General features: G+C 62.6%; 50 protein-coding genes (1 of these 50 running past the window's edge). 16 read left to right on the top strand and 34 right to left on the bottom strand.

Annotation, left to right across the window (positions count from 1 at the left end):
- Window positions 1-97: 97 nt before the first annotated feature.
- Complete coding sequence (locus HX821_RS25385) at window positions 98-988, bottom strand: LysR family transcriptional regulator (protein WP_003208253.1); 891 nt, start codon at window positions 986-988, stop codon at window positions 98-100.
- Window positions 989-1,089: 101 nt separating this feature from the next.
- Between HX821_RS25385 and HX821_RS25390 the strand changes: the two genes are divergently transcribed.
- The 3 genes from HX821_RS25390 (at window position 1,090) to HX821_RS25400 (ending at window position 5,152) form a co-directional block, all read left to right on the top strand.
- Window positions 1,090-2,505 carry an aldehyde dehydrogenase family protein gene (locus HX821_RS25390; RefSeq protein ID WP_177036718.1) on the top strand — a complete coding sequence of 472 codons (1,416 nt, stop codon included), beginning with the start codon at window positions 1,090-1,092 and terminating at the stop codon, window positions 2,503-2,505.
- 195 nt (window positions 2,506-2,700) lie between these two features.
- The gene (gene mrdA, locus HX821_RS25395) at window positions 2,701-4,593 is read left to right on the top strand and encodes a penicillin-binding protein 2 (RefSeq protein WP_177036720.1); all 1,893 of its coding nucleotides are present in this window, start codon (window positions 2,701-2,703) and stop codon (window positions 4,591-4,593) included.
- A 91-nt stretch (window positions 4,594-4,684) separates the two neighbouring features.
- Window positions 4,685-5,152, top strand: coding sequence for an SRPBCC family protein (locus HX821_RS25400; RefSeq protein WP_177036722.1), 468 nt, complete (start codon window positions 4,685-4,687; stop codon window positions 5,150-5,152).
- Window positions 5,153-5,173: 21 nt separating this feature from the next.
- On the opposite strand, the gene HX821_RS25405 is transcribed toward HX821_RS25400, so the two are convergent.
- The 7 genes from HX821_RS25405 to HX821_RS25435 form a co-directional block, all read right to left on the bottom strand.
- Entirely contained in the window at window positions 5,174-5,761 is a 588-nt protein-coding gene (locus HX821_RS25405; RefSeq protein WP_177036724.1) for a hypothetical protein, read from the bottom strand.
- A gap of 80 nt (window positions 5,762-5,841) precedes the next feature.
- Entirely contained in the window at window positions 5,842-6,813 is a 972-nt protein-coding gene (locus HX821_RS25410) for a cyclase family protein (protein ID WP_087695324.1), read from the bottom strand.
- A 27-nt stretch (window positions 6,814-6,840) separates the two neighbouring features.
- Window positions 6,841-7,599: an SDR family oxidoreductase gene (locus HX821_RS25415; RefSeq protein ID WP_008434578.1), complete on the bottom strand. Its 759-nt coding sequence runs from the start codon at window positions 7,597-7,599 to the stop codon at window positions 6,841-6,843.
- Between the two features lie 32 nt (window positions 7,600-7,631).
- Complete coding sequence (locus HX821_RS25420; protein ID WP_177036725.1) at window positions 7,632-9,080, bottom strand: aldehyde dehydrogenase family protein; 1,449 nt, start codon at window positions 9,078-9,080, stop codon at window positions 7,632-7,634.
- A gap of 2 nt (window positions 9,081-9,082) precedes the next feature.
- Window positions 9,083-10,189 carry a tartrate dehydrogenase gene (locus HX821_RS25425; RefSeq protein WP_003208239.1) on the bottom strand — a complete coding sequence of 369 codons (1,107 nt, stop codon included), beginning with the start codon at window positions 10,187-10,189 and terminating at the stop codon, window positions 9,083-9,085.
- Window positions 10,190-10,309: 120 nt separating this feature from the next.
- Window positions 10,310-11,191, bottom strand: a complete 882-nt coding sequence (locus tag HX821_RS25430; RefSeq protein ID WP_003208237.1) for a LysR family transcriptional regulator — start codon at window positions 11,189-11,191, stop codon at window positions 10,310-10,312.
- Window positions 11,192-11,385: 194 nt separating this feature from the next.
- Window positions 11,386-13,620, bottom strand: a complete 2,235-nt coding sequence (locus HX821_RS25435) for a TonB-dependent siderophore receptor (RefSeq protein ID WP_177009201.1) — start codon at window positions 13,618-13,620, stop codon at window positions 11,386-11,388.
- A 230-nt stretch (window positions 13,621-13,850) separates the two neighbouring features.
- Between HX821_RS25435 and HX821_RS25440 the strand changes: the two genes are divergently transcribed.
- Both HX821_RS25440 and HX821_RS25445 read left to right on the top strand, forming a co-directional pair.
- The gene (locus HX821_RS25440; protein WP_177036727.1) at window positions 13,851-16,208 is read left to right on the top strand and encodes a DNA polymerase II; all 2,358 of its coding nucleotides are present in this window, start codon (window positions 13,851-13,853) and stop codon (window positions 16,206-16,208) included.
- A 72-nt stretch (window positions 16,209-16,280) separates the two neighbouring features.
- Window positions 16,281-16,859, top strand: coding sequence for a GNAT family N-acetyltransferase (locus HX821_RS25445; RefSeq protein ID WP_008434573.1), 579 nt, complete (start codon window positions 16,281-16,283; stop codon window positions 16,857-16,859).
- On the opposite strand, the gene HX821_RS25450 is transcribed toward HX821_RS25445, so the two are convergent.
- Window positions 16,856-17,071 (bottom strand): AbrB/MazE/SpoVT family DNA-binding domain-containing protein, encoded by a 216-nt coding sequence (locus HX821_RS25450; RefSeq protein WP_003208231.1) that lies wholly within the window; start codon window positions 17,069-17,071, stop codon window positions 16,856-16,858. The genes HX821_RS25445 and HX821_RS25450 overlap by 4 nt on opposite strands.
- Window positions 17,072-17,141: 70 nt before the next feature.
- On the opposite strand from HX821_RS25450, the gene HX821_RS25455 reads away from it, so the two are divergent.
- Complete coding sequence (locus tag HX821_RS25455; RefSeq protein WP_177009200.1) at window positions 17,142-17,762, top strand: glutathione S-transferase; 621 nt, start codon at window positions 17,142-17,144, stop codon at window positions 17,760-17,762.
- 164 nt (window positions 17,763-17,926) lie between these two features.
- Window positions 17,927-18,508: a DUF4174 domain-containing protein gene (locus HX821_RS25460; RefSeq protein ID WP_134327043.1), complete on the top strand. Its 582-nt coding sequence runs from the start codon at window positions 17,927-17,929 to the stop codon at window positions 18,506-18,508.
- A gap of 113 nt (window positions 18,509-18,621) precedes the next feature.
- Here the strand turns inward: HX821_RS25460 and HX821_RS25465 are convergent, their stop codons facing one another.
- From HX821_RS25465 to HX821_RS25545, 17 genes are all read right to left on the bottom strand, one after another.
- A complete protein-coding gene (locus HX821_RS25465; protein WP_023658988.1) occupies window positions 18,622-19,665 on the bottom strand; it encodes an acyltransferase family protein in 1,044 nt (347 codons plus the stop codon).
- A 36-nt stretch (window positions 19,666-19,701) separates the two neighbouring features.
- Window positions 19,702-21,117, bottom strand: coding sequence for a murein biosynthesis integral membrane protein MurJ (gene murJ, locus HX821_RS25470; protein ID WP_003208222.1), 1,416 nt, complete (start codon window positions 21,115-21,117; stop codon window positions 19,702-19,704).
- A gap of 2 nt (window positions 21,118-21,119) precedes the next feature.
- Complete coding sequence (locus HX821_RS25475) at window positions 21,120-22,547, bottom strand: O-antigen ligase (protein ID WP_032899307.1); 1,428 nt, start codon at window positions 22,545-22,547, stop codon at window positions 21,120-21,122.
- Window positions 22,548-22,549: 2 nt separating this feature from the next.
- Window positions 22,550-23,653: a glycosyltransferase family 1 protein gene (locus tag HX821_RS25480; protein ID WP_003208219.1), complete on the bottom strand. Its 1,104-nt coding sequence runs from the start codon at window positions 23,651-23,653 to the stop codon at window positions 22,550-22,552.
- Complete coding sequence (locus HX821_RS25485) at window positions 23,644-24,861, bottom strand: glycosyltransferase family 4 protein (RefSeq protein WP_177029331.1); 1,218 nt, start codon at window positions 24,859-24,861, stop codon at window positions 23,644-23,646. The genes HX821_RS25480 and HX821_RS25485 overlap by 10 nt, the downstream gene beginning before the upstream one ends.
- A gap of 8 nt (window positions 24,862-24,869) precedes the next feature.
- Window positions 24,870-26,198, bottom strand: a complete 1,329-nt coding sequence (locus HX821_RS25490; protein ID WP_003208216.1) for a cellulase family glycosylhydrolase — start codon at window positions 26,196-26,198, stop codon at window positions 24,870-24,872.
- Window positions 26,188-27,378, bottom strand: a complete 1,191-nt coding sequence (locus HX821_RS25495) for a glycosyltransferase (protein WP_003208215.1) — start codon at window positions 27,376-27,378, stop codon at window positions 26,188-26,190. Before HX821_RS25495 ends, HX821_RS25490 begins: the two co-directional genes overlap by 11 nt.
- The gene (locus tag HX821_RS25500) at window positions 27,378-29,369 is read right to left on the bottom strand and encodes an exopolysaccharide transport family protein (RefSeq protein WP_003208213.1); all 1,992 of its coding nucleotides are present in this window, start codon (window positions 29,367-29,369) and stop codon (window positions 27,378-27,380) included. Before HX821_RS25500 ends, HX821_RS25495 begins: the two co-directional genes overlap by 1 nt.
- A gap of 14 nt (window positions 29,370-29,383) precedes the next feature.
- Entirely contained in the window at window positions 29,384-30,148 is a 765-nt protein-coding gene (locus HX821_RS25505) for a polysaccharide biosynthesis/export family protein (protein ID WP_008434559.1), read from the bottom strand.
- 29 nt (window positions 30,149-30,177) lie between these two features.
- Window positions 30,178-31,089, bottom strand: a complete 912-nt coding sequence (locus tag HX821_RS25510; RefSeq protein WP_008434557.1) for a glycosyltransferase family 2 protein — start codon at window positions 31,087-31,089, stop codon at window positions 30,178-30,180.
- The gene (locus HX821_RS25515; protein WP_003208208.1) at window positions 31,089-32,549 is read right to left on the bottom strand and encodes a mannose-1-phosphate guanylyltransferase/mannose-6-phosphate isomerase; all 1,461 of its coding nucleotides are present in this window, start codon (window positions 32,547-32,549) and stop codon (window positions 31,089-31,091) included. The genes HX821_RS25510 and HX821_RS25515 overlap by 1 nt, the downstream gene beginning before the upstream one ends.
- Window positions 32,549-33,988 carry an undecaprenyl-phosphate glucose phosphotransferase gene (locus HX821_RS25520; RefSeq protein ID WP_003208206.1) on the bottom strand — a complete coding sequence of 480 codons (1,440 nt, stop codon included), beginning with the start codon at window positions 33,986-33,988 and terminating at the stop codon, window positions 32,549-32,551. Before HX821_RS25520 ends, HX821_RS25515 begins: the two co-directional genes overlap by 1 nt.
- A 444-nt stretch (window positions 33,989-34,432) precedes the next feature.
- Window positions 34,433-36,919 carry a TonB-dependent receptor gene (locus HX821_RS25525; protein WP_008434551.1) on the bottom strand — a complete coding sequence of 829 codons (2,487 nt, stop codon included), beginning with the start codon at window positions 36,917-36,919 and terminating at the stop codon, window positions 34,433-34,435.
- 105 nt (window positions 36,920-37,024) lie between these two features.
- Window positions 37,025-37,984: a FecR domain-containing protein gene (locus HX821_RS25530; protein ID WP_177036729.1), complete on the bottom strand. Its 960-nt coding sequence runs from the start codon at window positions 37,982-37,984 to the stop codon at window positions 37,025-37,027.
- On the bottom strand, window positions 37,971-38,486 hold the full coding sequence (locus HX821_RS25535) for a sigma-70 family RNA polymerase sigma factor (RefSeq protein ID WP_177036730.1): 516 nt from the start codon (window positions 38,484-38,486) through the stop codon (window positions 37,971-37,973). The genes HX821_RS25530 and HX821_RS25535 overlap by 14 nt, the downstream gene beginning before the upstream one ends.
- 129 nt (window positions 38,487-38,615) lie before the next feature.
- Entirely contained in the window at window positions 38,616-38,918 is a 303-nt protein-coding gene (locus tag HX821_RS25540) for a DUF6124 family protein (RefSeq protein WP_003208197.1), read from the bottom strand.
- A 302-nt stretch (window positions 38,919-39,220) separates the two neighbouring features.
- Window positions 39,221-40,546, bottom strand: coding sequence for a PLP-dependent aminotransferase family protein (locus HX821_RS25545; RefSeq protein ID WP_177036732.1), 1,326 nt, complete (start codon window positions 40,544-40,546; stop codon window positions 39,221-39,223).
- A 94-nt stretch (window positions 40,547-40,640) separates the two neighbouring features.
- Between HX821_RS25545 and HX821_RS25550 the strand changes: the two genes are divergently transcribed.
- Window positions 40,641-41,270, top strand: coding sequence for a LysE family translocator (locus HX821_RS25550; protein ID WP_087695340.1), 630 nt, complete (start codon window positions 40,641-40,643; stop codon window positions 41,268-41,270).
- A 27-nt stretch (window positions 41,271-41,297) separates the two neighbouring features.
- Window positions 41,298-41,639: an antibiotic biosynthesis monooxygenase gene (locus HX821_RS25555; RefSeq protein WP_003208192.1), complete on the top strand. Its 342-nt coding sequence runs from the start codon at window positions 41,298-41,300 to the stop codon at window positions 41,637-41,639.
- Here the strand turns inward: HX821_RS25555 and inhA are convergent.
- Window positions 41,636-42,316: an isonitrile hydratase gene (inhA, locus tag HX821_RS25560; protein WP_102369581.1), complete on the bottom strand. Its 681-nt coding sequence runs from the start codon at window positions 42,314-42,316 to the stop codon at window positions 41,636-41,638. The two genes, HX821_RS25555 and inhA, sit on opposite strands and share 4 nt — an antisense overlap.
- A 90-nt stretch (window positions 42,317-42,406) precedes the next feature.
- On the opposite strand from inhA, the gene HX821_RS25565 reads away from it, so the two are divergent.
- The 3 genes from HX821_RS25565 to HX821_RS25575 all read left to right on the top strand — a co-directional run bounded on the left by HX821_RS25565 (window position 42,407) and on the right by HX821_RS25575 (window position 46,286).
- Complete coding sequence (locus HX821_RS25565; protein WP_177036734.1) at window positions 42,407-43,375, top strand: GlxA family transcriptional regulator; 969 nt, start codon at window positions 42,407-42,409, stop codon at window positions 43,373-43,375.
- A gap of 131 nt (window positions 43,376-43,506) precedes the next feature.
- Complete coding sequence (locus HX821_RS25570) at window positions 43,507-44,094, top strand: biliverdin-producing heme oxygenase (protein WP_087695343.1); 588 nt, start codon at window positions 43,507-43,509, stop codon at window positions 44,092-44,094.
- The gene (locus HX821_RS25575) at window positions 44,091-46,286 is read left to right on the top strand and encodes an ATP-binding protein (RefSeq protein ID WP_177036736.1); all 2,196 of its coding nucleotides are present in this window, start codon (window positions 44,091-44,093) and stop codon (window positions 46,284-46,286) included. The genes HX821_RS25570 and HX821_RS25575 overlap by 4 nt, the downstream gene beginning before the upstream one ends.
- On the opposite strand, the gene HX821_RS25580 is transcribed toward HX821_RS25575, so the two are convergent.
- The 6 genes from HX821_RS25580 to HX821_RS25605 form a co-directional block, all read right to left on the bottom strand.
- Entirely contained in the window at window positions 46,264-47,172 is a 909-nt protein-coding gene (locus tag HX821_RS25580) for an alpha/beta fold hydrolase (protein ID WP_177036738.1), read from the bottom strand. The genes HX821_RS25575 and HX821_RS25580 overlap by 23 nt on opposite strands.
- A gap of 49 nt (window positions 47,173-47,221) precedes the next feature.
- Window positions 47,222-47,614, bottom strand: a complete 393-nt coding sequence (locus HX821_RS25585; protein WP_177036739.1) for a VOC family protein — start codon at window positions 47,612-47,614, stop codon at window positions 47,222-47,224.
- The gene (locus HX821_RS25590; protein ID WP_087695346.1) at window positions 47,614-48,246 is read right to left on the bottom strand and encodes a BRCT domain-containing protein; all 633 of its coding nucleotides are present in this window, start codon (window positions 48,244-48,246) and stop codon (window positions 47,614-47,616) included. Before HX821_RS25590 ends, HX821_RS25585 begins: the two co-directional genes overlap by 1 nt.
- Window positions 48,247-48,512: 266 nt before the next feature.
- Complete coding sequence (locus tag HX821_RS25595; protein WP_177036741.1) at window positions 48,513-48,974, bottom strand: cysteine hydrolase family protein; 462 nt, start codon at window positions 48,972-48,974, stop codon at window positions 48,513-48,515.
- A 136-nt stretch (window positions 48,975-49,110) separates the two neighbouring features.
- Complete coding sequence (locus HX821_RS25600; protein WP_177036743.1) at window positions 49,111-50,937, bottom strand: glycoside hydrolase family 15 protein; 1,827 nt, start codon at window positions 50,935-50,937, stop codon at window positions 49,111-49,113.
- Window positions 50,930-51,730 carry a glucose 1-dehydrogenase gene (locus tag HX821_RS25605; protein ID WP_102369575.1) on the bottom strand — a complete coding sequence of 267 codons (801 nt, stop codon included), beginning with the start codon at window positions 51,728-51,730 and terminating at the stop codon, window positions 50,930-50,932. Before HX821_RS25605 ends, HX821_RS25600 begins: the two co-directional genes overlap by 8 nt.
- Before the next feature lie 161 nt (window positions 51,731-51,891).
- Here HX821_RS25605 and HX821_RS25610 point away from each other — a divergent pair, with 161 nt between their 5' ends.
- From HX821_RS25610 to HX821_RS25625, 4 genes are all read left to right on the top strand, one after another.
- On the top strand, window positions 51,892-52,635 hold the full coding sequence (locus HX821_RS25610) for a helix-turn-helix domain-containing protein (RefSeq protein ID WP_003208174.1): 744 nt from the start codon (window positions 51,892-51,894) through the stop codon (window positions 52,633-52,635).
- Between the two features lie 114 nt (window positions 52,636-52,749).
- Window positions 52,750-54,198 (top strand): efflux transporter outer membrane subunit, encoded by a 1,449-nt coding sequence (locus HX821_RS25615; protein ID WP_177036745.1) that lies wholly within the window; start codon window positions 52,750-52,752, stop codon window positions 54,196-54,198.
- Window positions 54,195-55,325, top strand: a complete 1,131-nt coding sequence (locus tag HX821_RS25620; RefSeq protein ID WP_177036747.1) for an HlyD family secretion protein — start codon at window positions 54,195-54,197, stop codon at window positions 55,323-55,325. Before HX821_RS25615 ends, HX821_RS25620 begins: the two co-directional genes overlap by 4 nt.
- Window positions 55,315-56,826, top strand: coding sequence for an MDR family MFS transporter (locus tag HX821_RS25625; protein WP_177029340.1), 1,512 nt, complete (start codon window positions 55,315-55,317; stop codon window positions 56,824-56,826). The genes HX821_RS25620 and HX821_RS25625 overlap by 11 nt, the downstream gene beginning before the upstream one ends.
- Window positions 56,827-57,122: 296 nt before the next feature.
- Here the strand turns inward: HX821_RS25625 and HX821_RS25630 are convergent, their stop codons facing one another.
- Window positions 57,123-57,362, bottom strand: the 3' end of a protein-coding gene (locus tag HX821_RS25630; RefSeq protein ID WP_177036748.1) for a TetR/AcrR family transcriptional regulator. 345 nt of this gene lie beyond the right edge of the window; the window shows 240 of its 585 coding nt (coding positions 346-585); the start codon falls outside the window, past its right edge; it ends in the stop codon at window positions 57,123-57,125.

Here is a 57,362-nt window from a genome sequence, read left to right on the forward strand (position 1 = left end):
TTCCAGAACCCCTGATTGCTTATGCAGTCAGGGGTTTTGTTTTGCGCGGTCGGAAAACGGGGAGAGAGCTGTTGGCCGTAAAAAAGATCCAGCCTGGTTAAAAGCCTTGCTCCCTGATCAACTCAATCAGTGCCCTTAACCCGGCCGGCACATGGCGCCTACCTGGGTAATAGAGGCGCAAGCAGTCAAAAGACGGCGTCCATTCCTCCAGTACGCGCACTAACGTCCCGTTCGCTAAATCGGCAGCGGCATTCCATTCCGTAAGATAGGTCAAACCTAGTCCCGCCCTGGCAGCCTCAAGCATCAGAGTCGGATTATCCAGGGTCAAAACCCCTTGCACCTCGACAGCAAGCGCTTCGCCATGTCGCTCAAACTCCCAGTGATAGATCGCACCGCTGGGCATCCGGCTGCGAATACACTGATGGGCCCGCAGATCCATGGGACTGACGGGAACTGGGTTGAGAGCAAAATAGTCCGGGCTGCCCAATACCGAAAAACGCTGGGCCGGACTGATATCGACTGCGATCATGTCTTGAGGAACCGTACCCCCGAGCCGAATCCCCGCATCAAACCCCTGCGCGACGATATCCACCAGCCGCCCCTCAGTGACGATATCCAATTTCATCCGTGGATAACGTCGCAGGTACTCCAGCAGCAACGGCATCACCTGCTTTGCCGCCCCCGCCGAGGTATTCAGGCGCAAGGTACCGCTGGGTTCCGCGCTGCGATTTCCTGCCTGTTCCAAGGCCGTGCGAATGCTCAACAGTGCAGGGGTAATGGTTTCGACAAACTCCGCGCCCACTTCAGATAACGACACGCTGCGCGTGGTGCGATTGAACAGCCTCACCCCCATCCGCGCTTCAAGCCCCGCGATAGAGTGGCTCAACGCCGATGTCGACACATTCAACTCGGTCGCCGCTGCACGAAAACTGCGATGCCGAGCCACTGCCAGCACCGCTTCCAACTCATTCAGCCCGGATGTATTCATTGTCCTGAATCGCTCATCAACTCATGCCGATTTGTACGGCTTATCAGCTTAATCATAGTGACTTACCGTAGGACGCACTAGCTCAGCGTCCCGGAGGACCTATGCAATACATCAACCAGATTTACATCAACGGCGCCTTTGTGACGCCCCATGGCGAAGAGCTTTTTGACCTGTTCAACCCTGCAACAGGTCAGCGTATCGGCCAGGTTCGATTGGCAAATGAACAAGACGCCCTGGATGCCATCGCTGCCGCCAAGCGAGCTTTTACCGAGTTCTCCCATAGCTCTAAAGATGTGCGCATCGACTATCTCAAACGCCTTCACGCCGCAGTTGAATCCATTGAGGACGCACTTACCGACGCGATTATCGAGGAGTACGGCGCCCCAATATCCCGTGCGCGGTGGATGGCCAGGCATGCAGCCAGCGTCCTGCAAGATGCCGCTTCAGTACTGGAGAACTACAACTTCTCCCGACGCATTGGCATCGCCGAGGTGGTCATGCAGCCGCTGGGTGTGGCCGGCTTGATCACACCCTGGAACAGCAACGCCGGTTTTATCTGCGGCAAGCTCGCTGCGGCGTTGGCCGCCGGCTGTACCGCCGTGATCAAACCCAGTGAAATGAGCGCAATCCAGACCTCGCTAGTCACCCGCGCCCTGCATGACGCAGGCTTGCCTCCTGGTGTATTCAACATCGTCACTGGCCGTGGCGAAACCGTAGGCGCCGTGTTGAGCGCCCATCCCGACATCGCAAAAGTGTCCTTCACCGGTTCAACCGCTGTCGGCAAAACAATCCTGCGGACCGGCGCCGAGACCCTGAAGCGCGTGACCCTAGAGCTGGGCGGCAAATCACCGGTGCTGATTCTCGATGATGCGGACCTCAAGACGGCCGTGCCCATGGCCCTTCAGGCCGGTTTCATGAACAGCGGCCAGGCCTGCATCGCCGGCACTCGAATCCTGGTACCCGAAAGTCGTTTGGAAGAAATCGAAGCGCTGATGATCGACGAGGTGGGCAACGTGCAAGCCGGCGACCCTCGTGACCCAGCCACTGCGGTCGGCCCCATGGTCAGCCAAAAACAGTGGGAGCGCGTACAGCGCTACATTCAGATCGGGATCGAGGAGGGCGCCCACCTATTGGCAGGAGGTCGCGGTTTGCCTGAGGGCATCAAAGCCGGGTGGTTCGTAAAACCAACCGTATTCAGCCGGGTGACCAACCAAATGGCCATCGCCCGCGAGGAGATTTTCGGCCCGGTGCTCTCGATCATTACCTACGCAACCGAGGAAGAGGCCCTGACCATCGCCAACGACACACCCTACGGCCTCCAGGCATACATCCTGTCTTCAAATCCCGAACGCGCCCGCAGGCTGGCCAGCCGTATAGACGCTGGCCGAGTGCTGATCAATACCCTGGCCCATGAGCCTCTTGCGCCATTTGGTGGCTTCAAGCAATCGGGTATCGGCCGCGAGTACGGCACATTCGGCCTCGAAGCCTTCCTGGAGCCCAAGTCGATCCTGAGCTGATCCTCAGCATAAAAACGCATGAATAAGGTCAACGGCTCAAACCAAAGTGCATGAACAGGCTCCATTAGCACACCGTTCAGGGAAATCGATGCAAAGTGTTTCTGCATTTTTGGTATGGTGCAGCACATTTTCACAAGGACTGATTTTTCCTCCGCAGGAAGCGGCGTCGACCTTATTCAACGAGATGCTGTAGAAATGCCTGAACCAATACCGATCAAGGATCACGAAAAAGAAAACCGCCTGGTCAACAAGCGGCTGCTGGCCTGCGCGCTGCTGGTAATCGGCATTACCTGCGCCCTGGTAGGTCGGATGTACTTCCTGCAGGTGGTGCAGTACGACTACCACTCCACCATTTCCGAAAACAATCGCGTCCACGTCCTGCCGATCACACCGACCCGCGGCCTGATCTATGACCGCAACGGCGTAGTACTTGCCGACAACCGTCCCAGCTACAACCTGACCATCACCCGCGAGCGCACCACCGATCTCAAAGGAGAGCTGGACGCTATCGTCAGCCTCCTGCATTTGCCCGCCGAGGATCGCGGCGTATTTGATAAGGCGCTCAAGCAAGCCCGTCATCCCTTCGTGCCCGTCACCCTGTTCTACGAGCTGACCGAAGAGCAGATCGCCGTTTTGGCCGTCAACGAATTCCGTCTGCCGGGCGTGGATGTCGAGCCGCAATTCGTCCGCCATTATCCGCTGGGTGCGCACTTTGCCCACTCCATTGGCTACGTAGGCCGGATCAACGAAAAAGAATCCAAAGCCCTCGACTCAGTGGAGTACCGGGGCACGCAGTCCATTGGTAAAACCGGGATCGAGCGTTTCTACGAGTCCGAGTTGCATGGCCACGTCGGCTATGAAGAAGTTGAAACCAACGCCCAGGGCCGCGTCCTACGGGTGCTCAAGCACACCGACCCGATCCCCGGCAAAAACATCGTGCTGAGCCTGGACGTCAAACTCCAGGAAGCCGCCGAAGAAGCCCTCGGCGACCGCCGTGGTTCGGTGGTTGCTCTCGACCCGGCAACCGGCGAAGTGCTGGCGATGGTCAGCAAGCCAAGCTTCGACCCGAACCTGTTTGTCACCGGCATCAGCTTCAAGGAATACGCCGCGCTGCACGACTCCCTCGACCGTCCGCTGTTCAACCGCGTGCTGCGCGGGCTCTACGCGCCGGGTTCGACGATCAAGCCGGAAGTCGCCATCGCTGGCCTCGACAGCGGCGTGGTTACCGCCCAGACCCGGGTGTTCGACCCGGGCTATTACCAACTCCCGGATTTCGACCACAAATACCGCAACTGGAACCACAGCGGTGATGGTTGGGTGGACATGGACGCAGCGATCATGCGCTCCAACGACACCTACTTCTACGACCTGGCCCACAAGCTGGGTATCGACCGCCTGCACGACTACCTGGCCGAGTTCGGCCTTGGCCAGAAAGTCTCCCTCGACATGTTCGAAGAGTCAGCCGGCCTGATGCCGTCCCAAGCCTGGAAGCGCGCTACCCGGCGCCAGCCTTGGTTCCCGGGTGAAACCGTGATCCTCGGCATCGGCCAGGGTTACATGCAGGTCACCCCGTTGCAGCTGGCCCAGGCCACTGCGCTGATCGCCAACAAGGGCGTGTGGAACCGACCGCACCTGGCCAAGACCATCAATGGCGTGCCGCCGGTGGATGAAAACCCGATGCCCAACGTGGTGCTCAAAGACCCACGCGACTGGGAGCAGGTCAACCACGGCATGCAATTGGTAATGCACGATCCACGCGGTATCGCCCGGGCGGCTGCAGCCGGTGCGCAGTACCGGATTGCTGGCAAGTCTGGTACTGCGCAGGTAGTGGCGATCAAGCAGGGCGAGCGTTACAACCGTCTCAAGACCCTGGAGCGCAACCGCGACAACGCCTTGTTCGTCGGCTTTGCCCCGGCGGAGCACCCGCGGATCGTGATTTCGGTGATGATCGAAAACGGCGAGGCCGGTGGCCGAGTGGCGGGGCCGGTGGTGCGCCAGATCATGGACGCCTGGCTGCTCGATCAGGAAGGCCACTTGAAGCCGCAATACGCGATCCCCAGCAAGGCACCGGGTGATCCCCACGTTTGACGCCACAAGGGCATGACACCGTCATGCCCTATCCCTTTTCAAAGGTTGCGCATTGGTCGATGTCGCCTACTGTCAATACAGGAGGTGTCTCATGCACGAATCAAATGAAATCAAACGTAAAGTCCTGCTCAACGCTCCACGCCAACGGGTCTGGGAAGCACTGACCGACGCCGAGCAATTCGGCAGCTGGTTTGGCATCGCCCTCAAGGGCAAACAGTTTGCCCAGGGCCGGGCCATTGAAGCCCCGATCACCTATCCCGGTTACGAGCACGTGGTGTGGAAGGCAAGGATCGAGCGGCTTGAACCACAGACGCGGTTCTCTTTCAGCTGGCATCCCTACGCCGTAGACAAGGATGTGGATTACGACGCCGAAACCCCCACGCTGGTGGAGTTCACCCTCGAGGATCACGCCGAAGGCATCTTGTTGCGCGTGGTGGAGTCAGGTTTTGACGGGATCCCGGACGTTCGCCGCCAGATGGCCTACAAGAAGAACTCCCGAGGCTGGGATGATCAGATGAACAACATCGAAGACTATCTGGCGAAATCCCATCAGCCGTGAGCTGATGGGGCGCCGCATTCATCAGCCTTCGTGGGCGGTGCTGATTTCCAGGGTATCGGTGTAGGTCACCAACACGCTTTGGCCGACCTTGAGGTCTTTGAGGCCGGCGCGAATTTCCGGTTTCTCCACGGTCAGCACTTTGCTCTGGCCCGCCGGGTTTTCCAGGGTTACCTGGTTTTTCGTCAGGTCAATGTGGGTGATCTTCAACTGCACCTGTACCTGGCGGAAGGCCGCACCGCCCGGGTTCGGGTTATCCGCGGTGGCGCGCAAGACGCCAGTCTTCTCGGTGGCGTCCGGTGCGCTCTTGTCGATGTCGGTGTCCAGCACGGCGGCGACCGAATGGGTCACCAGCACCTTGACCTGATCACCTGCCTTGAGATTGCCCAGGTCCTTGGCCTGGTCGCTGAGCTGCACATGCACCTTGCGGCCTTCGGCACCTTCGAGCACCACCTGATGGTTGGCGGCATCCACCTCCAGCACCTTGGTGGTCACCTCATCGGCTTCCAGCGACTTGGACAACGGGATATCGGCAGCATGTGCCGTCAGGGCACCAGCAGACAGCAGGGTTGCCAGGGCAATTGCCTGGCGAAGAGGGCGCAATACATTCATTGAGTGGACTTCCATGTGAGAGGAGCCTTGAGTCTAGTGGCGAGTTCGCGATTCGCAAATTCGCCACTGAGACGGAACGGCTACTTGATCACCACCGGATTCACCGGTGCGCCACTGCCTCCGACAATCTTCAGCGGGGCGGCGGTGTAGAGGAATTTCCACTGGCCGTCGTCCGCACAATCGGCGGCCAGTTCCTCCAGCAACACGATTTCGGTGAAGGCGATCCCCAGGTTGCGCATCAGCGCGCAATGCAGCGGAATCTGCACCCCGGACACCGGGTCGGTGATCACTTCGTTGGCGATGGTGTCGGTCACCAGGTTGGGGATTTCCATCTCGTGGAACCACTCCACCAGCTCCCGGCTGTAGGTCAGCCCCGGCTCCATCAGGTCCTTGAAGAACTCGGTCTTGCCCAGCTCATAAAACGCCCCCATGGACCCGGTGCGGATGATCAGGATGTCACGTTTTTCAATGGTCACGCCCTGGGCTTTGGCGGCGTCGAGCAGGTCCAGGTGGTTGAAGGTTTCGCCCCGGCCCAGGCACTTCTTGCCGCGATGGCGCGCCATGTCGATCAGCACCGCACGGCCCACCACGCCGCGTTCGGCAATCGCCAGCACGCTGGCCTTGGCCATGCCGCCAACGGTGGTCTGGGCGTCGTAGCCGTTCCACAGTTGATTGTCGTACCAGGCGTGGCCGAGGGCGTCGTACTGGGTCGAGCCTTGCAGCTGCATGAAGATCACGTCGTCGGAATACGCCGCACCACCGGTCATGTGCGGTTGTTTGCCGAAGTGGTAATGGCTGTGGTCGAGGGTATTGAAGCGCATCGACGGGTTGCGCGCCGGCCACATCGGGTCGCCGTCGGGGTGGCCGATCTGCACTTGCAGGGTAAAGGTCTTGCCCTGGCGCACCGAGGCCACGCCCCGCAGTACTTCGGCTTCAGTCAGGTAATTGAGGGCGCCGACTTCGTCGTCCGGGCCCCATTTACCCCAGTTCTTTGGCAGGCCTTCAAGCAATTCGCGGGTGTTCGGCTCGTTCTTATTATGAAGATCACACATAGCAATTCCGGTCCCTGTGAAAGTGAGTTACACGCAGCGCCCGCCATCGACTTCAAGGCAAGTGCCGGTGATGAACGCCGCTTCGTCCGACGCCAGGTACAGGCAGGCGTTGGCCACATCTTGCGGGGTGGAAAAGCGCCCCAGGGGAATGGTCGCCATGAATTTCTGGCGGTTTTCCGGGGTGTCCGGTACGCCCATGAATTCGCTGAGCAACGCCGTGGCACCCACTACCGGGTTCACGCAGTTGACGCGGATATTGTCCGGCCCCAGCTCCGCCGCCATGGTCTTGCTCATGACCACCACTGCGCCCTTGCTGCCGTTATACCAGACCAGTCCCGGACGCGGGCGGATCGCCGCCGTCGAGGCAATATTGACGAACACGCCGCCGCCCTGGCCGCGAAAATGCGGCACAAAATGCTTGGCGCTCAAGAAGATGCTTTTGACGTTGACCGCAAACACCCGGTCGAATTCGGCTTCGTCGACTTCCAGCATCGGCCGGTTGCGGTGGGTGGTACCGGCGTTGTTGATGACGATATCCAGGCCGCCGAACTGCTCCAAAGTGCCACGCAGCAGGGCGCCCATGCTTTCATCGTTGGCCACGTTGACCTCGATGAAATGCGCATGGCCGCCGCTTTCGGCGATTTCATTGACCACCCGCTGACCGCCCACGGCGTTCATGTCCGCAACGATGACCTTGGCGCCCTGGCGGGCAAATGTCTTGGCGATGCCCTCGCCAAACCCCGAGCCGGCGCCGGTGACGATCGCGACTTTATTGGCTAAACGCATGGTGTGTTCTCCGTTCTTGTTGTTGTGAGGAATCAACCGTGTTTGATCGCAATGGTCTTCAAGGTGGTAAAGCCCAGCAGCGCCTCGAAGCCTTTTTCCCGTCCATACCCGCTGGCCTTCACGCCGCCGAATGGCAATTCAACGCCGCCACCGGCGCCATAGTTATTGATGAACACCTGGCCACAACGCAGGGTGCGCGCCAGGCGCATTTGCCGTGCGCCATCGCGGGTCCACACGCCGGCCACCAGGCCGAACTCGGTGCCGTTGGCCAGGCGAATCGCTTCGGCTTCATCATCGAAGGGCATCACGGCCAGCACCGGGCCGAACACTTCCTGTTGCGCCAGGCGACTGTCAGGCGGCACATCGCGAAACAGCACCGCCTCCTGGAAATACCCGCCGCTGCCGGCCTCGGCAACCACCGTTCCGCGCGCGGCGACGGTGATCCCTTCCTGTTCGGCTTGACGAATAAACTCGCGCACCAGGCGCAGCTGCTTCTGATTGATCAGCGGGCCCATGTCCAGGTCCAGCGCCGAAGGCCCGGCGCGCAGTTCGCTGAAACGTTGGCTGAGGCGTGCGAGCAGGGTTTCGTAAATGCTGCGTTCCACCAGCAAACGGCTGCCGGCGGAGCAGGTTTGCCCGCAGTTCTGAATGATGGAGTTGACCAGCACCGGCAACGCTTCATCCAGGTCGGCATCGTCGAACACCAGTTGCGGCGACTTGCCGCCCAACTCCAGGGTGACCGGGCAGTGGCGTTCGGCAGCGGCTTTCGACACGGCAGTACCGGTGGCGGTGGAGCCGGTGAACGAAATGTGATCGATGCCCGGGTGTGCACACAACGCCGCGCCGGCTTCGTAGCCGTAACCGGTGACTACGTTGATCGCGCCGGCTGGAAAACCAACCTCGGCAGCGATTTCCGCCAGGCGCAGCAACGACAGGCTGGCATCTTCCGCCGGCTTGACCACGCACGCATTGCCCGCCGCCAACGAGGCGCCGACGCTGCGCCCGAAAATCTGCATCGGGTAATTCCACGGGATGATATGCCCGGTCACCCCGTGGGGTTCGCGCACCGTCAACACCGTGTAGCCGGCCTGGTACGGTAGGGTTTCGCCGTGCAGTTTGTCGGCGGCACCCGCGTAGTATTCGAAATAGCGGGCAAGGGCGGTGGCATCGGCGCGGGCGACTTTCAGCGCCTTGCCGGTGTCCCGCGCCTCGATCTGCGCCAGCTCTTCATGATGTTCCAGCACTGCCGCGCCAAGCTTGGCCAGCAAACGGCTGCGCTCCACGGCCGACAACCGGCCCCACGGGCCGTCGAAGGTTTCGCCGAGTGCCAGGCGCGCCGCGCTGATCGCCGCCTCGATATCGGCGGCCGTGCCACGGGCGATGCTCGAATAGGTGTCGCCGGTGCTGGGGTCGATCACCGGAATGTCTTCCAGCGAGGTCGACGCCAGCCATTGGTTGGCGATGTAATGTGCGTTGGTCATGTTCAGCTCCTGTTCCCTGCGACGCATTCGGCGATGGCGCGACCCACTTCGACAGTGCTGGCGCTGCCGCCCATTTCCCGGGTGCGCGGGCCTTCGGCAAGCACCGTTTCGATGGCGGACACGATGGCTGCCGCCGCTTCCTGGTAAAGCGGATCACCGTCGCCCAGGTGCTCGATCATCAGCGCGGCCGACCAGATCTGCCCGATGGGATTGGCGACACCGAGCCCGGCAATATCCGGCGCGGAACCGTGCACCGGCTCGAACAGCGACGGGTAGCGCCGCTCCGGATTGAGGTTGGCCGACGGCGCAATGCCGATGGTGCCGGTGCACGCCGGGCCGAGGTCGGAAAGGATGTCGCCGAACAGGTTGGAGGCCACCACCACATCGAACCAGTCGGGATGCTGCACGAAGTGCGCGCACAGAATGTCGATGTGGAACTTGGCGGTCTTCACGTCCGGGTAGCGCCGGGCAATTTCGTTGACCCGCTCGTCCCAGAACGGCATGGTGATCGAGATACCATTGGATTTGGTCGCCGCCACCAGGTTTTTCCGCGGCCGCTGTTGCGCCAGTTTGAAGGCGTAGTCCACCACGCGGTCCACGCCTTCGCGGGAGAAGATCGACTCCTGCACTGCGATTTCCCGCGCCGTGCCTTCCCACATGCGGCCGCCAACGCTGGAGTATTCGCCCTCGGTATTTTCCCGCACCACGATAAAGTCGATGTCCCCGGGCACGCGGCCGGCCAGCGGGCAGGGCACGCCGGGCATCAGGCGCACCGGGCGAATATTCACGTATTGATCGAACTGGCGGCGGATCTTCAGCAGCGACTCCCACACCGCAGTGTGGTCGGCAATGATGTCGGGCGCACCCACCGCGCCGAAGAAGATCGCGTCATGGCTGCCGATCTGTTCGGCCCAGTCGTCGGGCATCATCGTGCCGTGGGCCAGGTAGTGCTCGCTGCACCAGGCAAAGTGGTCGAAGTGAAAGTGAATACCGAAGCGCCGGCTGACAGCGTCCAGTACCCGCAGGCCTTCGGGCACCACTTCGCGGCCGATGCCGTCGCCGGGAATCACGGCGATGCGGTGGGTGGGGCGGGTGTGGGATTGGGACACGCCGTGTCTCCTGTCTTGTTTTTATAGGAAGGTCTGGCGGGGGCATTCTTGGCACAGCTGTGACAACAGGGGAATTGCTAATTGTGGAATCGGCCTTCGCAAAATTCGAAGGCCAAAGGTTTACGCAGGGTTGGCGCTCAGGTAGTCGAACAGTGCCAGGCTCGTCAGTGACGGCTGTTCCTTGCGCATGCACAGGTACATCTGCCGGTCGGCCCAGCTGTCGTCGATTTCGATAAAGCGCAAGGCCATCTCCTTGCGGAAGATCTGCACCGCGCCCTGTGGCAACACGCCCACACCCTGGCCGGCGGCGATCAAGCGGCACACTGCTTCGAAACTGCGCACCTGCACCCGCAGCCGCAACGGCATGCCGATCGCCGCGGCGGCCTCGGTAATCAACGGGGTGATGGCGGCGTTGTCTTCCAGGCCGACGAAGTCGTAGCCGAGCAAATCCTCGAAGCGCGCATGGCGCATTTTCAGTGGGTGGTCATTGGGCACGAGCAGGCACAGGCGGTCCTGGCAGTAGGGCTCGAACCGCAGCTCTTCGCTGGGGCGGGTGGTGACGATACCGACATCCGCCACGCCCTCGCGCACGGCCTGGAGGATCTCCCGGCTGCGCTCCTCGCGAATATCCAGGCGGATGCCCGGGTGCAAGGTGTTCCACTGGGTCAGTTGGCGCGGCAGTTCCTGGCTCATCGCCGAACTGTTGGCGTACAGGCAAACCCGGCCGGTGGCGCCCTTGGCGTAATCGGCGAGATCGGCGTGCATGCCGTCCACGGCCCGCAGGATCGATTGTGCATGCTGGGCCAATACTTCCCCGGCTGCCGTCGGTGAAACGCCGGTGGAGGTGCGGGTCAGCAGGGCGACCTTGAAGTGCTGCTCCAGCAGCGACAGGCGTCGGCTGGCGGCAGAGAGGGAGAGATGGGATTGCTCGGCCGCCCGGGACAGGTTGCCCAGCTTGACCGCCTTGAGGAACAGCTCGATGGAAGTGAGGTCGGGGGACATGCCGGGGTCCTTGTGCGCAGTGGTTGGGAAACTACGCAGTTGGCGTTCGGCTGTCCAATGTCCGGCAAACAACCCGGGTGAAAGCAGATCTGCTTTCTGTAGGAGCTGGCTTGCCTGCGATAGCATCACCGAGGTGCATCTGACACACCGAGGTGCCCGCATCGCAGGCAAGCCAGCGCCCACATTGACAGGGGTTAGAAGTCGATACTGGCCGACAGCTTGGCCACGCGCGGGTCACCTTGGGTCAGGTAGCCGCCGAGTGCCGATTCCCAGTACTTGGTATTGGCGACGTTCTCCACAGTGGCGCCGAGGGTGACGTCACGCTGTTCCACCTTGAAGGTGTAGCGGGCGCCCACGTCGAAGCGGTTCCAGGCGGGCAGGCTGAGGTTGTTGGCCGCGTCGGCATATTGGCCGCCGGTGCGCAGCATTCGTCCGTTGACTGTCACGCCTTGCAGGCCTGGTACATCCCAGTCCACGCCGGCATTCAGTTGGAAGGTCGGTACGCCGATGGCGCGGTTGCCGTCGTTGGCGCCGTTCTGGGTGCCGTGGACTTCGGTGTGGATGATGGTTGCGCCGCCCAGCAGGCGCAGGCCTGCGATCGGTTCACCGAACACGTTGAGCTCAACGCCTTTGTTGACTTGCTCGCCCTGGCGAACATAGGTGGCGCTCAAGCCGTCGGCGCTGAGTTGTGAGTAACCGTCGGTTGGTTGCTCGATGCGATACACACCCAGGGTTGCGCCATAGGTACCCATGTCGAGCTTGACCCCGGCTTCGGTCTGTTTCGAGCGCGCCGGGGCATAGGCCTGGCCGGCGTTGGTAATGGGTGCGGTGCCGGCGTTCTGAGGTGCGGTCGGGCCCTGGGCCAAGCCTTCGATATGGTTGGCATAGAACGACACGTGGTCCCACGGCTTGAACACCAGGCCGTACACCGGTGTGGTGATCGACTTGTCGTAATCGGCGTTACGTGGGCCCGACCCGTAGGCATACCCTTGGACCACCAGTTCCTGGCGGCGCAACCCGGCGGTCACCAGCAAGCGATCATCCATAAAGCCCAGGGTGTCCGACACCGCTGCACTGCGGGCGAAGGTCTTGGCGGTGATGCCCGGATCGTTCAGGTCGCCGCCGACGAAACTGCCCTTGACCGGTTCGGCAACGTCCACCGGGTTATAGATATTGCTGGCGTGGCCGTTGAGGTCGAAGTCATAGGCGTTGCGCGTCTGGGCCCAGATTCCGGTCAACCCGAAGTTCAGTTTGTGGCTGACAGCGCCGGTCTGGAACTTGCCATTCAAGCCCGCCATCAGGCTGGTGTTGTCTTCCTGGTGGGCGATGCGCGAGCCGCTGACGGTGGCATTGCCCAGGGTGTCATTCAACGTGACCGAGGAGTAACGGCCAATCTCGTTGGTGTGCTTGGCGCCGCCTGCGATGTAGGCGGTCCAGTTGTCATTCAGGTCGTACTCGGCGCGCAACATGCCGAAAGTGTCTTCCAGGCTGCTGGTGCCCCAGCTCGGCGCGTAGTTGGTGTCGGCCGAAGGCGCGTTGGGGATATGGGTCAGGTTCTGGCCGAGCAACACGGTGTTGCGCCCGCCATTGATCTGCTGTTTCGAGTAGACAAAGTCTCCCGACAAACGCAGCGCATCACCGCGATAGTCCAGGCCAACCGCAAACAGCTTCGAACGCTGGCTCTCGTCATCGATCCCGGTGTCGCCTTCGCGCTGGGAAATATTCACCCGTGCGCCAAAACGATTGTCCTCGCCAAAACGTTGCCCGATATCCAGGTGCTCGCCGACCCGGCCATCGCTGCTGATGTCGGTGCTGAAACGCCGCAACGGCACATCATCGGCGCGCTTGGGTTGCAGGTTCACACCGCCGCCAATCCCGGAGCCGCCGGGCGTCACGCCGTTGATAAAGGCGTTGGGGCCCTTGAACACTTCAACCCGCTCCAGGGCGTCGGTGGACATGATCTGGCGCGGCAGGATGCCGTACAGACCGTTGAACGAAATGTCATCGCCGTTCAGCGGCAGGCCACGGATCACAAAGGCCTGGGCCTGGTTCGCGTACCCCGACGCCTGGCGCACGGACGAATCGTTGAGCAGCACATCGCCGACGTTCTCGGCCTGCTGGTCACGGATCAATTTTTCGGTGTAGGAAGACATGCTGAAGGGCACGTCCATGATGTCCTGGTTACCCAGCACCCCCAGCTGCCCGCCGCGGGCGACCTGGCCGCCGGCGTACACCGGGGGCAGGGCGTTGGGCGTGGCCGCGTCGGCGCTGATGGTGGTAGCACCCAGTTCCAGAGCCTTGCCGTCCTGACTGTTGTTCGCATCCTGCGGGGTTTCTGGAGTGGCGGCGTGAGCGGCGAGGCTCAGGGAGCAGCAAAGGGCGAGCAGGGTAGGGCGAAACGGCACAGCCAAACGGGTGGAAGTGGGCATGGTCGATCCTGACGGCGAACCGTCAATGTGAGGAAAAGGGCAACAACGTTGCGCGTCCTCGCTGCGCGGATACGACTCCGGTGCGAATGATAGTAATTGTCATTAATGTTCTGCAACAAGTTTGTGAGATTACTCTCTCCGTATACGTAGGCCATTTCGGTTAAATCGCCGCGCCGTGGCACAGGCCGAGTAGAATCACGCCCTGAAAGTGATTCTTGAGGTGTGGCAAGGTGGATTTACAGCAGGGGTTTGTCCTGACCCGGCATTGGCGCGACACCCCGGCGGGCACGGAGGTCAGCTTTTGGCTGGCTACCGATCAAGGCCCCAGGTTCGTGCGCTTGCCGGTGCAGACCTCCGTGATGTTCATCCCGCAAGCCCATCGCAAGCCGGCCGAGCTGCAGCTCAAGGGCGAGCGCGGTATCGAGTTGCGTGACCTGGCGCTCTGCGACTTCCACCATCGCCCGGTGCTGGGCCTCTACACCCAACAGCATCGCCAATTGATGGACCTGGAAAAGCGCCTGCGTCGAGCCGGCATCGACGTCTACGAAGGCGATGTGCGCCCGCCCGATCGCTACATGATGGAGCGCTTCATCACCGCGCCGGTGTTGTTCGGCGGCAAAGCGGGCGAGGGCGGCATGCTGGTGGAGGCGCAGATGAAACCCGCGCCGGATTACCGCCCGCCCCTCAAGCTGGTGTCGCTGGACATCGAGACCACCGCCCAGGGCGACCTGTATTCCATCGCTCTGGAAGGTTGCGGCGAGCGCCAGGTGTACATGCTCGGCCCGCCCAACAACACCGATGCGGTGGACTTCAAGCTCGACTACTGCGACACCCGCGCCGAACTCCTCGAACGCCTGAATGTGTGGCTCGCCACCCATGACCCCGACGCGATCATCGGCTGGAACCTGGTGCAGTTCGACCTGCGCGTGCTGCACGAACACGCGCAACGCCTGAACGTGCCGCTGCTGCTGGGCCGTGGCGGCGATGCCATGGGCTGGCGCGAGCACGGCAGCCGCAATCACTACTTCGCGGCAGCGGCCGGGCGGTTGATCATCGATGGCATCGAAGCCTTGCGCTCGGCCACCTGGAGTTTCGAATCCTTCAGCCTGGAAAACGTCGCCCAGACCTTGCTCGGTGAAGGTAAATCGATCTCCACGCCGTACCAGCGCATGGACGAAATCAACCGCATGTTCGCCGAGGACAAGCCCGCGCTGGCACGCTACAACCTCAAGGACTGCGAGCTGGTCACGCGGATTTTCGAGAAGACCGAGCTGCTGAAATTCCTCCTCGAACGAGCCAGCGTCACCGGCTTGCCGGCAGACCGCAACGGCGGTTCGGTGGCAGCGTTCACGCACCTGTACATGCCGCTGATGCACCGCCAGGGTTTCGTCGCGCCGAACCTGGGAGACAAACCACCCCAGGCCAGCCCCGGCGGGTTTGTCATGGATTCGCGCCCGGGCCTCTACGAGTCGGTGCTGGTGCTTGACTACAAAAGCCTCTACCCGTCGATCATCCGCAGCTTTCTGATCGACCCGGTGGGCCTGATCGAAGGCCTGCGTCACCCCGAAGACAGCGAGTCGGTGGAAGGCTTTCGCGGTGCGCGGTTTTCCCGCACCCGGCATTGCCTGCCGTCGATTGTCGCGCGGGTTTCCGAGGGCCGCGAAGTGGCCAAGCGCGAATACAACGCGCCGCTGTCCCAAGCGCTGAAGATCATCATGAACGCCTTCTACGGCGTACTCGGCTCCAGTGGTTGCCGCTTCTTCGACACGCGACTCGCATCGTCCATCACCCTGCGCGGCCACCAGATCATGCGCCAGACCCGCGAGCTGGTCGAAGCCCGGGGTTATGAGGTGATCTACGGCGATACCGACTCGACTTTTGTCTGGCTCGGCAGCCCCCATTCCCAGGAAGACGCGACGCGCATCGGCCTGGACCTGGTGCAGCACGTCAACACCTGGTGGCGCGAGCGCCTGCAGAATGAGTTCGGCCTGCAAAGCGCCCTGGAACTGCAATACGAAACCCACTTCAGCCGCTTCCTGATGCCGACCATTCGTGGTGCGGAAGAGGGCAGCAAAAAGCGCTACGCCGGGCTGGTCACCCGTGCCGACGGCAGCGAAGAAATGGTCTACAAGGGCCTGGAAACCGTACGCAGCGACTGGTCGCCCCTGGCCCGGCAATTCCAGCAGGAACTCTACCAGCGCATCTTCCACCGCCAGCCCCACCAGGATTATGTGCGCGACTACGTACGTCGCACCTTGAGCGGCGAGCTCGACGACCTGCTGATCTACCGCAAGCGCCTGCGCCGGCAACTGGGTGACTACGAGCGCAACGTACCGCCCCACGTGCGCGCCGCGCGGCTGGCCGACGAATACAACGACCGCCAGGGTCGCCCGCGCCAGTACCAGAACGGTGGCTGGATCAGCTACGTGATCAGCGTCAATGGCCCCGAACCGCTGGAAGTGCGCCAGGCACCGATCGACTACGACCACTACGTCACCCGGCAACTGCAACCGGTGGCGGACGCGATCCTGCCGTTTGTAAACGATGACTTCGGCACCCTGGTGGGCGGCCAGATGGGCTTGTTCTAAAACGGCTTGCCTTGAGGTGGCGAGAGCCTGCAATCTTGGCCACTGACGACCACCAGACAGCGCAGCTCTCCCATGACTGAAATCACCCTGACCGGCACCACGGTCGAACTCCGGCCCCTGCAACGCGAACACGCCACCGCCCTGGTACAGGCTGCTGCCGACGGGCAATTGTGGAACCTCAAGGTCACCAACGTGCCGGGGCCCGACACCGTCGAAAAGTACGTGGACATTGCCCTGGCCGGGCGTGAGGCAGGCACCGTGATGCCGTTTGTCATCGTGCGCCGCGACACCGGTGAAGTGGTGGGCAGCACCCGGTTCTGGAAGGTCGACCGGGTCAATCGCAAGCTGGAGATCGGCCACACGTTTATCAGCCAGTCGGTGCAGAAATCCGGGGTCAACACCGAGGCCAAGCTGTTGCTGCTGACCCACGCGTTTGAAGTGATGGAGTGCGTGCGGGTGCAGTTCACCACCGATGAACTCAACGAAAAATCCCGGGCCGCGATCCTGCGCCTCGGCGCGGTACAGGAAGGGATCGTGCGCCACGAGCGCATCATGCCCGATGGCCGCAAGCGCAACTCGGTGCGCTTCAGCATCATTGATCCGGAATGGCCACAGGTGAAGGCGGGGTTGCAAGCCAGGCTGGCTCGCTAGGGCTTATGGCTCAGCTCTTCCACCAACTCATCCATCCGGTCGGCAATTTTCGGCGTGGTCGACAGCACAAAGCCTTTTTGCGTGCCCACATAGGTCTCGACGATGTACAGCGTGTCGCCCACATCCAGCCCCAGTTCCTGCAAGGCTTCGTCTGGCAGGCGGATGGCGCCGTCGCCGTCCCAGTCTTCGATCGTGACGCGTTTGCTGTGCATGATGGCTTCCCGTTGAACGAATGAACGGCCTAGCCTAACACCTCAATCCACTGCCAGGAGGCTTGGCACTGTGTACACCCTTTACGGAACCCAAGGCACCGGCTCGTGCATCATCGAAATTGCCCTGCAGCGTTGCGGTGTCGAGTGGTGCCAGGTCGACGCCTGCTCCTGGGAAGACCGCGTGGGCAACGAGGCGTTGGCGCGGATCAACCCGCTCAAGCAAATCCCTACCCTGCAACTGCCCAATGGCAGCGTGTTGACGGAAAGCGCGGCGATCCTGATTCACCTGGGCCTGCAGTTTCCCGCCTCAGGGCTGCTGCCCGAGGAGCCCGCCCAAGTCATTCGCGGCCTGGTGTACATCGCCGCCAACTGTTACTCGGCGATTGGCATCATCGACTATCCGGAACGCTGGACCGACAGCCCCGATGCGCAGCAGCATGAACAGCTGATCAGCGGCACCCGTCGCCGCCTGCATAGGGCCTGGGAGGTGTTTGCCGATCAATTTGCCGAGCAACTGTTCACCCCGGCGCAGGTTCCGAATGCACTGGCGATCATGGCTGCGGCGGTGTCGCGTTGGGCTGGCGGGCGGGACGCGCTGCAACAGTCGCGGCCTGAGTTTGCCCGGGTGCTGGCGCAGGTGGATGCCCACCCAAACGTAGCGCCGGTATTTGCCCGGCATTGGCCGTCGTGAGCATCCGCAATCAAAAGAAACAATGAGGCGTAAGGTGGCTAAACGCCTTGCGTCGCGGGCGTCCTGACCTACGCTTTCTGAAGTTGTTGTAGGAATCATCCTTGAATTTGACTGTCGCAGACATGAAACTCAAGAACCCTGCATGGAATTCAAAGGAGGTGTGCATGCTCATCCGGTCGCTGACCCTGGCTACCCTGATGGCTTTTACGGGGCCGCTGTTGGCCGCGGATGATCTCAATCCGCTCAAGCAGGACCTGGGCAAGTCCCGTCCGTTGGTGGTGGTGGAGCTCGACTCCGGCAACCCGACGTTGGCCACCCTCAAGAAACAGCTGGACGAGCCTGCCAACAAGCAGTCCTTTGAAGAGCGCAACATGGTGCTGTACACCGTGTCCTTTGGCAGCATCGGCGCTGAAGGCGAGAAGTTCGCCAAGGACGCGAAGGACAACAAGAAGCTCGCACCGCCTGAAACCAACGCGCTGATCCGCGCACTCAAGCTGGGTGCCGGCAGTGGCACCAAAGTGATTCTGGTGGGCAAGGACGGCGAGAAAAAACTCGAGAAGACCGTGCCACCCGACACCCTCAGCCTGGCGGATTTCTTCAGCGCGATTGATCAGATGCCCCAGGCTGAAAAGGACCTTGCCGCGCCGGCCGAACCTGAGCCCGCGGCCCCTGCAGCAGGCAAGCCTGGAGCCAAGGCCGGCAAGAACTCCAAGCATCCAGCGCCACAACCGGCACTGGATGATTGAGCGTTTTTCTGTAGGCGCTGGCTTGCCTGCGATAGCATCACCTCGGTAATTCAGGCACACCGCGGTGATGCCATCGCAGCCTCGCTAAAGCTCGACAGCTCCCACATCACGCCTCAAGCTCCAGGCTTTTCACCGGCCACCGCCGGTGCCTTGCGCACCGGGAACGGGAAGTAGAAAAACCGCAGGAAGGCCACCCGCTTGATCACCTCGCCGATCATCAACGGCACCACCACCGCCACCACCAGCCCGATGCTCGCCGACAGCAGCGGATGCAGCCCGAACCGTTCCATCAAGTCCACCGTCTTGTGTTGAATTTCCCCGTGGAAGATCAACAGAATCAACGTTGACTGCCCGATGTACGTCATCGCCCGCGTCAGCAGCCCCGAGACCATCATCACCCCGGCCAGCGCCCAGCATACATACACGCCGATCACCGCCAGCAAACTGGTCCACAGCCAGTGGTCGTAACGCCGCTGTGCCAGGTCCATGGTGTCCCAGCTGTAGATGAACACCACCGCAAACAACGCCATGGCGCCCAGTAGCGTCAGCAACGAACTCTGGTGGCGACGCAGCACGTCCCGCAGCAGGTAACCAAAGATGAAATAGGTACTGCTGATCAACGTCACATCAATGCTGAACGGCAGCCCCGGCATCGTCCAGGTCTGCCCGCCGACGGTCACCGGCACCTGCCAGAACCACGGCAGGGTCCAGATCCCGAGCATCAATTGCAGGGTGATCACCACGCAGCTCATGGCCAGCGACAAGCCCAGGCGCTGCATCAGCCGCAACATCACCCAGCCGAACAGAATCGCCACCCAGAAGTGCGGCAGGAACCACAGCGCCTGCCATGGAATGGTGTCCACCGAGGCATACAGCACGCCGCCGATGTCCGGCAGCAGTGCCTGGCCGCGCAGCAGGTCGCGGATCAGGATGTACACCAGCATGGTGAAGAAGAACGGCTTGAGCAGTGCATCGGCCTTGCGCACCGCCATCTCGACAAAGGGTTGTTCAGGCTTGAAGAACACCCCGGAGAGAAAGAAGAACAACGGCAGGATAAATACCGCCAGCAGCGGGTACAGCAAGTCCAGGGAACTGGCGACAAACCAGCTGTGCCCGAACACGATGATCAGGATGCCAATGCCTTTGGCAATATCCATTTGAATCCAGCGTTTTTTCACCTGACTGCTCCCACTCTATAAATCTGCCTTGCGCCACGGCTTGAGCCACAGGCCCATGCCCAGCAACACCACGGCCCCCGCCAGGGTGCTCAACCCCAGCTGAAGCCAAATACCTTGAACCCGAAACAACACCAACGCCGCCAAGCCCATCACCAGCCCACTCAGCAACCAGTGCCCCTTCCAGGGCAGGGCGCCGAGCAAGGCCTGGCGTTGCATCAGCAGCAACGCCGTGCACAGCACGCCGGCGAGGGCGGCCAGCGGGATACCCGCCAGGCCAAACACAAACGGCAGCACACCCAGCAGCAACACGTTCACCAGGCTGCCCAGCAACTCGCAACGCAGCGGCTGGCGGGTGTCGCCGGCGGCATAGGCATAACGCGCCAGCAGGGCGTTCCAGGCGCCGAACACCAGCGGCACGGCAAACCAGGCCAGCAACAGCGGCAACGGCGAATCCACCGACTGCTTGGGCAGCAGCAACGCCACCAGGCTCGGCGCCGCCGCCACCAGGCCGACGCCTGCGGGCAAGGTCAGCAGGCTGGCGGTTTCCAGGCCACGCTTGAGCAGGGCCAGGCGCTCGTCGCCCTGGCGCCGGCTCATCATGCCCAGCAGCACCTGGTTGAGGCTCATCAGGGCAATCAACGGCAAGTTCATCAGCTTGCGGGCCAGGTTGACCCAGGTCACCGCACCTTCACCCAGCAAGGACGCCACCAGCCGTTCAATCAGCGCCAAACCCTGGCTGGCACCGTTGCTTAAAAGCAGCGGGCCTATGCGAGCGCCCAGCTCGCGCAATTCCAATGTCGAAGCCCGCAGCCGCCACGGCCGCCAGCCCAGGCGCAGCATCGACGGCAACAGCGCCAGGGGCATCAGCAGGCTGCCGGTGAGGCAGGCCAACGCCAGCGAGTGCGGTTGCGTGGCGGTACCGGCGAGGGCGAGGTAGGTCACCGGCGGCAGGTTGAACAGCAACGAACCGAGCCCCGCGACCACAAAGCGCTCGCTGGCCTGCAGCGGAATACTGAACAGCGCATGCAGCATCAGCCCCGGCACACTCCAGGCGAGAATCTGCAAGTTGCTGCTGGCGAGGCTGGTGGCCGTCGCCGCCAGCCCCGGGCCGAGCAGCTGCACCAGCCATGGCGCCAGCAACGTCAGCAGCAGGCTGGTCACCAGGGCGATCAGCAACAGCGCCGGGAACAACACCGCCAGCCAGTCCAGGCGCTCGCCGTCCTTGCGTTGCAGGTACAGCGGCAGGGCGGCGGCACTCAGCACACCGCCGGCCAGGGACATGCGTAACGCTTCGGGCAAGAACAGCGCGATCAGGAACGCATCGCTGCGCTCGCCCGCACCCCACGCCGCCACCAGCAACCACTCACGGGCAAACCCGAGGCACAACCCCAGCAAGGTTGCCAGGGTCAACCAGAACGCCGATCCGAGCATGCCTAGGGCCCGACGCTATTGAACACAGGCTTGCGATGCGCCACGGTCTTGACCTTTGGCAGACGCGCCGGAAACAGCCGCCGCGCCTCCAGCACGTTGATCCCCACCATCAGCCAGAACAGCGCAATCATCACCAGGGCGAAGCTGAAGTAGTGGTCGAAAAAGCCGCTGACCAGCGCCGACAGAATCCCCGCCGTGCTGCCCAGCCAGATCGCATTGTCCTTGGTCAGGCGGATCGGGCCGATTTCCGGACGGGACTCGCGCCACCAGCGCCAGGTCACCGCGATAAACAGCAGCATGCTGATCACCCCGGTCTTGTAGACGAAATTCAGCCACAGGTTGGAAATCCCCAGCAGGTGCGTACCCGGCACCGGAGGGTCAACCTTGAAGCCAATGCCCAGCGGGTAACTGGCCACGGCCTGGGGGAACATGCGGTATTCGTCAAAGCGCACTTCCGTACTCGCGTTCTGCGCCGAAAAGATCGTCGCCAGGCGTTCCTGCAGCGGTGGATACGACACTACCAGCGCCGCCGCCAACGCCACGCCGATCATCAGCAAACGCCCGGTGTACGGCACCCGCCGCGACGCCATCCAGATCAGCACCAGCGCCAGGCTGACCATCGCCCCCCGGCTGCTGGCCAACAGCAGGGCCGCCGCACCCAGGCAGGCAACGCCCAGGCCGAGACCGCGTTTCCAGCCGGTGTTGGTGATGCCGTAGCAGAACGCCAATGGCAGCAGCAGCGCCATGATCCCGCCGGTGGCATTCGGGTGCATCCATGGCGAACCCATCCGCGAGGCCATGGCACCCAGGCCCAGGGACAGGGTGTCGAGGCTGCCGTAGTTCATCAGGGTCAGGATCGGCAACATGCCCGAGGCCGAGCGCGAGCGGATAAATACACCGATGGACATCACCAGCATCGCCAGTGTGCCCAGCAACAAGGCGATCACCAGGGCTTCGCGGTTCTTCTGTTCAACCAGCAGCTTGGCGGCGAGGAACAGCACCGACAGGTTCAGCAGCCAACGCAACCAGTTCGCCACGCCGCTGGCCTCGGCGGTGATGCTGACCTGGCCGACGATAAACGGCACCACTGTGAAGATCATCAGCCACATCAACATGCGGTCGGTAGGGCGCCGCGACAGCGGTGGGGCGGCCGGCAGGCGCGAGAGGAAACCGTGCCAGATCACCGCCGCCCAGGTCAGGGCGATCAGCGCCTCACTGACCGTACTGCGAATCCCCAGGTTGAGGGTGGAGTAGGGCATGAACGTCGCCACCAGGGCGAACAGCAGCAGTCCCCAGAACGGGAACCGCAGAATCGTCACGGCAGCGGCCAGGCCGATCACTGCCAGCACGGCCTTGACCGGGGAAAGAAACAGGATCAACCCACCAAACAGCAGGCCGAAGACGATGGCGACGAGGCTACCCAGTGAGATTCTCAATTCAATTCCTCGATCAGTTCGGCCAGGCGCCGACGGTAGGCCTGGTGGTTGAAGCGTTCGGCCCAGCTGCGTAACTGTTCAGGTGGTTGTTCGACGGGTTGGTCGGCCAGGTGCAGCATCAATTGCACCAGCGCCGCGCCGTCCGTGGGTGAAAACCGCGGTGCCAGCGGCGGGGTGATTTCGTCCAGCGAGGTACCGCTGGCCACCGCCACCGGAGTGCCGACGCTCAGGGCTTCGATCACCGGCAAGCCAAAGCCTTCCGCGTAGGAAGGCTGCCACAGGCGCAAGGCCTTGCGGTAGAGCCCGTGCAATTCAGCGTCGGATACGCCGCTCAAGGCGCGTATCCCCGGGTAGTTGCGTTGTGCTTCGGGCAAATGCTCCAGGCTGCCCACCAGCACCAGTTCCGGCACGCTCGGCGACTGGCTGCGCGCTCGCTGCCAGGCGTCCACCAGGAACGGCACGTTCTTGCGCAATTCCCGGGTACCCACCAGCAGCCAGTAGCGCTCGGGCAGTTGCCGCGCCGAGAGGTCCGCCGGCAGTCCGACAAAACCGACCACCTGGTTGGGCAATACGCGAATCTTGCCTGCCGCCTTGGGAAACAGCCGCGCGGTTTCGTCGGCACTGTACTGCGAAGGCGTCCACACCCGGTCTGCCGTGTGCACCGCATAGGTGATCGACAGCCGATCACTGGCCTTGTAGATCAGCGCCTTCAGGCGGTTGGCGTGATAGTTGTCCAGGGTGATCTGAAACAGGTCATGCAGCAGCACCACGGTGCGCAGGCCCTGGGGTTTGGGCGGCAGCGGCAGGCCCATATTGAAGGTGCTGATGTACACATCGATATGCTCATTGCGCAGCGCCTTGGGCAGGTAGCCCGCCTCGAAACGCAGGCGCTGGTGCGGCTGGTGCATGGCGGTCTTGGCGCAGCCCCAGTCCGGGCAATGCACGTTCAGGCGCAGCTCATCCCCCAGCGGCGCGACGCTGAAGCGTTCGAGCTCGATGCCGGGCAGGGTGCGCAGGGCATCTTCCAGGGCGTACACCTGGCGACTGATGCCTGATTGCGGCGAGGTGCCGACGGTGCGGTAATCGAGGCCTATGCGCATGCCGGCTCCTTTTGGCTCTGGGGCGACAGTTGCGCGTACACCTGCTCCAGCTGGCTGGCGGCGACGCTCCAGTCATGGGCACGGCGCACATAAGCGCGACCGGCTTCGCCCATGGGAGCAGCGACTTCAGGCTGTTGCAACAGGCGCACCACGGCGTCGGCCAGGCTTTCAGCGGTCTGGCCGCCGAGGTAATCCAGGCCTTCCACCAGGTCCAGGCCGGACACGCCCTGGTCGGTACTCGCCAGCGGCAGGCCGGCGGCCAGGGCTTCAAGCACCTTGAGCTTGGAGCCGCCGCCATGGCGCAACGGTGCCAGAAACACCGAGCAACTCGATTGCAGGGCCAGCAGGTTGGGGACAAAGCCCTGCCATTCGATGCGTCCGTCCTGCCAGCGTTCGCGCCAGCTTTCCGGCATGCCGAAACCGCAGACGCTCATGCGTGCGTCGGGGCAGCGGGCCCACACTTTCGGCAGGATCTCATCCAGTGCCCACTCGATGGCATCGACGTTGGGCGCGTATTCGTAGTTGCCCAGAAACAGCACGCGGCGGGTCGTCGGGTCGGGTCGGGCAGCAGCGAAGTGCGCGCAATCCACCCCGTTGACCACCACCGGTACCGGCTTGCCGGCAATCTGCGCCAGGGTCTGGGCGTCGGCGTCGGTCACGGCGACCACTTGCGCGGCCTGGCGCATAACCCGGTGTTCCCAGCGGCCGTAGCGCCATTGATCGTAGCGTATGAACGGCAACGCCCAGCCGGGCAGGCGGTCGTAAGTCGCGGCGCCGAGGGACGATTCGACATTGTGCTCGGTCAGCACAAACGGCTGGGAGCGACGGGCCAATGCAGCTTCGTAAGGCTGGAAGGTGTAGGTATGTTCGATCTGCACCACGTCCCAATGCTCGGTCAGCAAGCGCTCGAAGGTGTCCTGCAGTTCACCCGACAGGCCATTCACACTGGCCAGCAACGGGTACGGCGCAAACAGCCCGGCCAGCAGGGTCTTCAGGCTGCGCAGCGGGCGTCGGGGGAGGATGATCACCTGTTCCAGAAAGGCTTCCAGCACGTGGCGATCCGTCAGCGATACCGCATGTTTGTCATGCAGCAGCAAGGTGATCCGATGCCCGCGCGCAGCCAGGCTGCGCAGCAAATGAAACTGGCGCGTCTTGCCGCCGCTGGTAGCGGGCCAAGGCGAGTAGGGCAGGATCCAGAGGATGCGCATGGGTGGCTTCAATCCCATAACAGAATTTGCAGGTTCGGCTTGACCGGTACGTCCAGTCCATTGGTGCCACTCAAGGGTGTTTCGGTGCCGCGCAACGGGTCATACAAGGTGGCGGTGGTCATGCCCGGCAAGTGCGCGCTGCCGCCACGGGCCGACCAGAAAAACCACACCTTGCGCCCGTCGGCACGGGACCAGCCGATGCTGAACAGGCCATCGGGCAACTGATCGGCGGTGGGTGGGTCGCCGGGGGTCAATTTCGGCCCGCTCACCTGCAGGAAATTCTGCAGCGCGGTGTACGACGGCTTGGGGTTGGCGTCGATGTCGAGCAAGCCATAACTCTGGTCGCGCACGCTGGCGCGCTGGTCCAGGTCGCTCAGGGTGAACAGGAAGATCTTGTCGAAATCCAGCGCGCTCATCAGCGCGACGCGGCGCACGATGTAGTCGGCCTGGCCCTGGGTGGTGATGAAGTCCTGCACCTCTTTCGGGCCTTTGTAGGTCGACCAGCCCCACTCGGTGCTCCACAGGGTATTCACCCCGGCCGCCCGCAGTTTCTGGTTGAGGGCGCTGGTTTTTTCGACAAAGTCGAGGTTCGACGGCGTGTTGCCTTCGGGCAATTGGGTGTAGGGGTGATAGGACATGACGGTATTCAGGCTCGGCACGCCCAGTTGCAGCAGCCCGTCGAGCATGTTCTGGCCGTTGGGCATTTCGCTGAAGAATGCCATGCCGGCGGCCACCACCGGTTTGTTCGGGTTCACCACCCGCAACGCGGCGGCGGTGACTTGCAACAGGTTCGCATAGCCGGCCGGGTCGGCGGCGGGGCGCCAGAACCCCAGCAGGTTCGGTTCGTTCCACACCTGCCACGCATCTACGCTGGGGTAACGCTGTTCCAGCAATGCCATGCGGTTGGCGAAGATATTCGGGTCCTTGGGCGGGAACTGGTCCTGGTACGGCGAGGAGGCGGGCGCGGTGGTGGCGAACTTCGCCGAGCCCACCAGGTAGAACACCGACTTGATCTGGTTCTGCTGCAGCTTGTTCACCAGTTCGTCGAGGGTCGCGACGTTGTACTGGTTCTCGGCGGTTTCCAGCTGGTCCCAGTGCAGGTCCAGGCGCACCCACTCCAGGCCCAGGGCCTTGAGGCGGTCGATCTGCTTCTGATAACGCTCGGGGCTGAACCACAGGAACTGCGCGTTCACCCCCAGGAAGTCCTTCCACACGACCTCTTTGCTGCCCTTGAGCACATGGCTCTCGGCATCGGCCGGGCGGCCCCAGAGAAAGGCGGTCAAACCCAGCGCAGCGACGACTGCGAGGGTAGCGAGGTAAGTCCGTTTACGCGCCATGGTTGCCTCCTGCAACGGTTTGCTCAAACAGGCTCGCGAACTTCTGCGCGGTCACTGGCCACAACCGTTCACGGCCTATGGCGGCGGCGCGTGCGGCCCAGTCCGTGGCCATGTGCGGGTTGCGTGCGAGCCGCAGCAGTTGTTCGCTCAAGGCGGCTACATCGCCTTGTGGATAGATGGCGCCATTGCCGCTGGCGACTTCCTCGGCAAACGCCCTGGCATCGGAGGTGATCGCGCCGCGCCCGCAGGCGGCAGCCCAGGACAATGCGCCGCTGGTGCCGCGCTGGCGGCCCAGCAGGCCGAGCTTTTTCGATTCGCGATACGGCAGCACCATCACATGGTGCGCCTGGATCGTCTGCGGGATCTCGCTGGCCGGCAAATTCAGCCGCCAGTCGATGGAGCCTGCCAGGCCGAGTTCGGCAATCTGGCTGTTCAACTGCTCCAGGTAATTGCCGCCTGTGCCAAACGCCATTTCGGCGGCAGTGCCACCGGCCAGGGTCAGGCGCACACGGTCACGCAATTCGGGGGCTTTTTCGAAGGCGGCGGCCAGGGCCTGCAACAGGTCTTCGATGCCTTTGCCACGGTAGATAAAACCGAAATACAACAGGTGCAGCGTGTCCAGCGGCGGCAAGGCCACCGGCGGGATATCCAGGTTGGCGTGGTTGATCACCGCCACCTTGCCGGCGGGCAATTGCATGCGCGCCGTCAGGCAGTCGGCGCCCAGGCGGGTGAGGGTCACCAGCCGGGTCAGGCCCTGGGCGACGTGACGTTCTTCGCGCAGGGTCAAGGGATCGGCCAGCACCACTGCCGCCTGGGGCAATGGGCTGGGCAAGGATTCCAGCAGGTTCAGCGGAAAGGGCAATTGCTCGCGCCGCCAGACCATGCGTTCCGGGTCATGCACCGTGGCGGTCAACGGCAGGGCGGGGTAGGCCTTGCGCAATTCGCGCAGGGCCAGGAACTCCCCCAGCCGCCCACCGCCCAGCTCGGCGTGGACCAGGTCAACACCCTGCCAGTCGAAACCGGCAATGGCTTGTTTGATCGCCGCCGTGCTGCCGACCACGCCCGTCAAGGGCGTAGCCACCTCGACGCCCAGTTGCTCCAGTGCCGTCTTGAAGTGGTTCGCGTAGTCGGCGATCCCGTTCTTTTCCGGCGGCAGGGGAGCGAGCAGGGCGATGCGCATCAGAACGAACCCCGGTATTTGGCGATGGTTTTCAGCACCTTGACCGGTACCTCGAACTTGCGGCGGTTGATGATAATGCCATCGACCTTGCCGAACGCCGTGGTGAGGATCGACAGTGCGTGTTCCACCACCGGTACCGTGCTTTTTTGCGCTTCCACTACCAGCGCAATCAGGTCGGCACGGCGCAGGTTGATGAACGCATCACGATTGTCCAGCAGCGCCGAAGCATCCAGCAGTACCACCTGGCCCGGAATCGCCGGCTCAACCCCGCCGATCCGCACCCGCACGCCGTTCTCTTCCAGCAACTGGCGCAACTGCTCGACGATAAAGCTCACGCCTTCACCGTGCCGTGCCGAGGTCAGCCCCAGGGTCAGGCCCTGTTCGGCAATACGCTCCAGCGGCAGCAACCCATACAGGCGATAGATGCTCGCGTTGAAGGCGTTGGTGCTTTGCGCGGTGCTGGTGTCCAGCTCCGGCAGCGTGGTCCACAGTGGCAGGCCGAATTTGCCTTCCACCAGGCCGCCGTCGTGGATCCGTTGATCCAGCAGGTAGCACAGGTAGATCACCAGCAGGCCGACCACGATGGAGAACGGGATCGCCAGCAGCAGCATCAGCAGGGTTTTCGGGAAGACGCGCCCAGGGTTCAGGGTAGCTTCTTCGATCACCGCGATGTTACTGATCTGGCTCTTGTCCAGTTCACGGTCGATCCGCGATTTTTCCAGGCTGTCGACATACAGCGCGTAGTTTTTCTCGGTGCCGTTCAACTCACGGGCCAGGCGCGCCAGTTCCGGCTCGATGGCCAGGGCGTCCTTGCGCTGGGCTTCCAGTTCAGTCAGTTGCTTCTGCTGTTGCACCAACTGTGTACGCAGCGACTGGTTGCGGCTGGTCTCATCCAGCAGTACCCGTTGCAGGTGGATTTCCAGGGTGTTCGGCGCGCGGTTCTCGGAGCTTTGCACCGTGTCGCTTTCACCGGCGACCTGGGCCTGCATGGCACGGATCGAAGCGTCCAGGGCTTTGACCGGCGGCGCGTTATCCGTATAGGTACGCATCATGTCGGCTTTTTCCAGGAGCTTCTGGTTCAGCAGGCGACGCAAGTCTTGTTGCTGCGGGTTCAACGCGATCTGGCGAACCGTGGTCACCTCTTTGGGCTGGCCCTTGAGTTGGTCACGGGTGCTCTGCAACGCCACGTCGGAGGAAGCGATCAGCCGAGTGGAGTTGAACACCTCGCCACGCAGCACGTTGATCCGCTCGGACAAGTCTTCCAGGCGATCGGTGATGCTCGAGGCGCCGATGTCGTTCAAGTGCGCGAGGATCTGCTCCTTGTAGCTCTTGATCTGCGCAGCGCTGGAAGACACCTGGCCTTCATAGAACGCATACAGGCTCTTGCGGCCCAACGCCTGGGTGCGCTCGTCGATGTAAGTCTCGACCCAATCCTTGACCACCGCCTGGGCGATTTGCGGGTCATCCCAGCGGAAGCTGATGTCCATCACCGTAGAGCCGATGGCGTGGGTCACTTCGAAGTTTTTCTCCAGGCTTTTCGCCAGGCGTTCCACCGGGGTGGTTTCTTCGACGATGCCAACGGTTTCCAGCACCACTCGCACACCGTCAAATACGGCACTGATGCCTTTCTTGACGTACCACTTGGTGCGCTTCCACACGCCTTCCGGCGGCTGCATCTTGTCCATCACGTCGAGGTAATGCTCGGCCACTGCACGCACGATAGGGCGGCCGGTCAGCAGGCGCTCTTCGTCGACAATCGGGTCGCGCTGGGTGCTCGGCATGACGATTGGCTGACGGTTGTCGACCTCGATCGGCATCGTCGAGTCACGCCCTGGTTTTACCAGCAATCGCGCGGTGGATTCATACTTGGCCGGCAGCAGGAACGCCCCCAGCAAAATGATCACCAGCGCGGCAATCGCCGCCAGTTTGAACTCGTGCTTGAAGATGAAGAACAGACGCAGAAGATCACGAAAAGAACGGATCTCGATCATGGGATGTCGCTCCTTTAGTGGTTCGTGGTGTAGCTGTAGCCCACACCAATGGATTTGGTGAAGGGAATCAGCTGGTTCAGGTAAGTGTCCACGCCCTGGATCCGTTCGCCGACGTTGGACTTGGGTACAAACACCACGTCACCGCGTTGCAGCGCCACGGGCTTGCGGCCCAGTGCGCCGTTCTTCAGGTACTGGCTGAAATCGAGGAAGTAGGCGTGGTAGACGCCTTGGCCATCTTCACGCAGCAGGGCGACCATGCTCGCGTTGCCCACCGAGCTCACGCCGCCGGCACCGAGAATCGCCTGCTCCATGGTCGGGGCCGTGGCGATGGAGACAGCCGACGGGTTTAATACCGCGCCGCCGACGATCACCGTGTTGCCCGGCGCCTGGTTGATGTTCACCGTCACCCGAGGCTCGCGATACACCGGTGCGAGTTTCTGGCTCAGCTCGGCGGCGACTTCCGCCGGCGTGCGCCGCGCCACCTGGATCGGCCCCAGGAAGGGATAGTTGATCTTGCCGTCGTTCTGCACGGTGTACAGCGTCAGCTCGTAAATCGTGCTGACGTTGAACGCCGACAGGGTTGGCATTTCCCCGGCATCGCGGACAATCCGCAACTGGTCGCCGATGCGGATCCGCTCCACCGCCGGTGGCAGTTGGGCCATGCGATCGAGGGCCTGCTTGCCCTCGTCCACCGTCTTGCCATCGGGCGCGACGATCCGCGCGGGCGTATTGCAGGCGGCCAATGCCATCATGGCCAGGACGAGCAAGGTTCGTTTCATCAAAGGGGTCTTCCTGTAGGTCATGATGCTCACCTCCAATAACCGGGGAACATGCTGATGCGCCGCTTGAGGGCGAGGGGGAGCTGGCGCTCCAGATGGCCCAGCCGGTAGCCGAGCAATTTGAACGCGCTGCGCACCAGTACTTCGGGTACGCGGTGCAATGCACCGGCTTCGCGTAACGCTCGAAGCTCGGCCAGTACATAGCGTTTACCTTCACCGCCGGCATCGCCAAAAGCCTGGCGTATCCACGGCTCGCGGCCGTAGAAAACGCCAATGTCGAAGTAGCGGTGAAACTCATCCATGAGACGGTAATCGTGGGAGTGATAGACCAGGGCGGTGGCGGCGTAGCGCACCTTGTAGCCTTCCAGCAGCATGCGGGCGGCGACGTAGGCGTCCTCGCTGCCGATCACATCCGCGGGGAAGCCACCGACGGCTTGCAGGGCGCTGCGCCGGTACACCGAAAACGAATCCGAGCTGAAGCAGGTCTTGATCCCCAGCTCCGGCGCATCCGCCAGGCTTTTGCTGCGGCTTTGCGGCGGGTAATTGAAGTGGCGTGACTGGGCGCCCAGCACGCCGGCATCCGGGTGCGGCAACTGGCGGCCGTAAGCGACGCCGTTGAGCGGGTCCAGTTCCAGTTCGCCCACCAGGTTGGCGAACGTCTCGGGTTCGGCGGGGATCGCGTCCTGGGTCATGACGATCAGCGCGTCGCCGTCGACTTGCTCGCTGGCCCAGCGGCGGGTGCCGCCATGGTTGAAGTCCTTGGCATCGATCACTTCGACCCGTGCGCCGAACTCGCGAAAACGCGCCACGGTGTCATCGCTGGAAGCGCTGTCGACCACCAGGGTTTCGTCCGGTTGCAGGGTTTGCATGCGCAGCGCCGGCAGCAGCCGGTCGAGGTGGCTGGAAGCGTTGCGGGTCGGGATGATCAGGGCGGTACGCATCACTTCTTCACTTCGGCCGGAGCCCGGCCGTAGATGTCGTCAAAACGCACAATGTCGTCTTCGCCCAGGTACTCGCCGCTCTGCACCTCGATCATCACCAGGTCGATGATGCCGGGGTTGGTCAGGCGGTGCTTGTGCCCGGCCGGAATGTAGGTGGACTCGTTGGCGTTGATCAGGAATTCACGGTCGCCGTTGGTAATCATCGCCGCGCCGCTGACTACTACCCAGTGCTCGCTGCGGTGATGGTGCATTTGCAGGGACAAGGAGGCCTGGGGCTTGACCACGATGCGCTTGATCTTGAAGCGGCTGCTTTCTTCCAGCACGGTGTAGGTGCCCCACGGCCGGGTGACAGTGCGGTGCAGGCTGAATGCCGGATGGTCCTGGCGCTTGAGCTCGGCGACGATGTAGCGCACGTCCTGGCTGCGCTTGGCGTCGGCAATCAGGATCGCATCCGGGGTGTCGACGACGATCAGGTCGCGCACGCCCACTGCGCCCAGCACGCGCTTGGGCGAGTCGATGTAGCAGTTGTGCACGTCATGCAGGATCGCCTGGCCATTGACCTGGTTGCCGTTGGCGTCGCTGGGGGTGAGTTGGCGCACCGCGTCCCAGGAACCGATATCACTCCAGCCGATGTCGCAGGGCACCACCGCCACTTGCGCGGATTTTTCCATCAGCGCCACGTCGATCGAGATGTCGGGCGCCGCGCCGAAACCTTCAGCGTTCAGCTCGCGCTGACGGCAACTGTTGTTGTTCAGGCTGTGGCCGTGCTCGAGGGCGGCCTTGGCGGCGTCCAGCACGGCGGGGGCGTGCAGCGCCAGTTCCTCCAGCAATGTACCGGCCTTGAAGCAGAACATCCCGGCATTCCACAGGTGCTTGCCGCCGTCCAGATAGCCCTGGGCGGTGGCCAGGTCGGGCTTCTCGACGAAGCGCTTGACCCGGAACCCCTGGCCCAGCGCCTCGCCTTGTTCGATATAGCCGAAGCCGGTTTCCGGGTGGTCGGGCTGGATGCCGAACGTCACCAGGTAGCCGGCCTCCGCCAGTTCGCGGGCCTGGGTGACGGCATCGGCGAAGGCGCTTTCATCAAGAATCAGATGGTCGGCAGGCAGGATCAGTAACTGCGCCTCGCTGCCGAAGTTTTCCTGTACATGCAGGGCGGCCACGGCGATGGCGGCGGCGGTGTTGCGCCCGAACGGCTCCAGCAACAGGTCAAGGGCCAGATGGGCCTTGTTGACCACGCGGTAGTCATCGAGGGTGCGAAACAGCAGGTCGCGGTTGGTCACCGTCAGCACGCTTTCCACACCCGGCAGGTGACTGGCCCGCAGGAACGTCTTCTGCAGCAGGCTCTGGTCATCACGCATGCGCATGAAAGGCTTGGGCATGTTCTGCCGCGACACCGGCCACAGCCGGGTGCCCGAACCACCGGAAATGATGCAGGGAATCAAGCCGTTGAGGGTGTTCATCAATAGACTTCCTTGGTCGAAAGGACGGCCGGGACCGTCATGAAAACGATGTACAAGTCGAACCACACCGACCACTTCGAGATGTACTCCAGGTCGTACTCAACGCGTTTCTGGATTTTGAACAGGGTGTCGGTTTCACCACGATAGCCGTTGATTTGCGCCCAGCCAGTGATGCCCGGTTTTACCCGGTGGCGCGAGCTGTACTCGCTCACGGCAACTTCGTAGGGCACGCCGGCGGCCTTGGTCGCGGTGGCATGCGGGCGCGGGCCGACCATCGACATGTTGCCCAGCAGCACGTTGAACAGCTGCGGCAGCTCATCGATGCTGGTCTTGCGAATGATCCGGCCCACGCGGGTGATGCGCGGGTCGCCGCGGGTGGTCTGGCGGTCGGCGTTGAAGTCGCTCATCTCGGCGTACATCGAGCGGAACTTGAACACCCGGATCACGTTGTCGTTGTAGCCAAACCGGTTCTGGCGAAACAGCACCGGGCCCTTGGAGTCGAGCTTGATGGCAATCGCCGTGATCAGCATGATCGGCGACAGTGCCACCAGGCCCAGGGTTGCCAGGATCAGGTCTTCACAGCGCTTGATAAACGGCGACCAGCCCCGCAGCGGCACGTGGGAGGTGTTGAACATCAGGATGCCGCCCACATCGGTGATGCGGCTGTGGCCATAGCGCAGGGCCGCCATGTCGGGCACCAGCATGACGTTGACCGACATCTGCCGCAGGCGCTTCACCAGCCCGTTGATCCGCTGTTCGGCGGCCCAGGGCAGGGTGATCATCACCTGGTTGACCTGCTCGGAGCGGATCAGTTTTTCCAGGTCGCGCGTGTTGCCCAGCAGCGGCAGGTTGCTCAGTTCCTTGGGGATGCGCTCGGTGCGGTCATCGATAAAACCGATCAGTCCGGAACGGATATCGCCGTTGCGCTGTAAGTGGTCGGCCACGTGCACGGCGGTGTCGGTGAAGCCGAGGATCACCGTGCGTTGCAGGTATTTGCCGCTGGCCATCAGGTTGCGGAACAGTCGCAGCATCACGATCCGCTCCAGCCCGAACAACGCAAGGCTGGTGATAAACCAGAACGCCAGGTTGCGCGGGCTCAACTGCGGGAACATCAGCAGAATCTGGTACATGAACAGCAGGATGCAAAAGGCCGCGGACCAGGCCACCAGCATGGTGCGAAACCGCAGGCGGTTGCTGAACAGCTCCTCGGAGTAAACCCCCATGGCCTGGAACAGAATGATCGTCAGGATCGCGAAAAACAGCAGCAAGCCGAGAAAGTGCGCGCGCAGTTCGGGGGCCATCGGGTCTGGATAAAACAGCAGGATCAGTGCTGGAAAAACGGCGGTGAGGCCGTGCATCAATTTTACGAAAACAACAAAGAACTCAATGAAACCGGCCCGGGTCAAAAACAGGCTGTCGACTGACGACTTCTCGCGCATAAAAACATCCCTCATTGCACACCAGGGCTTCCTTGTTCGGCTGCTCATCCATAAAGGCAGGGCTTGCTTTATAAGTGGCGCCAGACGAACGGTTACTTCGCTGGGTAATACGCAATTACCTATCTATCTGCAGGGAATTTGCGGGGTAATGGCTAAATGATGGTTCCCTTTTCGTCGCTCGTCAAGGTTTTGACTTTTTTATAAGACCTTCAGTCTAGACACGTCAGGTGCTCTTCCGCGTGACAGTTTGTTGACTGTCTTGGTCGGATTTCCGGGTTTTCCCGGAACAAAATGCTGGCGTTTTGGAGTGTAGGAACAAATTTGGGAAATTTCCTGCGGCTGAGGAAAACCTTTTTTTGACGGAGGTCGGATGCGGGGTTTTTCGGGGACAAGCGATGAGTGGTGAGGACGTGAGTCCGTCACCACATTGAGGCGGTACTAACCTTAAAAATTGCCTTTCAAACTGACGGTAAAGTTTCGCGGTTCGCCGTAGAAATTACCCCAGTCGGCCGTTCCCACCGTCTGATAGTAATTTTTGTCGAAGAGATTGTTACCGTTCAGCGCCACCGTCCATGTGTCATCAACCCGGTACGCCAACCGCGCATTCCATACCGCATAACCGGCTTGTTCCAGTTTGATGCCTTGAATTCGGTAGTTGCTGCTCTGGGCGTTGACGCCGGTGCCGACGCTCCATTTCGACAGTGTGCCGTCCAACTGATAATCGCCCCACAAGCGCAGCATGTGTCGCGGCACGTAGCTGTTTGCGACCGCGCCAATGGCGGCGCTGTTGATGTTGTTGAGGTTCTTGGTCTGGGTGTAGGTGTAGCCGCCCGCCACTTGCAAGCGTTCCAGCAACTCGCCACTCAACTCGGCTTCGACACCTTGTGCGCGAACCTTGCCAGTGTCGGTGTAGCAATAGCCGTCTGCCGAGGTACCGCATTGGGTGGTGTAGTCGGTTTCGGCGGCGTTTTTCTCGATAGCGCGGAACAATGCCAGCGAGCTGTTGAGGCGCCCCTCAAACCATTCGCCCTTGATGCCCAGCTCGTAGTTTTCGCCGATTTTGGGCTTGAGGGCGGCGCCGGTCACCGTGGCGTTGGAGCTTTGTGGCTGGAAGATATCGGCGTAGCTGGCGTACACCGAAAGGTTGTCGTCGAGGTCATAGATCACCGCGGCGAACGGCGTGACTTCACCGGTTTCCTTGGTGCGTGCATCCTGCAGGGCCCATTCGCCCCAGGCGAGGTTATTCGACTGGCGGCGGTTTTCGAACCAGCTGACGCGACTGCCGAGCACCACCATCAATGGCTCGGCCAGCCTCAGGCGCAAAGTGGCGTAGGTACCGTACTGGGTGGCGGTTTCCTTGACGGTTCCGCCCCGGTACATGTTGGGCCAGAAGGTATCGTTGGCGGGCTGCGGGAAGTGGTGGTTGGGCAGGAAGATACTTTGCCGGTCGGGCAGGCTGCGGATCGCGTAGACGTCGTCCTGGGTGCCACGGCTGCCATTGGCGCCGATGATGAGTTCATGCTGCAAACCGAATGCTTCGAACTTACCGTCCAGGTAGGCATCCAGTCCGAAATCCCGGTGGTCGTAGTCAAACAGCGCAGCGTACATCTCAGCGGTTGGCGCCGGGTCACCGTACTTCACGGTGCCTTGGCTGGCGGCGTATTTGATGTCTTGCAGGTTGCGGCTGTTCACCGCCGTGACCTTGAGTTGCCAGTCGTCGTTGAAGTGGTGGGTGAGGTCGGCAAACAGCGTAGTGCGTTGGCTCTGCCAGTCGTTCCAGGCCTGGCCCAGGCAGGTGGAACGGCTCAGGCCGATGCTCTTGCCGTCGCTGTAGCGCGGCACACCGCCCCAGCAGGGCGTTGCATCGACATCTTCGTAGCTGGCACCGATGCCCAGGGTGGTGTCGGGCGAGAGGTCAACATCCAGTGCGAGGTAAACAGCTTGGTCCTGGCGCTTGGAGACGTCCATGTACGAGCCACGGTTCTGTTGGCTGACCACGGCGCGGCCGCGTACGGTGCCGCTGTCATTGAGCGGGCCGCCGGTATCGACGTCGGCGCGGTAGTTGTCCCAGGTGCCGGCAGACAGCGACAGGCTGGTAGTGGGTTTGTCTTGTGGCCGCTTGCGCACGAAGTTCACCGCACCACTGGCGGTGCCGGCGCCCTTGAGCATGCCGGCCGCGCCCTTGAGCACTTCCACCCGGTCATAGATCGCCATGTTGGCGGTGAAGCTGTCGGCCTGTACGTAGTCTTTGCCGATGTCCAACGGCACACCGTCGAACTGGTATTGGCCGAGCATCTTGAAACCACGGGAATAGAAATACTTGCCACCCATAGGTGAGTCGTAGGTGGTGATGCCCGGGGTGTGTTCCAGTAATTGATCGATGGTGGTGATGTTCTGGTCGTCGATCAGCTTGCGGGTCATGACGCTGACCGATTGCGGTGTTTCCCGCAGGCTGTGGGCGCCCTTGCCGATGGTCACGGCGCCAGTGGTGTAGGAACCGCTGCCGTCAGTGGTGACGCCGAGGTGTTCGCCGGTCACGGTGGTGGCACCCAGGTTCAGCGCGCCGGTGTCCGCGACTTGCGGCAACAGCAGCCAGGTGTTGTTGCTCTGGCGTTGGGCTTGCAAGCCCTGGCCCTGGATCAATTGGCTCAAGGCCTGTTGGCTGTCCAGCGCGCCGTTGAGGCCGGGGCTGGTCTTGCCGGCGACGCTGGTGGCGTCATAGGACAGGCTGATACTCGCCTGGCGCGCAAACTGGTCGAGCACGGTGGCCAATGGGCCGGGTGCAATGTTCCAGTCACGGGCCTGGGTGTCGCTGACAGGCGTTTGCGCCATGACCGCCAGGGGCAGGGCGCTGCCGTTCAGGCAGGCACCGAGCAGGGCGGCGTGCACCGCATGCTTGAGGGGAGAACGCTTGGAGGGGAACGCTTGCATGACCGCGGAATGCTCCTGAAGGAAGTGGACAGAATCGGCCTGTTGATCGGCCTTTCCTTACAGGTCGAGCGAAGATGAGAATTCACCTCATTTATTTTCGGAAGGTCATGCACGAGCGGCGACGGTCACCCAATAACGGCTGCGATAGGTGATGTTCACCGACAGTGCCTGTGCCACCAGGGTCAGGACCTGATCGGTATCGTCCAACTGGTAAGTCCCGGACACACGCAGGCCGGCGACCGCTTCGCTGCAGCGCACCAGCCCAGTGCGGTAACGGCTCAGCTCTGCGAGGAAATCGTCCAGACGCATGTTGTGAGCGCTGATCACACCGTCGCTCCAGGCCCAGGGATCCAGGCCCGTGGTGGCGGGTGGACGCAAGCCGTTTCGATCAAACAGCATCTGCTCGCCGGGCTGTATCACCCCACGTGCGCTGGCCTGATGGCTGTCGGCGAATACCGCGACGCTGCCTTTTTGCACGGCGAGCAAGGTGCCGTGGGGCTCCTCGCGCACCATGAACCGGGTGCCCAAGGCGCGCAGATAACCGTCGCGGGTTTGCACCCAGAAGGGCCGTGGCGCTCTACCGTCGGCGCCCATGTCGATCAGGATTTCACCCTGGCGCAACTGCACCAGACGCCTTTCGGTGTTGAAGACTGTATCGATGGCGCTGGCACTGTTGAGCTGGATACGGCTGCCATCGTCGAGGGCGACCCAACGCCGCTCTCCGGTGTCGGTGCGGTAATCGGCCAGCAGGCCGGGCAATGGCGTGTAGTCCCGGCCGAACCAAGTCAGCCCTGCGGCACCGGCGAACAGCCCGAGCAACTTCAACCCTTCACGGCGGCTGATGCGTTGGCGGGCACCTTGCAAGGCATGGCGGCCGACCTGTGCCGGCAACTGCGCAAACTCGTCACTCATCGACGAGACCCGTTGCCAGGCCTGCTGGTGATCGCCACTGGTTTCAAGCCAGCGTTCGAAGGCAGCGGTGGTGGCGTCATCGGCAATATTGAACCGCAGCTTGATCATCCACTGGATCGCCTGGTCCACCAATGGCGGATTAGCCTTCGGCATAACGCAACCGATAACAGGCATGCAGTGCCTTGGCCAGGTCGCGCTCCACGGTGGCCTTGGACACCCCCAGGCGCAAGGCGATCTGTTGGCAGGTCAGGCCGTCCAGTTGCGCCAGCAAAAACGCTTCGCGCACCCGTGGCTTGAGTTGGTCCAGCAGGCGGTCGATGCGCTCCAGGCTGTCGAGGATCAGCAGGCGGGTTTCTTCCGACGGCACCTCGACTTGCGGGAAATGCGCGAGACTCTCCAGATAGGCACGCTCCAGTTCGCGGCGGCGATACTGGTCGATCATCAGGCTGCGGGCGATGCTGCTCAGGTAGGCCCGGGGTTGCAGCAAGGCTTGCTGCTTGCGCGCATTGAGCAGGCGCACGAAGGTTTCCTGCGCCAGGTCGGCGGCGTGCTCACGGCAGCCCGTACGCCGGCTCAACCAGCCGCGCAGCCAGGAATGATGGGCATGGTAGAGCTGGCCGATGGCGGCATGATCCAGTGGGTGGTTGCTCGACATGGGCATCCTGGCGCGGGCGTCTTAATTGATAACGGTTCGCATTCTATGCGTTGGCCAGAGGATTGGGCAATCGTTGCCGTGTGGATTTGGCCGGATGCACAAACCCACACAGGCTTGACGGGGTTGCGGCTAAGCCTTGCGCAGGTGCAAACACTCAATCGAGCGGTCGACGGTGGTCTTGGCAATTTCCAGCAAATGCCACACCGCCAGCAACTTTGCCCGCTCGGGGCTTTGCAGCAGTTCGCCGCAGTCGAGGGCGGTGGCCGAGGCGCTGCTGAGCAGGCTGGCGGTGTAGAGCAGGGAGTCTTCGAAGCTCAGGTCTTCGTTGACGGTATGGAAACCCTGGGAAGGCAGGTAGTGTTCGAGGGCGCGATTGAAGGCAGCGCGGTTTTTGAGCAGGTCGATGGGTGGGTCGGGGACGGGTTTATTCATGGTGTAACTCCTTTTCGGTTAAGGAGCCGACCCCTTCGCGACTAAACGTAGGGTGGCGGCTGTACGCAGGTTAGTCGACCGGCCGAAAAGGAAAAACCGGCGCACCCGAAGGTGCCCTGCGCACAGCCACCATAAAACCTCATGATGGGACATGCGCCTTTTCGGATCCGGGCGACTAAACCCGATCACTGATGAGCAGTGACGGGGCGAAGACTAGCCACCGGTTCCGGCAGGCACAAGGCCGAAAGATTGTCTCGGAAATGTCCCGCAAATCAAAGGGATTTACCCTGCTGGCCCTTTATTCATATCCGAATTGCCTCGCGAATTTTCCCCAAGGCTATTCTCAACGTCGCCAAGTCAATCGACCCCAGCGCCACCCGCAACGCATGCGGCACATGGGCCGTACAGGCAAACGGCTCGGCACTGGTGACCCGCACACCCTGGCCCTCAAGCGCAGCCACCACTGCATCCGCCCGCAGACCTTCCGGCAACACCAGCCACAGGTAATACGACGCCGGATGCGCAATCACCTCACACCCTCGCAAGACCTCCCGGGCCAGCGCCTGGCGTTGGCGCGCATCCTGGCGCTTGTGCTCTTCCAGTGCATCCACTGCACCGGATTCTATCCAGCGGCACGCCAGGTTTACCGTGAGCGTCGGCGTGCTCCAGGTCGAGACACGGATCGCTTGCTCCAGCGCCGGCACCCACGCCTTGGGCGCGACGATAAACCCCACCCGCAACCCCGACGCCACACTCTTCGAAAGGCCAGACACATACACCGTGCGCAGCGGCGCATAAGTAAACAACGGCTTCGGTGCGGGCTCGGCGAGAAAGGCGTAGGCGCCGTCTTCGATCAGTAGAAAATCGTAGCGTTCAGCCAACGCTGCAAGGCGCTCGCGGCCGGCTTCACCCATCACCGTGCCTAGCGGATTGTGCAATGTGGGCATGCAATAAAAGCCCCGCACCGGGCGCCGTTTGCACAATGCCTCCAGCGCATCCAGATCCGTATGCCCAGCCGGTTGCGGCAGCGGCTCCAGGTCGATGCGCTGGGACTGGGCCAGGGTTTTCAACCCGGGATACGTCAGCGCATCCACCGCCAATACATCCCCCGGTTGCAGCAGCGCCATCAGGCTGACGGCGAGGCCTTGTTGCGCACCGTTGACGATCAGCACTTGCTCGCCACTCACGCGAATCTGCCGATTGCGCAGGTGCCGCGCGGCGGTCTGTCGTTCATGGGCGCGGCCACCTTGCGGCGCGGAATGCAGCAGCGCATCGAGGTCGCCCGAGGCGGCAATGGCACGCAAACCGTCGCGCAGCATCTCGGCCTGGCCCGGCAACGAGGGGTAGTTGAGGCTCAGGTCCACGGTGCCCGGTTGGAGCGGTTGTTGCACCAGGCCCATGCCCCGCAGCAACGTGGTGTCGCGCACAAACGTCCCGCGTCCCGGTTCACCCACCACCAGGCCGCTGGCCTCCAGTTCGCTGTACACCCGCAAGGCAGTGGCGAGGGCGATGCGATGGCTGTTCATCAGGCTACGCAGGGTCGGCAACTGGGTGCCCGGCGGCAACTGTCCGGCGCGAATCCGCGTGGCCAGTTCATCGACGATCAGTTTGTAGCGGACCTGAGCCATGGTGCGTTCCTGTGCAAAGTGTATCTAGATCAATTTTTTGTTTGTATCAGGTTGGCTGATTAATCTACAGGCTTTCCCGGCGGATGGCTTGAGCATGATCGACCTCGCAACCCTGGCTGTGTTCTCTGGCGCAGTCCTGCTGCTGTTGTTATCCCCGGGTCCGAACATGGCCTTCGTCATCAGCCACGGTGTGACCTATGGCTGGCGTGGCGGGGTGGCATCCGGGTTGGGCATCAGCGTGGCGGACCTGCTGCTCACGGCACTGACCGCGACCGGCGTGACCGCTCTGGTCGCCAGCTGGCCGCCGGCCTTCGACCTGATTCGCTACGCCGGGGTGTTGTACCTGCTGTGGCTGGTGTTCAAGACCCTGCAGAAAACGCCCGCCCTGGACACGGCCCACGTCAGCCGCGTGCCGCTGGGCCGGGTGTTTGTGCGGGCAATGCTCAACAGTTTGCTCAACCCCAAGGCGCTGCTGTTTTTCATGGTGTTCCTGCCGCAATTCGTCAGCCCCGAGGCGGGCCCCATCGCGCTGCAACTGGTGCAACTGGGGATCATCCTGACGCTGATCAGCGGTGTGTTTCATGCCGTGCTGGGGATTTTTGGCGGGGCGGTGAGCCGGTTTTTTGCCGGCAAACCGGGGAGCGCAGGCTTACAGAAATGGGGCCTGGCAACCGTGCTGATGGTGCTGGCCGTGCGCTTGGCATTGATGTCTCGCCCGACGTGAAACATCACTCATAAAAGGACGTTACCCATGTACATCGCAGCCTTTATCTACAAGCCCGGCGAACGGGATGACGAGTTCCAGCGCCTCACGAATCTGATCGACGCACTGGCAGCAAGGCTGCCGGGATACGTGGGGGCCGAGTCGTGGCGTTCGGCGGATGGCGGGTTGATCAACGCCAGTTATTACTGGCGTGACGAGGCCTCCATTCGCGCCTTTGCCAGTCACCCGACCCACCTGGAAGCCAAGCGCCTATACCGCCGCTGGTACGGCGGTTATCACGTGGTGATTTCCAAAGTGGAACGGGCGTATGGGGACGGCACGATCGGGCATCTGGTGCCCGCCGACCGCCACGGGCGGGCGAACGCTTAACCCAACCTGGCCGCCGCCCGTGCCACGATTTCACCCCGGGTCTTGCGCGACTCGGCGGTGCGCTTGCGGGCTTCTTCCAGTACATGCGGCGGTGCGGTTTCCGGCCGGCCAGCATTGAACGGCGGCGCCGGGGCGTACTCAATCTGCAACTGCACCAGTTGCGCTGCCGCCTCGCTGTACAGCTCGGCGGCCAGGGTCAGGGCAAAGTCGATCCCGGCGGTAATCCCGCCACCGGTCAACAGGTTGCCGTCACGCACCACGCGCTCCTGCACCGGGATCGCGCCGAGCGGTGCGAGCAGGTCGTGGTAGGCCCAGTGAGTGGTCGCGCGACGCCCGCGCAGCAAGCCCGCGGCACCCAGCACCAGGGAGCCGGTGCACACCGATGTCACATAGCGCGCGGTCTGGGCCTGTGTCTTGAGAAACGCCAGGGTCTGCTCATCCTCCATCAATGCCCCGACGCCAGAACCGCCGGGCACGCAAATCACATCCAGCGTCGGGCACTCGTCATAAGTGGTGCTGGGGGTAAACACCAAGCCGGTGCTGGAGGTGACCGGCGCGAGGTCCTTCCACACCAGATGCAGCTTCACATCCGGCAGCGATCCCAACACGTCGTAGGGCCCGGTGAGGTCCAGTTGCTGGATGCCGGGGAACAACAAAAAGCCGATCTGCAAGGTCATGGGGACTGCTCCTGATAAAGGGATGGACGGCTTCACTCTAGTCACCTAGGCTTTGGCGCATACGCCATTGAGCCCACGAATTACGCCAACATGCCCAGAATCATCAACGTGCTCGCCTTTCCCAATGTGCAGGTGCTTGACGTCACCGGGCCCTTGCAAGTATTTGCCTCGGCCAATGACCTGGCGCGCCAGCAGGGCTTGCCGTTGCCCTATGCGGTCAGTGTGATCGCCGCGCAGGCCGAGCCGGTGATGACCTCGGCGGGCCTGGCCCTGGTGGCCGAGCCACTGCCGCCTGCCGATGCTCCGTGCGACACACTGGTGATTGCCGGCGGCTGGGGGGTGTACGGCGCTGCCGAAGACCCGGCGCTGGTGGACTGGGTTCGGCAAAAAGCCACCCAGGCCCGACGCATGACTTCAGTGTGCACCGGCGCCTTTCTGCTGGCCGCCAGCGGTTTGCTCGACGGCCGCCGCGTGGTGACCCACTGGACGCGCTGCGAAGAACTCGCGCGCAAGTACCCACAGCTGACGGTGGAGGCCAATCCGATTTTCATCCAGCAGGGCAACCTGTGGACCTCCGCCGGCGTGACCGCCGGTATCGACTTGTGCCTGGCGCTGGTGGAGGAGGACCTGGGTCGCGCCGTGGCCCTGGAAGTGGCGCGGCACCTGGTGGTGTTTCTCAAGCGCCCCGGTGGGCAATCGCAGTTCAGCGTGACGTTGTCCCTGCAGAAAGGCGGTAGCCGTTTTGCGGAGCTGCACGCCTGGATCGCCGAACACCTGACCCTCGATTTGAACGTTGCCACACTGGCCGCCCAGGCAGGCATGAGCGAGCGCAGTTTCGTGCGCCACTACCGCAGCGAGACCGGCCAGACCCCCGCGCGGGCGGTCGAGTTGATTCGCGTGGAGACCGCCCGCCGGCAATTGGCGGACAGCAGCGCGTCGATCAAGCGCATCGCCGTGCACTGCGGCTTTGGCTGCGAAGAAACCATGCGCCGCAGCTTCCTGCGAGCGGTATCGATCACACCCCAGGCCTACCGTGAACGGTTTTCCTCACCCGGTTGAAGCGAAGCCGGTTTGAACGAATAGGTACGTTTTTGTATCAAGGTGCTATGTTACTCACAGTCCATTGCGCAGTGTCTTGATCCCAGGCCTCTACGTCGCGGTTTTGAACCTTCCCGGCGTGCGCACAGCTCATGAATTCACTACCTCCTGTCCTTGTCGAACTACGCGCGGCGACCGCTGCGCTGCATCGACGCCTCGACACTCGGCTGCCTTTTTCCCGCATGGACCTGGCGTTGTACCGCGAGTTGATGAGCGCCTACTACGGCTTCTATCAGCCGCTGGAGCGCGCCCTGGCGCCGTGGGGCGAGATCATCCCGGACCTGGAGTGGGGGCGGCGCAGCAAAACTCCGTACTTGCAGGCGGATTTGCGGGCGCTGGGCCTGGAAAACCTGCAGATCGATGCCTTGCCGATATGCCCCGAACTGCCCGCCATCACCAACGTGGCCCAGGCCTTGGGCGCCCTCTATGTGCTGGAAGGCGCCACCCTCGGCGGCCAGGTGTTGCGCGACCTGATCGAGATCAAGATTGGCGTGGGCTCCACCAATGGCGGCGCGTTCATGAATGTGTACGGGGCCGAGACCAGCGCCCTGTGGCAGCGTTTTCTGGCGTGCCTTTACCCGCTGCGAACCGCGTACGAGCGCGTGGAGGCGGTGAAGGTCGCCGAGTCGACCTTCCTGTGTTTCGAGCAGTGGCTGGACCGCTGCGGGGTGCTGCGATGACCACGGTCGATACGCTGATCGACGATTGCGCCAGCGAGCCCATCCATATCCCCGGCTCGATCCAGCCTCACGGGTTGTTGTTGACGCTGAGCGAACCGGCGCTTGAGGTGCTGCAAGCCAGCAGCAACCTGAGCGTCGCGCTGGGCCTGGACGCGCAACGCCTGTCGGGCCAGGCGCTGGCCAGTGTGCTGGGCAGCGAAGCGGCAGTACAGGTGAGTCGTGCCCTGGCAGATCTGGACGCCTTTGAGGAGGACGTGCATCAACTGACGCTGGATGGCTACGCCTACGACATCCTGCTGCATCGTCATCAAGGCCTGCTGTTTCTCGAACTGGAGCGGAGCCTCACGCTTGAGCACAGCGCTGTGAAGCAGCTGTCCCGAACGCTGCGCCGCTTGCAGTCGGCCAAGACGCTCGACAGCTTGTACCAGATCAGCGTGACCGAGATTCGTAGCCTCACCGGTTATGACCGGGTCACCTTGTACCGCTTCGAGCAGGAAGGCCACGGCAAAGTGATTGGCGAGGCCCTCAGCGACGGCATGCAGCCGTACCTGGGATTATGTTTTCCCGCGTCGGACATCCCGCCCCAGGCCCGCGAGCTGTACCGGCTGAACTGGATCCGCGCGATTCCCGACGCCGAGTACCAGCCGGTGCCGATCCTGCCGGCCCTGCGCCCCGACAACGGCCAGCCCCTGGACCTCAGCTTCGCCGTGTTGCGCAGCGTGTCCCCGGTGCACTGCCATTATTTGAAGAACATGGGCGTGCGTTCCTCCATGAGCATTTCGCTGCTCAAGGACGACCAGCTCTGGGGCCTGATCACCTGTGGCCACCGTGAGCCGTTGCGCGTGCCCCATGAACTGCGCACGGCGTGCACCAGCATCGGCCAGTTGTTGTCGATGCAGATCACGTTGCTCCAGGAGCAGCAGGAGCGCCGCCAACAACGCGACAAGGCTGCCATGGTCGAGGAGTTGGTCGCCGCCATGACCGCGGACCAGTGCGATGTGATGGAAAGCCTGTTGCCCTATGCGCAAACGCTGCTGAACCTGACCGCCGCCGGTGGCCTGGCGATACGGGTGGAAGAGCGCCTGCATGTGTTCGGCGTTTGCCCTGCACGTGCTGAAGTCCACGCCTTGTACCAGTGGGTGCGCGGACAGGGCAAAGGCGTGGTGCACAGCCATCAATTGTCGGTGGACTTTCCCCCGGCGGCAGCCTACCAGGCCCATGCCAGCGGCCTGTTGGCGTTCTGCCTGCCCAAGCCGGTGGACAACGCGGTGATGTGGTTTCGCCCGGAGGTGCAGTCCTCGGTGGAGTGGAGCGGCCAGCCGGTCAAACATCAGGAACCGGGCAGCACGACCTTGAGCCCGCGCCTGTCGTTTGAGTTGTGGAAGCAGCAGGTCGATGGCAAGGCGCTGTATTGGTCGCTGTCGGAGCTACAGGCGGCGGAGAGCCTGCGGCGCAATGCCCTGGAGCATGACCTGGCGCGCCAGGTGCAACGCGAACATGCTGCGGTGCGGGCGCGTGACGAGCTGGTGGCGGTGGTCTCCCATGACCTGCGCAGCCCGCTGACCATCCTGCTGATGCAATGCGGCATGATGCGCAGCATGGTGCCCGCCGAGGACAACAAGGCGAACCGGCGCCTCTCCACCGCGATTGAAACCATGCAAAACGCCACCGCCCGCATGAACACGCTGCTGGAAGACCTGATCGATATTTCGCGCATCGAGGCCGGGCGCTACAGCGTTTCGCTGCAACGGCTCGATGTGGCGGCAACCCTGGACCAGATCTGTTCGATGTGGCAACCGCTGGCGGCTGCCAAGGGTGTGGACCTGACTTGGCGCTCAGTGGACGGGCTGAGTGCCCAGGCCGACCCGGAGCGCTTGTTCCAGGTGTTTTCCAACCTGCTGGGCAACGCCCTGAAATTCACCCCGGTGGGCGGAGTGATCGAGGTGATTGCCGAGGCGGCGGGGGACGAAGTGCTGTTTCGGGTATGCGACAACGGCATCGGCATCGACCCGGCGCAACTGCCGTATATTTTCGACCGCTACTGGACCTCACGCGAGGGCAACCCCACCGGCAGCGGGCTGGGGTTGTACATCTCCCACGGCATCGTCGAAGCCCACGGCGGCACCCTGTGGGCTGAAAGCGTGGTGGGGCAGGGCAGCGTGTTCAGCTTCAGGATTTCGGCTGGGGGCTGAGGCTCAGCAGCTCGAAGATCGCCTCAAGGGTTGCCTGGGGCGCCTCCTGGGGAATGTTGTGGCCCACGCCGGCCAACACCTCGCGCCGATAAAACCCGCTGAAATTTTCCAGGTCGTCATCTTCGACCGGAGCCGGACCTACGCCGTCATCGGCGCCGCACAACGAGATGCTCGGTACTGAAATCGGCGGTGGCTGCACCAGGGCCTGCTCGATGCTTTCCAGCGCCGGGTCACCCGGTGCGTACATGAAGCGGTGCCGGTAGGAATGGACCACCACCTCGACAAAATCCGGGTTATCAAACGAAGGCGCTGTCTTGCCATACAGGCTCGGCCCTTCGGCCCAGGACGGCGACCAGAGCGCCCACAGCAACTGGCAGAACTCACGCCGGTTGGCGGTCAGTCCGTCGACACCCCGTTGGGTATGAAGGTAAAACTGATACCACAGCCGATGCTCTGTTTCCGGCGCCCGAGGCTTGGTCGACGCAGCGATATCCTGAATGTTGTAGCCATCGCCCGTCACCAGGCCGCGCACCCGTTCAGGCCAAAGCGTCGCAACGATACACGCCGCGCGTCCGCCCCAGTCATAGCCCACCAGCGTGGCTTTTTCGATGGACAGGGCATCCATGAAATCCAGCAAATCCTTGGCCAGCGCTGCTTGTTGGCCGGAGCGCATCACCTGATCGTTGATAAAGCGCGTCGGGCCATAGCCGCGCAGGTATGGCACCAATACCCGGTAGCCACGTGCGGCGACCACCGGGGCGATCTCGTCATAGCCACGAGGGTCGTAGGGGAAGCCATGCAGCAGAATCACCACCTCACCGCCTTCCGGGCCATGGGTTTCGTAAGCGATATCGAGCATGGGCGTGCGGATTTGGAGGGTGGGCATGGAGGCTCCGAGGGTGGAGGGAAAGTGTTGGAACTGTAGACCAAGCGGGTTACCGAGTGTGGTTCGAAAGGCTGCAATTGCTTGACTTGTCTAGACCGGCCTGGCGCAAGCCGATGCAATTACCCCAAGGGTCGCGCACCTGGCACATCCACTCGCCGCCCTCGACTTCCATTGGCCCGCGATACAACGTGGCGCCTAACGTGACCAGTCGCTGTACCTCGTGAAGCAGGTCCGTCATCCGCCAATACACCACCGACCCGGCCGCGCCGCTGGCGACCTTGTTGTCTGCATTCACGATTTCGAGGGCAACGCCGTCCACGTCCAAGTGACCGAAATCGTCGGGCTCATGGTAGATGCGCGTGGCGGTAGGGAAGGCCGCGGCGTACCACTCCGTGGCGGCACGCCAGTCGGGGACGTGAATCAGGATGGAGATAATGGGCATCAACCGAACAACACCTGCTGCCAATGGGTTTCACTGATGATAGCGATCGGAATACCGCTATTTCTTAACTCGACGGCTTTTTTGATCTTCGTTCCATATGAGCTATGGAGCCATTGTTCATTACCAACGCTCCCGACCACGAGAAAATGAACCTTCTTGCTCACCGAGTTACCGATAAGGCCGCCGCGTTCTACGACAAGTAACTCACATTCTTTGCGAGGCCCGTACGCCATGACACCGGTAAACAAAAAAGTCCGGTCCTGCCACTCCAGTGTCGGAGCCGGATTGTTCAGCGGCAGGCTGCTGACAGCAGAGGGGCGTTGAGGTGACCCCACCGAGATACCGGAAAACTGATGCAGCATTTCCAACAGTTCTGCGGACTCTTCCGCGTCGAGAACACCGTCACTCAACATGCTGGCAAGGCGCTGATAAAGAATGTTTACCACCGGGTCTTCCAACTGGAGCAGATGGGTTTCTATCCAGGTCTTTAGAAACGCTGCTTCCATCTGATTGATGTTTCCGTCGGCGACCAGGCCGGCAGTGACGCCGAGTAATGCGTCGGCAGAGCGCCGATCAATACGCGCCTTGTGGAAGAGGTGACTGCGTTCGAATTCCTGATGAAGATCGGTCATGCGTCCATGCTCCTTAAGTCAGTGCTTTGCCAGGTCTCGGTCCAGCTCAGCATGGGCCGAAGGTTTCGCGTTGATGGTGAAACCGATATACACACATGTTGTGATGTTTGCCAAATAACCTGTGGCGAGGGAGCTTGCTCCCGTTGGGCTGCGCAGCAGCCCCAGGTTTTGTTGAATGTGTTCTTTGAGTTAGATGGCGTTGAGCTTCTTGGGGCCGCTTCGCGACCCAGCGGGAGCAAGCTCCCTCGCCACAGTGAGGGGGTGACTTAAATCTCTGCGTGGCTGATGACATGTTTGAAGTGGTGTCTCCACAAAGCCGCGCCCAGTTTCCCCGAGCGATCCAGCGATGAACCCACAGTCAAATCGCTGATCAGCGTGGGCTGTAATCCGGCATCAAACAACGCAAACCCGGCCGCCAGCACACAGGTATCAGTCTGGATGCCACACACCAGCACTCGGTCCGGCGCGAGGCTTTTCAGGTGGCTGATGGTCTCGGGCGTGGGCGCATAGCCGTGTTTGATGAAGATATGGTCAGCGGCGATCAGGCTGTCGTCGTCGGGCGCCGGTTGCCAGCCGAGTTGGCGAGCGAAGGGGGTTATGTTTTCGTCGTGGCGCTCTACGGTGGCCACTGACGGCATGCGACCCAGCAAGGCGTTGATGCCGATTACCAGCCAGTCGGGCGGGGCGAAGGAGGGTTGTACATCGATGATCAGTAGGACTTGGCGCATTGGCATCCTGGTATAGATCGAAGGACCACGCATTGTGCACCGGGTACACCTCGTCTCCAAGTCTGGCGCGGTCATGTGGGAGCAGGCAAGCCAGCTCCCACAAGGTTACTCAATTGCCTTCAGATTGTGCTCGGGCTCAAGGCTGCCAAACCGTCTTCACCCCGCTCAACTTCCGGTCCAGAAACGTCGCTGCGCTGATCAGCGCCAAATGGCTCAACGCCTGCGGTGTATTGCCCAAATGCCGTGCCTGGTTATCAAACTCTTCGGCATACAAACCCAGCGGGTTGGCATAGCGCAGCAACTGTTCAAACTCCAGATGCGCCTTCTCCACTTGCCCGGCCCGGGCCAGGCATTCCACGTACCAGAACGAGCACGCTGCAAACGCGCCCTCGGTGCCTTGTAGCCCATCAATCTGGCTGTCGTCGTTGCGATAGCGATAAACCATCCCATCGCGCACCAGGCTTTTCTGGATCGCCTCCAGTGTCGACAACCAGCGCGGGTCTGTCGCCGCAACGAAGCGCACCAGTGGCATCAACAGCATCGAGCCATCCAGCGCGGTGCTGCCGATATGCTGCACGAAGTGGCCGCGTTCTTCGTTCCAGAAGTTGCTCCAGATATCGGCGTAAATCGCCTGGCGGGTCTGGTCCCAACGGGCAAACGGCGCCGGTAGCGAGCGCTTGGACGCCAGGCGGATCGCCCGGTCCAGGGCCACCCAGCACATCAGCCTTGAGTGCAGGAAGTGATGCTGCTCACCGCGCATTTCCCAGATGCCGACGTCTTTGTGGTTCCAGGTTTCGCAGACCTGGTCGGCCACCTCCACCGTGTGTTTCCAGCCCTCGTGGGAGATGGCCTCACCGTATTTGTTGACCAGGTATACCGCGTCCATCAACTCGCCGTAGATATCCAGTTGCACCTGGTCGTACGCCTCGTTGCCGATGCGCACCGGTTGCGCGCCGCCGTGGCCGCTGAGGTGGCTCAGCTCGGTTTCCGGCAGTTCCTGGCGGCCGTCGATGCCGTACAGGATGTTGATTTTCATCGGCTGATCGCAGCAGTCACCCACCCGGCCTTTCAACCAGCGCATGTAGCCGTTGGCTTCCTCGATAAACCCCAGGCGCATGAACGCGTAGACGGTGAACGAGGCGTCGCGGATCCAGGTGTAGCGGTAGTCCCAGTTGCGCTCGCCGCCGGGTGTTTCCGGCAGGCCGAAGGTGGCGGCGGCGAGGATTGCACCGTGTTTGCGCGAGGTCAAAAGCTTCAAGGCCAGGGCCGAACGATTGACCATCTCGCGCCAGCGCCCACGGTAGTTGGATTGGGAAATCCAGCCGCGCCAGAACTTCAGGGTGCGCTCCAGGCACAGGTCGGTGCAGTCGTTTTTGACTCGGGCATCGTCCAGCCCGCCGAGGACAAACTCGGCGCCTTCTTCCTGGTCGAGTTCAAAGGATGCTACGGCAGCGTCGCCATCCAGCTGCAGGGGGTGGCTGCTGGTCAGACGCAGGCCGGGTTGGTCTGCGGCCTCAAACAACACGTCGCCATCATCTTGAGTGGCCCGGGTCTGGGCGCGGGCGTAGTCATGACGCACCGCGCAGCGCATATGGATGCTCGCCTTGCCGCTGACCACCCGCACCCGGCGAATCAGGATCGGCAGGTCGTCGACTTCTTCGCTGACGGTCAAGAAATCGGTAATTTCCACCACCGCATCATTACTCAACCAGCGGGTTTGCAGCACGTTGGTGTCCGGCAGGTAAATCTGCTCGCGGCGGGCGTCGGGCAGGTCCGGCGTGAGCTGGAAGATCCCGGCGGCGGGGGAGTCCAGCAATGAGCAAAAGATGGACGGGCTGTCGAACTCCGGCCAGCAGAAAAAATCGATGCTGCCCTTATCGTTCACCAGCGCCGCGCTGCGCATGTCGCCGATGATGCCGTGGGCATCAATGGCACTTTGTGGTTCGTTTTTCAGATCAACCATTGCCACGAAACTCCGGATAAAGGCTCATGCCGCCGTCAATAAACAAGGTGCTGCCCACCACGTAGTCGGAGGCATCACTGGCCAGCCACACCACCGCGTTGGCGACATCTTCGACGTCACCCACGCGGCCATAAGGAATCAACTTGAGCAGTTCCACTTCGGCCGCGCCTTCGGTGGCGGCGCGGTTGATGGCCGTGCGGATCGCCCCCGGCGCAACGCCGTTGATGCGGATGCGCTGCTGGCTGACTTCCTGAGCCAGGGTGCGCATCAGCATTTCCACACCGCCCTTGGACGCGGCGTAATTCACGTGGCCGGCCCAGGGAATCACCTGATGCACCGAACTCATGTGGATAATCTTCCCGGCGGCCCGGGAAACGCCTTCGCGGATGCCCTGGCGATTGAAGATGCGCAAGGCGGCGCGGGCGCAGAGGAACTGGCCGGTGAGGTTGACGCCGATCACGGTGTTCCAGTCGTCGAGGGTCATGTCCACGGCAGCGGCGTCTTTCTGCATGCCCGAGTTGGCCACCAGGATGTCCAGGTGCCCGAAGGCATCAAGGGTCTGGGCAAACAGGCGCTCCACATCGGCCTCTTGCGACACATCGGCGCCAATCGCAATGGCCCGGCCGCCGTTGGCGTTGATCTGCGCCGCCAGTGCTTCAGCCGGCGCCGCCTGGGCGTTGTAGTTCAGTACCACGGCGGCTCCGGCCTCGGCCAGGGCCTTGGCGGCCCCCGCGCCGATTCCGGAACTGGCGCCAGTCACCAGCGCCACTTGTTGCTCCAACGAAATGCGCATTGCCCACCCAACCTTTTTCAGAGTGCCCAACTAGCTGACTGGCGGGGCGGCCCACAAGTTCACCGGCTGTCTGGAATGCGACGATGGCTGTCTATATCTATCGTTTTTGCCACAGGACTTTTCGCTAGAATCGACGCTTGATTGATGCGAGACCTCAGCCGATGAACAGCCCACCCCGCCCGTGGCTTGAAGCCTACGCCGACAACTACCGCAACGATGACGTGGTGCATCCCCATTGCCACGCCCAGGCGCAATTGATCCACGGCGTGTCCGGGGTGATGGTGGTCAGCACCGCCCAGGGCAGTTGGCTGGTGCCGTCCGGGCATGCGTTGTGGGTGCCGGCCGGCACCCCGCATGAGATCCGCATGGCCGGCGAGGTGCATATGCGCACGCTGTTCCTCATGCCCGAGGCCGAGCCGGGGCTGGGGCGCACCTGCCAGGTGATTGAAGTGTCGGCATTGCTGCGGGAGCTGATCGTCGCCGCCACGCAGATTGCCGGGCACCATAGCCCGCGTCTGCAGGCCATGATCGAGTTGATCCGCATGGAACTGCTCGCCGCGCCGGTGGTGGCGATGCACGTGCCGGTGCCCGGCGAAGCACGGCTGGCCAGGCTGTGCACGCATTTCATCCGCAACCCTTCTGACGACAGCAGTCTGGAATCCTGGGCCGACAGCCTGAACATGAGCGCCCGCACCCTGAGCCGGGTGTTCCAGCGGGAGTTGGGCATGAGTTTCGGTGAATGGCGCAAGCGTGCGCGGTTGGCCCTGAGCTTGAAGTTGCTGGCCCAGGGCGTGTCGATCCTGGAGGTGGCGCTGGAGCATGGTTACCAGAGCCCGAGTGCGTTCAGTGCGATGTTTCGCAAGTCGCTGGGTTATCCGCCAAGTCATTTTCGGCCCGGAGTTTAGTGTTGCGTCAGGTAACGCTATTGTCTGTTTAGCGACGATACATGGCCCTGACGCGGGCGAATCGGACAGGCCATCTGCCTAATCTGCAAGGCTCCTTCTTGAGCGAGCCTTGTGATGCACAGCCCTTCTTTTCACCCATGGATGCCCATCGCCCTGTTGAGTGTGCTGGCCGGGTGCACTGGTGTGCCCGGTCAACCGTCGACCGTCACGGCGCAGCCTGCACCGCGGCTCTCCGCCGAGTCGGCCGAGGCGTTGCCCGCCCGTTGGTGGCAGCTGTACCGCGACCCGCAACTGGACGCCCTGGTGGCGCGGGCCCTGCACCAGAACAAAGACCTCGAAGCCGCCGCCGCCCATGTCGATGCGTTGCTGGCGCAGCTGGAACAGGCAGACGGCGAGCGCCTGCCGTCGACTTCCCTGGACTATGGCCTGGCCTACGGTCGCAGCCGCGATGACCAGACGCTGGCCCAGGCGACTAACCGTCATGCCGGTGCCGAATGGAGCCACACGCCTGAGTTTTCCCTGAGCTACACCCTCGATTTGTGGGGCGAGGTGCGTTATCGCATCGCTGCGGCACGGGCGGATGCCCAGGTGGCGCGGGCGCTGGAGGATGAGCTGCGGGTGACGGTGGCCGCGCAGACGGCCCGCGCCTATGCCCAGGCCTGCGTCTATGGTGTGCGCGAACAGGTGCAGGCGCACTCGGTGCAGCTGCTGGAGCAGAGCGTCGCGGTCACGCAGAAGCTGCAAAAGGCCGGCGCGGCCACGCAACTCGACCTGGCGCGCCTGCAAGGGTTGCTGGAAGAAACCCGGGCACCGTTGCCGATGTTCACGGCCCGGCGCAGCAGCGCGCTGTATGAGTTGGCCGTGCTCAGCGGGTTGCCGCCGGAGCAGGTCACGCCACGCAGCTGTACCCAGGCCCCGCAGTTGCAGGCGCCTTTGCCGGTGGGCGAGGGTTGGGCACTGGTGCAACGGCGGCCGGACATCCGCCGCGCCGAAGGGCAATTGCGCGCAGCCACCTTGACGGTGGGCCTGTCCCGCGCCGAGCTTTACCCGCGGATCACCTTCGGCGCGATGCTCGGTTCGTCCGCCAGCAGCCTGGGCAAACTCGGGGACCGCTACGCCACGGTGTATTCCGTCGGGCCGCTGGTGTCCTGGCGCTTTCCCAACCGGCAGGTCGCCCAGGCGCGGGTCAGGCAGAGCCAGGCCGAAGCGCGCCAGGCCCTGGCACGGTTTGACGGTACGGTGCTCAACGCACTGAAGCAGGTGGAGCAGGCCATGGCCCTGTACCAGGGCGAACAGCAGCGTGGGCAGGCCCTGGCCGCCGCCCTGGACAACAACCGCCGCGCCTTCGACCTGGCCTCCCGCGGCTACCATTCCGGCGCGCTGGATGCCCTGCAACTGCTGGACAGCGAACGCAGCCTGGTGGGCCTTGAAGCCCGCGTGGCCGAGTCCGACCTGCGCTTGATCAACCGCCAGATCGACCTGTTCCAGGCCCTCGGTGGCGGCTGGCAGCGTGACGATCCAACCGCCCCCTTATCTGTCGCTGTCAATGGAGCCAAACCATGAACCAGGCTGTTGAACCCATTCGCCTGACCGTTATGCAACGTCATCGTCGCGCCCTGGTGACCACGGCTTCCCTCGCGACGCTGGTGGGGCTGGCAACCTTTGCCGGGTACTGGTGGCAATGGGGGCGTTTTCTTGAAGAAACCGACGATGCCTATGTGCGCGCTGATTGGGTCGCTATCAGCCCGCGCATTGCCGGGTATGTAGCCCAGGTGCTGGTGGAAGACAACCAGCCGGTCAAGGCCGGCGATGTACTGGTGCGTATCGACGACCGGGATTTCACCGAGCGCCTGAACAGCGCCCAGGCGCAACTGCAACAGGCGCAGGCAGCAGCGAGCGCACAGCAGGCATCGGTGCAAACCCTCGACGCGCAAATGGGCGAGCAACAGCAACGCATCGCCCAGGCCCGGGCGGAACTGAGCAGTGGCGAGGCCGAAGCCCGGCGCGCGCGGCTCGATTACCAGCGTTATCGTGAACTGGTCGCGCAACAGGTGGCCAGCGCCCAGCACCTGGAAACCGTCAGCGCCAGCCAGGCCAAGGCCCAGGCGGCCCTGGCCCAGGCCAGCGCCCAGGTCGCGCGGCAGCAGGCGCAGTTGCAGGTCTTGCAGGCACGCCGGCAACAGGTGCAGGCGCAAATCGTCGAGCATCAGGCACGCATCGGCGAGGCCCAGGCCAACCTCGCGCTGGCCCGCAATGCGTTGAAGGACACCGAGATCCGCGCGCCTTTTGACGGCATGGTGGGCCAGCGCAAGGTCCGGCGCCAGCAATACGTGATGCCCGGCCTGCCGCTGTTGGCTGTGGTGCCGGTGGAGCAGGCCTATGTGATTGCCAACTACAAGGAAACCCAGTTGCAGCACATGGCGCCGGGGCAGTCGGTGGAAATCGCGGTGGACAGTTTTGCCGGCGCACATTGGCACGGCAAAGTGGAAAGCATCGCCCCTGGCTCCGGTGCCGTTTTCGCGCTGTTGCCGCCGGACAACGCCACTGGCAACTTCACCAAGATCGTCCAGCGGTTTCCGGTGAAGATCCGTCTGGAGCCCGGCGAATCGCGGGTTCTGCCGGGGATGTCGGTCATCGCCACGGTCAACACCCGTCCTGCCGTGAGCCAGGAGCACGTTCATGGAGGCTGAAGGGCGTGTGCCGTTTCGCGCCTGGGTCGCGGTGATCGGCGGGCTGTTCGGCTGCTTCATGGCCGGGATGAACGTGCACGTCACCAGCGCCGCACTGCCGGAAATCGAAGGTGCACTGGGCGCGACGTTTGAGGAGGGTTCGTGGATTTCCACCGCTTACCTGGTGGCGGAGATCATCATGATTCCCCTCACCGCGTGGCTGGTGCAGGTGTTTTCCCTGCGCCGGGTGATGCTGTGGGGCTCGGGGATATTCCTGGTGGCCTCGGTGGCGTGTTCGCTGTCGCCCAACCTGCAAGTGATGATCCTGATCCGGGTGGTGCAGGGCGCGGCCGGGGCGGTGCTGATTCCCTTGTCATTCCAACTGATCATCACCGAGCTGCCGCCCAGCAAGATCCCGCTGGGCATGGCCTTGTTCAGCCTGGCCAACAGTGTGGCCCAGGCCGCCGGGCCGTCGATTGGCGGCTGGCTGACCGATGCGTATTCCTGGCGCTGGATCTTCTACCTGCAACTGTTCCCGGGGATCGCGTTGCTGGCGGCGGTGGCCTGGTCCATTGACCGCCAGCCGATGCAGCTGGGCCTGCTGCGCCAGGGCGACTGGCTGGGTATCGGCTGCATGGTGCTGGGCCTGGGTGCGTTGCAGATCGTGCTGGAGGAGGGCGGGCGCAAGGACTGGTTCGGCTCGCCCTTTATCGTGTGGATGACACTGCTGGCGGTGGTGGGCCTGATCGGCTTCGTTGCCCGGCAATTATGGGGCGCGCACGCCTTTATCAACCTGCGACTGTTGGGCCACTACAACTTTGGGGTGGCCAGCGTGGCGATGTTTATCTTCGGCGCCAGTACCTACGGCCTGGTGTTCCTGGTGCCCAACTACCTGTCGCAATTGCAGCACTACAACGCCAGCGAAATTGGCGTGAGCCTGATCGCGTATGGTCTGGTGCAACTGATCATGGCGCCGTTTTTGCCGCGCCTGATGAAGTGGGTCAGCGCCAAAATGCTGGTGGCTTCGGGGTTCGCGATCATGGCTTTGGGCTGCTGGATGGGTGCGCACTTGTCGGCGGACAGCGCCAGCAATGTGATCGTGCCCTCGATCGTGGTACGCGGCATGGGCCAGCCGCTGATCATGGTGGCGTTGTCGGTGCTTGCGGTGCATGGGCTGGCCAAGGCGCAGGCGGGGTCGGCGTCGGCGGTGTTCTCGATGCTGCGCAACCTGGGGGGCGCGGTTGGCACGGCGCTACTGGCGCAATTGGTGGTGGTGCGCGAGCGGGTGCATTCGGCGCGTATTGGCGAGTCGGTGACGCTGTTTGACCCGACCTTGCAACAGCAGCTTCCCGGTGGCGGGGTGCTGCAGGATCAATTGCCGGAACATCAGGTGGTGCTGAACCTGCTGGACCAGAGTGTTCGTCATCAGGCGTTTTTGATGGCTTACAGTGATGCGTTCTTTCTGGCGTGCGTGGCGTTGGCGGCGTGTGGGGTGGCGGCGTTGATGTTGCGGCGTATCTAGGGGCAGTGCTGTGGGTGACTTTCCGGCGTTCGGCCAGCGTGGTTTAACGGGACGCTCAAGGTCAAGAACACAGCGGCCTCCCGGCCGGCTTGAGTGGGGCACGGTCAAAAATGTGGGAGCGGGCTTGCTCGCGAAGGACGTTAACGATGACGTTGGCGTCCTGAATGAACGCGGCGGCCTCCCGTTTTTCGCCGGCAAGCCGGCTCCTACAGAAAAGCAGCGCTGCTTTTGATCTTGATCTGACTGTCTCATTCAGCCCGGCGCGGGTGAGCAACCGTGTCGAATCGCAAGCCATTTCAGCGAACGACATTGGGCTTCAACCCGCGCAACAACAACTCCAGCCCCTGCAAGGCTTCTTCCAGCCGCGCCCCCGGGTGTTCATCCTGGGCGATCCACAGCGATGCGCTCACCAGGCTGCCATTGATCAGCCTCGCCAGCGCCTGGCTGCACGCCTGCTCGACTAGGTCCGCCTGCATCAAGTCATCGAGCAAACGGCGCAGCGAGTCCACGCATTGCTGCTGGTCAGTTGCGCCCAG

Origin of the sequence: Pseudomonas sp. B6001, from assembly GCF_013386015.1 — a bacterium.
Lineage (GTDB): Bacteria > Pseudomonadota > Gammaproteobacteria > Pseudomonadales > Pseudomonadaceae > Aquipseudomonas.

Excerpts from the sequence above, each read along its gene's own strand:
- HX821_RS25385 (WP_003208253.1), bottom strand. The coding sequence starts at position 988 with ATGAATACATCCGGGCTGAATGAGTTGGAAGCGGTGCTGGCAGTGGCT.
- HX821_RS25390 (WP_177036718.1), top strand. The coding sequence starts at position 1,090 with ATGCAATACATCAACCAGATTTACATCAACGGCGCCTTTGTGACGCCC.
- mrdA (WP_177036720.1), top strand. The coding sequence starts at position 2,701 with ATGCCTGAACCAATACCGATCAAGGATCACGAAAAAGAAAACCGCCTG.
- HX821_RS25400 (WP_177036722.1), top strand. The coding sequence starts at position 4,685 with ATGCACGAATCAAATGAAATCAAACGTAAAGTCCTGCTCAACGCTCCA.
- HX821_RS25405 (WP_177036724.1), bottom strand. The coding sequence starts at position 5,761 with ATGAATGTATTGCGCCCTCTTCGCCAGGCAATTGCCCTGGCAACCCTG.
- HX821_RS25410 (WP_087695324.1), bottom strand. The coding sequence starts at position 6,813 with ATGTGTGATCTTCATAATAAGAACGAGCCGAACACCCGCGAATTGCTT.
- HX821_RS25415 (WP_008434578.1), bottom strand. The coding sequence starts at position 7,599 with ATGCGTTTAGCCAATAAAGTCGCGATCGTCACCGGCGCCGGCTCGGGG.
- HX821_RS25420 (WP_177036725.1), bottom strand. The coding sequence starts at position 9,080 with ATGACCAACGCACATTACATCGCCAACCAATGGCTGGCGTCGACCTCG.
- HX821_RS25430 (WP_003208237.1), bottom strand. The coding sequence starts at position 11,191 with ATGTCCCCCGACCTCACTTCCATCGAGCTGTTCCTCAAGGCGGTCAAG.
- HX821_RS25435 (WP_177009201.1), bottom strand. The coding sequence starts at position 13,620 with ATGCCCACTTCCACCCGTTTGGCTGTGCCGTTTCGCCCTACCCTGCTC.
- HX821_RS25445 (WP_008434573.1), top strand. The coding sequence starts at position 16,281 with ATGACTGAAATCACCCTGACCGGCACCACGGTCGAACTCCGGCCCCTG.
- HX821_RS25450 (WP_003208231.1), bottom strand. The coding sequence starts at position 17,071 with ATGCACAGCAAACGCGTCACGATCGAAGACTGGGACGGCGACGGCGCC.
- HX821_RS25460 (WP_134327043.1), top strand. The coding sequence starts at position 17,927 with ATGCTCATCCGGTCGCTGACCCTGGCTACCCTGATGGCTTTTACGGGG.
- HX821_RS25465 (WP_023658988.1), bottom strand. The coding sequence starts at position 19,665 with ATGGATATTGCCAAAGGCATTGGCATCCTGATCATCGTGTTCGGGCAC.
- murJ (WP_003208222.1), bottom strand. The coding sequence starts at position 21,117 with ATGCTCGGATCGGCGTTCTGGTTGACCCTGGCAACCTTGCTGGGGTTG.
- HX821_RS25480 (WP_003208219.1), bottom strand. The coding sequence starts at position 23,653 with ATGCGCATAGGCCTCGATTACCGCACCGTCGGCACCTCGCCGCAATCA.
- HX821_RS25485 (WP_177029331.1), bottom strand. The coding sequence starts at position 24,861 with ATGCGCATCCTCTGGATCCTGCCCTACTCGCCTTGGCCCGCTACCAGC.
- HX821_RS25490 (WP_003208216.1), bottom strand. The coding sequence starts at position 26,198 with ATGGCGCGTAAACGGACTTACCTCGCTACCCTCGCAGTCGTCGCTGCG.
- HX821_RS25495 (WP_003208215.1), bottom strand. The coding sequence starts at position 27,378 with ATGCGCATCGCCCTGCTCGCTCCCCTGCCGCCGGAAAAGAACGGGATC.
- HX821_RS25500 (WP_003208213.1), bottom strand. The coding sequence starts at position 29,369 with ATGATCGAGATCCGTTCTTTTCGTGATCTTCTGCGTCTGTTCTTCATC.
- HX821_RS25505 (WP_008434559.1), bottom strand. The coding sequence starts at position 30,148 with ATGAAACGAACCTTGCTCGTCCTGGCCATGATGGCATTGGCCGCCTGC.
- HX821_RS25510 (WP_008434557.1), bottom strand. The coding sequence starts at position 31,089 with ATGCGTACCGCCCTGATCATCCCGACCCGCAACGCTTCCAGCCACCTC.
- HX821_RS25515 (WP_003208208.1), bottom strand. The coding sequence starts at position 32,549 with ATGAACACCCTCAACGGCTTGATTCCCTGCATCATTTCCGGTGGTTCG.
- HX821_RS25520 (WP_003208206.1), bottom strand. The coding sequence starts at position 33,988 with ATGCGCGAGAAGTCGTCAGTCGACAGCCTGTTTTTGACCCGGGCCGGT.
- HX821_RS25525 (WP_008434551.1), bottom strand. The coding sequence starts at position 36,919 with ATGCAAGCGTTCCCCTCCAAGCGTTCTCCCCTCAAGCATGCGGTGCAC.
- HX821_RS25530 (WP_177036729.1), bottom strand. The coding sequence starts at position 37,984 with ATGCCGAAGGCTAATCCGCCATTGGTGGACCAGGCGATCCAGTGGATG.
- HX821_RS25535 (WP_177036730.1), bottom strand. The coding sequence starts at position 38,486 with ATGTCGAGCAACCACCCACTGGATCATGCCGCCATCGGCCAGCTCTAC.
- HX821_RS25540 (WP_003208197.1), bottom strand. The coding sequence starts at position 38,918 with ATGAATAAACCCGTCCCCGACCCACCCATCGACCTGCTCAAAAACCGC.
- HX821_RS25545 (WP_177036732.1), bottom strand. The coding sequence starts at position 40,546 with ATGGCTCAGGTCCGCTACAAACTGATCGTCGATGAACTGGCCACGCGG.
- HX821_RS25550 (WP_087695340.1), top strand. The coding sequence starts at position 40,641 with ATGATCGACCTCGCAACCCTGGCTGTGTTCTCTGGCGCAGTCCTGCTG.
- HX821_RS25555 (WP_003208192.1), top strand. The coding sequence starts at position 41,298 with ATGTACATCGCAGCCTTTATCTACAAGCCCGGCGAACGGGATGACGAG.
- inhA (WP_102369581.1), bottom strand. The coding sequence starts at position 42,316 with ATGACCTTGCAGATCGGCTTTTTGTTGTTCCCCGGCATCCAGCAACTG.
- HX821_RS25565 (WP_177036734.1), top strand. The coding sequence starts at position 42,407 with ATGCCCAGAATCATCAACGTGCTCGCCTTTCCCAATGTGCAGGTGCTT.
- HX821_RS25570 (WP_087695343.1), top strand. The coding sequence starts at position 43,507 with ATGAATTCACTACCTCCTGTCCTTGTCGAACTACGCGCGGCGACCGCT.
- HX821_RS25575 (WP_177036736.1), top strand. The coding sequence starts at position 44,091 with ATGACCACGGTCGATACGCTGATCGACGATTGCGCCAGCGAGCCCATC.
- HX821_RS25580 (WP_177036738.1), bottom strand. The coding sequence starts at position 47,172 with ATGCCCACCCTCCAAATCCGCACGCCCATGCTCGATATCGCTTACGAA.
- HX821_RS25585 (WP_177036739.1), bottom strand. The coding sequence starts at position 47,614 with ATGCCCATTATCTCCATCCTGATTCACGTCCCCGACTGGCGTGCCGCC.
- HX821_RS25590 (WP_087695346.1), bottom strand. The coding sequence starts at position 48,246 with ATGACCGATCTTCATCAGGAATTCGAACGCAGTCACCTCTTCCACAAG.
- HX821_RS25595 (WP_177036741.1), bottom strand. The coding sequence starts at position 48,974 with ATGCGCCAAGTCCTACTGATCATCGATGTACAACCCTCCTTCGCCCCG.
- HX821_RS25600 (WP_177036743.1), bottom strand. The coding sequence starts at position 50,937 with ATGGTTGATCTGAAAAACGAACCACAAAGTGCCATTGATGCCCACGGC.
- HX821_RS25605 (WP_102369575.1), bottom strand. The coding sequence starts at position 51,730 with ATGCGCATTTCGTTGGAGCAACAAGTGGCGCTGGTGACTGGCGCCAGT.
- HX821_RS25610 (WP_003208174.1), top strand. The coding sequence starts at position 51,892 with ATGAACAGCCCACCCCGCCCGTGGCTTGAAGCCTACGCCGACAACTAC.
- HX821_RS25615 (WP_177036745.1), top strand. The coding sequence starts at position 52,750 with ATGCACAGCCCTTCTTTTCACCCATGGATGCCCATCGCCCTGTTGAGT.
- HX821_RS25620 (WP_177036747.1), top strand. The coding sequence starts at position 54,195 with ATGAACCAGGCTGTTGAACCCATTCGCCTGACCGTTATGCAACGTCAT.
- HX821_RS25625 (WP_177029340.1), top strand. The coding sequence starts at position 55,315 with ATGGAGGCTGAAGGGCGTGTGCCGTTTCGCGCCTGGGTCGCGGTGATC.